The following is a 57,671-nucleotide window of genomic DNA, read 5'->3' on the forward strand; positions in this document are numbered from 1 at the left end:
GACAAAAGCAGGGCTACCGCAGCTATAAACATGAGTTCCCCGATGATGAAAATTCAGCAGAGTTTCAATATCAAGCGGTTTGACCTGACTGTAGATTAAAACCTTTCCTGAGTATCGGCTAAGTAACTTTTTGAACGGATAATCATTGATGTCTTTTACGCAGTAATGAAGTTCAAACGATTCGCTGTTAGCAAGTGCTTCTTCAATCATGGTTAAAAACGGAGTGATGCCAATACCGGCAGCAATGAAAATCTGATGTTCAGCTCTGGTCATCTCAAAATAGTTTTGAGGCCCGGATACTGTAAAGATATCGCCGACATTTACTTGCTCATGAAGAAAAGCAGAACCACCCCGACTTTGGTTAGATTTGTGTACCGCTATTTGCCAGGTGTCATCGGCCTGTAGGGCACAGAGCGAATAGGAGCGCTGGAGCCCGTTTGGTAGTGCTAAGGTAATGTTGGCGCCGGCTGTAAATTCAGGTAAGGGCTGCAGATCTGTACGGCTAAGATAGAAGCGTTTGATATCTTCAGATTCATTAACTATTTTCACAACCCGCATTTCGAGTTTACCTGAATTACCGGTTAAACGGCCGTTCCAGTCTTCGGTTTTATTTGATTCCAGGCGATGGCGAAAAGTGTCACGGATTTCTTTGCCCAAAGCATTCATCTCAGACAACGTGGTTGTGGCGGCTTTGTTGTCTGTTTCATGATAGAGGTAATGTTGTACTCGCGCGACTGGCCACTCCGGGTGAGGTCGCTCTATCACCCTGATTGGATCTCCTGCCAGAATTATTCCTTCGTTCAGTACTCGGTAGAACCAACCTGTTTTGGCGTTGTTTTGCGTATATAGTGCCATTGTGGGTTCATTGAATCGGTGGTTGAGTTTGAAGCAGGGAGGACGAGGTTGGCTGAGTTCGAGCAGCATATTGCCAATGGCAACTTTGTCACCAATACACATATTGTGTTCGTTCATTCCGGCGACAACGAGGTTTTCACCAAAACCGCCGTTTACAAGATAATTTCTGGAATTGGGGAACGTTTTTCCAAGTTCAGCATAATGGCGGGAGTCGAACTGTAAAAGGGCTCGATCTTCGCCTCCGTGCGAGCTGTGAACCTGATGATCGCCGATAATCCCAAATAGATTGACGTTAACGCTCGAAACGGGCTGTTTATCGAACCCTGTCTCGACGTTAATCGTAAACATTTTTTTCGGAACTCCGAGCCGAAGCTCAGAGACGGTGGACTTGGGATACATAGCTACCTCTTCAACAGTGTGTCTTCTAAGCTGGATAAGGTAGCACTATGTTGTTTTCAGGAATTTTGCTGACTGGTCACTAAATTGCTAAAACTGGTCAGCCCGGCAATACAATGATCCCCAGCGAATCGAGAAGTTGCTCTTGTTGCCAGTCGCAGATTTTTACGCCCGTCATTCGGACGCGGCGAATGTCCAGGCCATTCAGCTCTGTATGGGTAAGATCACATCCTTCCATCGCAAATTGTCCCCAATGCTCTTCTGAGAATTGTCCTCTGCTAAGATCTGCTCCCCGGAAGTTAGCTCCTTGCAGGTTGGCACCTAGCCAGCGGTTTTCAAACAGGTCGCATTTTTCAATACATTGGCTCTCGAAGTTAGCGTAAGAAAGGTTGCAACCGGTAATGTATGCCGAGCAAAAGAACACATTGTGACTTATTCGGTTTACGAAGTTTGCCTTGAAGAAGTTGGCTCCTTTCAGATCTGAATCTCTGATTTCGATACCAAAGCAGTCTGCGCCGAGAAAATGGCTCATCGCCAGTTGGCATCGTTTGAAGCTGGCATTTTTCAAATCGGCGTAGTCAAAGTTACAGCCTTCTATCGCACCGCGCTCAATGAAACGGCAATCAATGAACTCTGCTTCTTTTAAGTTTGCCCTGCTGAAATTGCAGTTATAGAAAGCGCATTGGTGAAATTGCTCAGCTTCCAGGTCCTGTCTGGAAAAGTCATGATTTTCAAAGGTTTGTTTTATTGTCGGCATATGAGACTCCTTGATGTCGGCGCTTAAATTAACATTGGCAACAGCCGAAAAACAAGAAAATAAAAGCTTTAAAATTCAGTATTTTAAGGGGTGCTCAAATCGCCAATTTAAAGGGGTAAAACGGCTTTCTCGCAGACGATCGCCTTGATGTGCGAACAAGGTAGAGGTGAAAAAAGTTTATCTTTGTAGTGGGTGATTGAGAGAGTTTTCGTTTGGAGCTATTAACGTTTCTCTATGTCGACTAAAGCATATGTAAGTGTGGATAGTCTTATTACAAATGCGTGGTAATCATAAAGGGGTAATACTGCTAATATCGCCGTTCAATAGTGTGTATGAATTTTATACAGTCAGCTTTTGCTGCTGTACCCACCAAAACATCACAACCAGCCTTTGCTCAGCCAACAAAAATACAATAGGGTTAAAATGAATATAGCGAGAAAATTAACAATTATTCCCGTTGTCGCCATCATCAGTTTTATTCTGCTGTCTTATCTATCTTTTAATAGTTTAAGCCGACTGACAGGTTCCATTGAGTCGATTTATCTGGATCGTGTTGTTCCGCTGAAAGACTTAAAATTGATTTCAGACGAATATGCCGTTGAAGTGATTGATGCATTAAATAAGCATAATGTTGGTCTTAAAAGCCGTGATGCTGTAATTGGTGAGATCCGAAAGGCCATTGATATTTCATCACAGACTTTTTCTAAGTATCTGGCGACTGAACTGACATTGGAAGAAGCCAGGCTGGCTGCAGCGGCGAAAGAGCAAATGGTTTCAACGAATCAGACGCTTAATCAGATCGTAACTCGACTTGAGACTGAAGCTGAGCCGGATCTCAGCGAGATGATCGCCCTGGCTTATAAAGTTGTTGATCCGCTGGCTACGGATATTGCCAAGCTGGTGAATATCCAACTGGCTATTACGGAGCAAACTTACGATGTGTCTACAGTTTTAAGTGAGAAAAGCAATGTAGTGAACATTGCGATTTCTGTGTTCTGCTCGGTTATTCAGCTATTGCTGTCAGTGTTAATTATCAGAACCATTTCTTCTTCCCTGAATGACATTCGCGGTACCATGAGTGAAATTAGCAATAACTATGATCTTTCACTTCGCATTAAATCTCGGGGTAATGATGAGCTGACGGAGTTAGCAGGTGATATCAATAATATGATTGCCCAGTTCCACAAAGTGATCACTCAGATTAACAGCTCATCTGGCTCAATCACACAGGGAATAAGCGACATTCAGTACCGTTCTGAGAATATCAGTCAGGCATTGGATACGCATACTACGGAAACAGAACAGGTTGTTACGGCTGTTACAGAAATGAGCTCTACTTCCGAAGCGGTGGCACAGAATGCATCGGATGCCGCTTCAAGTACGAAACAGGCCAGTGATAATGCAGAGCAGGCGCGTGAAATCGTCAATGATGCATCGGCCTGTGTGAACACGCTGGCTGCGGAAGTCAAAGAGGCCGCTGACAGTATCTCGACTATGAGCCAGAGTACTCAGCAGATTGATACAGTGCTTGGTGTTATCGGTGAAATTGCGGAGCAGACTAACCTGTTGGCGTTGAATGCGGCAATTGAAGCGGCCCGAGCCGGAGAACAGGGACGTGGTTTTGCTGTGGTAGCTGACGAAGTTCGTGCACTGGCTGCCCGTACTAAATCAAGTACCGAGGAAATCAATGCGATGCTGGGGTCTTTGCAGCAGGATGCTCAGGCAGCCGTCAGCATTATTGAGAAGACCAAAGAGAGCAGTAATCTGACACTGGAGAACACTTCCAAAGTCTATTCTGCGTTGCAGGGAATGAGTGAGAATGTTCATGAGATTAATGACATCAACACTCAGATAGCTACCGCAGCAGAAGAGCAAAGCTCGGTGACCGAAGAGATTAACCGCAACATGACAGCAATTCGTGACATGGTGCTGGAGTTGCAGTCGAACAGCCAGTCTACGCTTAGCAGCGCACATCAGCTGACAGAATCAAACAGTCAGCTGGTGGAAGAAGTCAGTAAATTTAAGCTGAATTAACCCCGGACTGATTTATGTTTAAATCCTCTGCATGCTGCAGGGGATTTTTTATGTATGCGTGTAATTGGCATCTATGAACTTCTATCAAATAGTTTTTGATATGGTGATATCACTCTATTGGAGAACATTATTATTCACCTCAGAAAGTTTGATATAGCTCGCATTATTCTTTATGAGTTTGATTTCTTATGTAAAGGTGCTTATGGATGAGGGCGCTTTATGTCGATTGTAGAAACCTGTCCTTGTTGTGAAAAACAGGCTGTTTTTAAGCAGATTCACAGGACATTTACTGAAAAAGTCGTTAAAAGGAATTTTTATAAATATCGCTGTACAAATTGTGCCGCTGAGATATTTTCACATCGCTTTCGCAAAGAGATCTCGTTGCACCGCAGTGGCTCACTCCATTTAGAAACTTAAGATAGGTGAGGCTGTTCTATTCTTTTTTCCAGCTGATAAATGCCCATTTGCGAGTGGTTTTTTGAGGTAAGTCAGAACCTTCAATATGCTGTTGGTAATAGGTATGAAGGCGGGTTTTCTCATCATCATTCAATGTTCCGATTGACCATTCAATATTACTGACCAGTTCATCAAAGCTTATGGAAGGTGGGCTGTAGTGCTCACTTTCAATGTATGACAGAGTCGGGTAAATGCCCAATTGGTAGAGAATATTCAGAGTATAGATATAGTCAGGCATGCCGATGCAGTCTCTGCCAATGGCCGTCAGTATTTCTGGTGAAATAAAGTGAGGGTTAGCCGATTGTGTCAGGTAAATTCGTTTTTTAGCGTGGTGGTTGAGTTTTATCAGTGCTTGTTTAAGGTCACCGACCAGCATCGCTCGTGAAGCGATAACAATATCGCAGAGCGGAACTTCCTCCCAGCTGTTCTCCCAGGACAGATGGAATGTACTGACATTTCTGATGTCATTATTTATCGCATTGGCGTGGAAAGCTTCTAACATGCTTTTGCTGTAATCCAGTCCGTATACATGCTCCACTGAATCAGCCATAGAAAGCCCAATGGTACCTGCACCGCAGCCTACGTCCAATACGGTTTTGCAATTCGATATATTAAGGCGTGATACAAAATCTTGCTGATAAGTACTGTGTAATGAGCCGCTGGCATTTTTAAAGCTTCTAGCTTTGTTATCCCATTCGCTGGCCGGTTTTGGGTGGTAATGGGTTTTAGCCAAATGACGAATATACAGCTGACCAAAATTAATTTCGTTTATTGTAGCAATTTCATTGCTCGCAGAAGTAGGCGTTTTCATCGGGCAGATATCCATATCGCTATATAGTTGGTTATATATCGGTTGTTAGTATCTGCTGTGTTGTTTTCTTCGTCAACAACAGTTGGCAGTAGGTAAAGGCTTTTGATTCATTTTGAGTGGAAAGCACTGTGAATACTTATTCACCTCCCCTGTAAGAGGAAATATATTAATTTGTCATTTGAATGACTTATCTGGGTTGGTATCTATAGTGTTCTTTAAATTCAGTTACTTAGGTGTACATATTGATAAGTTTTCAAATATTCCGAATATTTGCAATAATACAGTGTTCTATATTGGGGTGAAATTGGGGAAATAATGAAAAAAAAGTTTTCAGTGGCATTACTATCAGCAGTGGTAATGGGGTGTGGTGGCGGGGGATCGTCATCTAAATCAGATTCAGAGCGGGACACTGTTTTTACGATTAAACCCTATAAAACTCAGATCACCATTAACTCGACAGAGCTGCAAGACTTGCTGGCTATAAAGTATGTATCGAACAAAGGTGCAGGTTTCAGCACTCCGGAAAACTTCAAAAAATAAGGCCTGATAATGAAGAAAATACTGTTATGTGCGGCGTCCCTGCTAGTCAGCAATCAGGCTTTCGCGAAGCCGCATTTGCAAGGTTATTATCAGGCCAAGGAGTTGGTTGGTTATACCGTTAACAAAATTCAGCAGAACAAAGCCGAATTTTTCATTCTTGATTATGCACTGACACTTCCTGCTCAGCTTCAGGCTCAGTTTGTGTCATATAACAATGCGCTTGGCCATTTTCAGACAGAAAACAGCGGTATTAATGAAACGCAGTTTAAGCGTATTGTGCAAAAAGTGAATCCGTCAGCATTGCAGGATCAGTATGTTTGCCGTATTGATATTGCTGGGGTGAAACTGGCGTATGCTGCTGATCGTGGCGAAGAATGTAGCCGTCAGTATGACAGTAAGCCAAGGGCTATCAGCCAGAAAGAAAATAAAGTGACCTTTTTCCGTCGCTGGGATATTGCTTCTAATCAGAGTCACTTTGATATTCAGAGCTATGATAAAGGATTATCAGCTGAAACTATGACCCTGGACTACCTGTTGAAATTCAATGGTCGCTGGGTGGGTAGTTCCGTCCGTGTGATTAAAGCCGAAGCGGTCCTGGATGGCGGTGGTACTGTGCCGACCTATGATGTTGCACAGTATCAGTATTTTGGTCCACACACTGATTTTGTTACTGGTGGTGAAAGTCTGCTGTACAGTGATCAGCCTTATTTTATTAGCGATCGTGTTACAGATATCGCTAGTGGTACAGCTAAGCATATTGGTAATACTGTTTTTAATACTGTTGGTCTGGTGGATGGTGGTTACCGTGGTCGTAATGTTGATACCAGTAACCCGGTCTATTGGATAAGCCGTGATTACGTCAGACAGTACACGCTGGAGAACGGTAAAAAAGCGTATTTTGTTTCTGATCCGCAAAACTTCGTTATCGAAACATCCATGACTGGCCCTTCTGACAGTTGGGTATGGGTGGATGAAACGGAATGGAACCCTGATGAGGGGAAAGATCTGTCAACCAGTGGTGACTGGGTGAGCCATGCTTTCAATAACACCCATAGCTTAACTGGGCTGAGTCCGACTTTCTGTATGATTGAAGATATTGCTAATGATCGGCCGGTGACCGCTTACTACTCTAAAGATGGCGGTAATATGTGGGTGCCATCGTTCAAAGACTGTAAAGCCATTGATCCGGGTTATTACCCGAAAGTGTACACCTACTTTACTAATGGTTACGGTGAACAGGTTGATGTCAGGAGCTATAAACAGAGCGCCAAAGATATCCTCTACGTTCGTAACCAGTACACGCAGGGTGGAGAAGAGCTGATGACATTAGATGATGTTAAGGCGATGCAGTCATCATTGCGTTATAAAGACCTAAAAGCCGAGCTGGGTAAACGCCTGAGCTGGTCAAAACCTTACGATATTTTGCAATAAGCAGTTATTTAGTTTGAAAAGGGCGAGGAAGTTAACTCCTCGCCCTTTTTATTCTCAGCATGTCACAACAATTAATTGCTTATTTATTTTGACGAGAAAATAAAAAGTAATTTTAAATTCATAGTATTACTCCGAATTTCGATGTTTTATTTCTCCTGTCCATAATTGGTATTAGAGCCATTACTCGCTCATATAATTATTATTTAACGAATTGATTAATGGTTCATGCTTATATTTTGTTTTTCAATATATGTAAATTTATGATGAAATATTAATCGAGCTGGGTTATTGTTCGCAATATTGTGCTGTCACCTGAAGCTATATTATACAGTCTTCATTGGTTTCTCTTTCAGGCTAAAGCACTGTTATTAATAATTATATTACAATTGCGATTGGTAGAGGGTCGGAAGTTTAATGTTTAATCGTAAGTTAAAAGAAGAACTTAGGTGTAAGCAGGATGCTTTAACAAATTTGGAAGCGGTTATGGCATCAATAAATGACAGCATCGCAACCATTGAGTTTGATGTTCAGGGGAATATCTTAAATGCCAATTCTCTCTTTTTAAAAACAGCAGGATACACCTTTGACGAAGTGGTTGGAAAACACCACTCAGTGATGTGTTTCCCTTCGTATGCCAACTCCTCTGAGTATGAACAGTTTTGGAGTGATCTTCGTCAGGGACGCTCTGTCAAAGGAACTTTCGAACGAAAAAATAAAGCCGGAGAGACTCTGTGGCTTGAGGCGACATACTTTCCTGTCAAGGTGAACGGTCAGGTGAGCAAGGTGATGAAAATCGCCTCTGATGTGACTGGAAGCCACATCGACAGTATGGCCCAAGAGAGCGTGTTAAGTGCATTGGATCGCTCACAGGCAATCATTGAGTTTGATCCAAAAGGTAATATTATCACGGCGAATAAGAACTTCCTTTCTACTGTCGGTTATTCACTGGAACAAATTACTGGTCAGCATCACAGAATGTTTTGTGATGACACTTTTTATGCTGAAAACCCTTCATTTTGGCGAGATTTAGAAAGCGGCAACTTTAAATCAGGCCAGTTTTTAAGAAGAAATAACTACGGTGAAGCGGTTTGGTTGGAAGCAACTTATAACCCTATTATGGATGCTTCTGGTAACGTGGTTAAAGTTATTAAATTTGCTTCAGATATTACGAAACAAATTGAAAAAAGCGAGGCTGTTGCTCAGGCTTCGGATATTGCGTACAGCACATCAGTGGAAACGGCACAAATTGCGAAACAGGGTTCGGAATTGCTTAATGATTCGGTTCAGGTTTCTATTGGGATCTCAGATAAAGTAAAAGAAACCTCAAATAAAATTCAATTGCTGAATACTAAATCTCAAAGTATTGAAGCAATTGTTTCTACTATCAAAGAAATTGCTGATCAAACGAACTTGTTGGCATTGAACGCTGCGATTGAAGCCGCTCGTGCCGGTGAACAAGGTCGAGGATTTGCGGTCGTAGCTGATGAGGTTCGTCAGCTGGCTTCCCGTACCAGCCAGTCAACCAGCGAGATTGCGAACGTTGTTCTGGACAATAAAAACCTGACCGACAGTGTAACCGTGGCGATGGATGAAGTTGCCAGGATCGCCAATGAGGGGATGAACAAGATCACTGAGGTATCTACCGTGATGGATGAGATCTACACGGGAGCTGAAAACGTATCGCAAACCGTGATGAACCTGTCAGAAACTTAATTTTGACCCGTTAATTGGGTTCTTCCATCTTCTTTACACCTCCCCCGGCTACAGGCCGGGGGAAGTGTTTATGAAATGGTGCTATACGTTGTTCTTCATTTTATCTTTTAGGCGGCGTGCATACTCTCTTAATTGTCTGGCGTTGTCTGCATGTTCATGATCACCACAGGCTTCATCCCCGAAGAATATATTGGGGCTGGAATAAATCGGCAGCTGAAGGTAATACACTGAACTCTGGCTCATTATCGTTCTGCGCCCTGCACAGTTGTAGCCTCTGGCATAAGCGTGTAGTTCGTTTTTGTGGGCGTCAGGTGTGTACTCTTCCAGGTACTTGCTTAGGCTGGAGTTCCATGATGTATCATCATGCCAAGCATTGGCGAGATGCCCCAGTTCATGTTCCAGCGTATATTTTTCTGCCTGATCACTCAGGATAAGAAATTGCGGATCCAGATAGAGATCGGTTTTCCCCAGAATGTCATCCGGTAGATCGTCTACCACTAATGCATAATAGTGATTAGGTTTTTGTGTGATTTCTTTGATGATTGTCGGCTCAGTCACACGCAGTAACTGGTTTCGATATGAGGCTAAATCAGGATCGAAAGCCTGTATGGTCATATCCACCTGATACAGCTTTCCAGACTGTCTGCGCATCGGGACACAGGAGTTTTTCAGAGTCAGATTGGCAGTATGAATGCTGCTATTTATCATCTCCTTGATTTTGGACTCACCGTAAGCAGACCATACAGATTCAGATATAAAAAAGTCGACTACCGTATTCACGATTTCTTCATCCTGGCACTGTGGGAGCTTGAGGTCCTGTGCTTCTATTTTATAGAAAACAGGAAAGAGAGTGAGAGCAAACATTGCGGGAATAATCAGCTTTATCGGTGTGATTTTTATTGGTGGTATTCGGCTCATAGTTTTGTATATCAGTTAATCCCCGCTTCTATTCAAGCGGGGAATTGTTGTGGCTTTTCCGGTTTAGGACGTTTATCAGGCTTCACTCAGCAGGCTCACCTGCTTATCCAGTTTTTCTAGTAATACATCGCGTTTGAATGGTTTCGGAAGGTAATCATCCATTCCGCTGTCAAAGCACTTTTGAATATCATCGTCGAGGATAGACGCCGTCAGCGCGATGATGTGTTTGTGCGGGGTATGGTGAACGGCTTCGAATTGGCGTATGGCTTTTGTGGCTTCAAAGCCGTCGAGAACCGGCATCATGCAGTCCATCAGGATAAGGCTGATTGAGTCATGGTGTTTCTCATACAGTTCCACCGCTTCAAGGCCATTGTTGGCGATCAGATAATTAATACCGAGCCGTTTTAAGTTGATACAGACAACCTGCTGGTTCACTTTGTTATCTTCGACGATCAGAATTTGTTTGTCGCTTATCTGATTTGGAGACGGAGAGACAGGGCGGCTTTGATAGTCATTACTGTATGCCGCTTTCAGCGTGTTATTAAGGCGCATGCCATACAACGGTGCTGTGATAAAAGCGGTGATATTGTCTGAGTGAATGTCGACTTTAGCACTGTTATGGCGGATATAGATTAGCTTGTTGTTTGGAAAATCTGTCTCAGCCGTATGAAGCGTTATCGGATCATCAATAAGCAGCAGGTTGTTACCTGCTCGTTGACGAGTTAATTCATTTCGGTCGCGGATCAGATCTAATTGATAACCGAACCGCTGAAGCTCTGCTATCAGTAATGTATCGGGGTGTTCAGTACAGTAAGTGACAGCAATATTATTATCTTGAATGAGCTGCTGTTCATCACGGTTAAATTCGATTTCAAAATAGAACTGGCTACCTTGGTTTTTAGCTGATTTCAGCTCAATATGGCTGCCCATTAACGCCACCATTTTGGATGAGATGGCAAGGCCTAGACCGGTTCCTCCGTACTGTACCGATGTGTCTGCATTTTCCTGTTTGAACTCATCAAAAATATGAGCCTGCTTGTCTTCATCAATGCCGATGCCAGTGTCAGTAACGGCAAAATACAGGGTGGCGGATGAAGCCGATTGTGCGGTGAGCCTGCCTGTAAAGGTGATGGTACCTTGTTCTGTAAATTTAATGGCGTTAGATGCCAGATTCATTAATACCTGGCGAACTTTTTGTTCATCAGCCTTGATGTAGTCGGGGATTGAATTATCAAGCTCAACAACGATCTCAATGCCTTTTTGTTGGGCTTTGGGGGCAATTAATGCTGCGGTATCAAACAGCACTTCTTTGATCGCACAGGTATGAGGGCAAATTTCCAGGTGGCCGGACTCGATTTTGGATAAATCCAGGATATCGTTAATCAGCATCAGCAGGGTTTGCGATGAGGCATTGATTGTAGACAGATAATCTTTCTGAATGGCGGTCAGCTTAGAATCCGACAATATTTCAGTCATACCTAAGATGCCGTTAAGTGGTGTCCGGATTTCATGGGACATATTGGCAAGGAAGGCACTTTTAGCTTTATTCGCTTGCCGTTCTTGTTCTCGAGCTCTGATGAGCTGTCGTTCAAGTTTTCCTGTTCGGCGAACAACATACAGAAGTACTGCAATTACGGCTAAACAAAGCATTACACCGGCTAAAAGTCGGTAAAATTCATAAATCGCCAACTCTTCATCGATAATTTCCGGGATCTCTGAGAAAAGCGTATTTAGTTTATTTTCTAATAGATGGATCGTATTTCTTAAATCCCCCAGTTTTCCTTCGTCGTGGTGATAACCAAAGCTTTTCCAGGCCCGCTGAAGTTCATAGAAAGCCGATTCAAACTCATTAAAAGCTTGTAGCAGGGAAGGTGAGCTCGAATTATTAGTGATTTCCGTTCTTACCTGGCTCAGATTGGTATTGATGTTTTGCTGTACCTTCTCGTCAAAATCAGAGAAGAAGTGATACATCAAATCCTTGGTTTTCAGCGTTAGTTCATCAAGGCGTGGGTTGTTCGCCTGAATAACTGCCTCTTCCAGAATGAGAGACTTATCTTTGAGTTTATCGATGAGCCCGTCGTGCCCGCCTTCACCATGAATGAGTAAAACAACTTTACTCAGTGCTATGAATTTCTGGTAATAGTCATCAACGGAAGCCAGGGTTACTTGTGGCTCGTAGTCGGCATCAATGCTGTGTGTTTGTATCGCAGAATTTATTGCGTTGAGGCTATCTATAACATGGACATAGTCATCTTCCATTTTGACTTTATATTGCGAATCAACCCGGGCTATGAAGTCTTTTTCATTGCGGCGCATCATCAGCATTTCATTGGATGCTGTAAGGATCTCGGCTTGTAAAGACATCAGCTTCGCCCGGTTAGCATTCAGAGTATGCTCGGTATAAAAAAAAGTGCTCAGAAAGATTAAAATTGCGGTAGCACCGTATGTGATGAGACGTTTGATGGAGCGGGTGTGAATAAACTGATGATTCTGCATTGAAATCCATTTCCTTTTTGAATCCGCTTGCGACAGAAGCGCACTGTTGTACTTAAAGCCAATCCGAAAGCAAAGGCTTGTGAACATACCTGCGAATACACCAAACACATTACTGGCGTTGCTTTTATTAATTGTGATTGTACGGTCGTGCTTAATGTTTGTATGTTAAACAGGTTGCATTGTTTGGATGCAATTGTCTTTCGGTTCAACGCTTCTGAGACGGAAATAGAGGCTATCGTTAATAATGGATTAGCAGAATCAGATGTGTTTAATTTATTAGTAACCCTACAATGACGCCCAGTGCAAATATGGCGAATGTTCTTCCTGTTGTTACTTTATTTTCTTTAGGTTTTACCGGGACCAGATACTCAGGCTCAATAAGGAGCTGTTTTGCATTTAAGGTATAAAATACGTAGTCTGCTGGATTCATCGTCATCTCCTGTTTATTTCTCACTCGACATCGTTATTATTGAGTCATAAACAGGAAGTAAGAATGACATGTTAGAAAAAAAGAGTTCACCTTTTATCAGCCTTGTCCATCTGCAAAGGTTGAAGCAGCTGTGTGACCACTATCCCCTTGGTCAGGCAAGCAAAACGGGTGTGGCGAGCCTTGCCTTTCAGCTTAATTGTTCGGATCGCAATATAGCTAAGCTGGTGAAAACCCTGATGGCGATTGGATGGTTGGAGTGGAAAGCCGGGCGCGGGCGGGGCAATAAATCCGAGTTAACACTGAAGCTCAGTTTTGAGCAGGCGTTGCTGCAATGCCTTGAGTCTTATTGTCGCAAAGGCGAGCTTAGCGAAGCGTTACGCTATGCTGAGCACTTTGATTTCACCGAGCAGTTTCACTCCCGTTTGCCAGAGTGGCTGAATGAAGCACAGGACTCACTGAAACAACAGAATGTGCTGGTGACGCTTGTTCCTTATGAATTTCCGAAATGCCATCCACTCTGGACATACAGTTCATCTTCACGGCTTTATATCAATGCTGTCTATGACACCTTGTTTGTTTATGACAAGGTGAGTAAAAAGCTGCAACCAAGCTTGGTTCATCATTATGAGTTTCGTGATCACGAGCTGTGGCTGAGGCTCCGACCTGATGTGTATTTCCATAACGGAGACTTACTGACACCGCAGCATGTTGCAGAGACTATTAGGTTGCGGCAGACAACGGATAATCCGTACCGGTTACTCTACCGTCATATCACTGATATCAGGACTCAGGGCAGTTGGGTGGTACTGAGCCTTTCTCACCCGCATCCGATCATCCTGCATGTGCTGGCTGAAAATCACAGTGCAATTTTTCATCCTTTTGACAAAGCTGAGCTGCCTTCTGGCACAGGCCCGTATAAGTTTGGCTCGGTTGATAACTGGCACTGGACGTTGACCAAAAACCATCAGTACTTCGGAATGCCGGGTTTGATAGAAAAGGCCGAGTTCTGGACCAGTGATTCGGTGGAGGAGGGCTTAATCCAAAGCCACATTATCCAGCATAAGGTTGATGTGGGAAACGACTCCGGTAAACAGCTTAAAGCCGGTTGTGAAGTTCTGGAATTTATTGATAGTCCTAATGGATTGAGTCTGCCGGAGAGGACTTGGATAGCTCATCATGCCAGGCAGTTTGTGCGAGAGTTAAATTCGGATTCTCTGCCTATTGCCGATACGCTGCTTGAGTGCCATCAAGCCAATGGATTCCATTTGTTTCAAACTGAAATGTGCCCGCCGAAGCGTAAGATCAGGGTATGGGTTGAAGCTTGTAATCTGAAGGCCAGCGAAATGCTTTTTTCCTACCTGTCGTCATTAGGTGTGGAATTTGAGTTGTTGGAGAAAGCACATCGTAAGGAACGCTTTTCCCCGCCGTTTGAAAATATTGATGTGATTATTCGCGGTTATGTCTTCAATGATGATTTGGCCTTCTGTTATTACAGCTGGCTGATATCCAGCGCCACTTTTAAACTATGTCTGACCGAAAGTCAGCGGCAAAATCTGTTGGAGTTCATTGATTTCACAATCTTATCCAGCGAAAGCAGCGATGATTTTCTCCACAAGCTTTACCGTTGTGAGGACTGGATGGTTCAGCAGTGTGCTTTTGTCCCTCTGTGGCGAGAGTTTTCTAGTTATGATTTCTCTGACACTCTTCAGGGGGTTGAAGTCGACAACATGGGGGTTCTGACGTTGAAGAAGATCTGGTTTGATGATTGAGACTAAGTGGGATAACAAAAAGCTGAACTTTATTGAGTTCAGCTTTTTTGTGGTTCGGCTCTTTGCCGGTTACCAAAGTAGCCTCGCCCGTAATCCAGCAATCCAGATTTGGTTCTTGTTCGGGTTTAATGCGGGCTCCTGAATTAACTGGATGTCAGGTGTCAGTTCAAAGTAAGGCGTTAACTTCATCAGGTAAAACATTTCAAATGTATATTGATCGCTACCCGTATCAGCCCAGTTGACAGCAAAGCCGAAGTTATTATCGGCTGCCCCTAAGCCGTAATAAGAAAAACCTGTGCTGAGTGATTCCGTAATACCTAATAAACTACCTTCCTGTGCATAGCCGTAACGTAAAAAAGGCATCCAACTGCCCATCATCTTTGAAACAGAAATATTGAAGCCCTTGTCTTCAGCCTGGTTGAGGAAGTCACTCTGATCTGAATCCCATAAAGTCAGGTGTATATTGTCTGAGTAGATTTGTTCCTGAGAGGATGTCCAGCCAAATTCGATACTCTTAAAATAGTGAGATTTGCTGAAAAAGTTGTCTGCACTTTTAAATGGTTCGGTCGGGTCTGCTTCTATGTCGCTGATGCCTGCGATCATGAAGAAGTTTTCAGTCAGCATATGTCCTAAAGCTAGGCCAAAGGTTGCGTCATTCGGAAGCGCTATGGTGTTAGTACCGGTACTGAACGCAAGGTTCATAAAACCTGTCCATGGGCTTGCTGCGGCATAGACGTCAACATAATCGGTAACATCCATAAATCCGGCAATTAAAGTTCCTTTCCCTTCGCTTAGCTTTTGTCGCCAGTAAAGATTCGTGAGTCTGCCTTTTTCGTCACTGAACGGTGGTGCTATCAGGCCCAGGCCTCCGGTTCCGAACTCAAAGTTTTTAACTGAAGAGTCTGTATAGCTGTGTCTGTGTTCAACCTTCCAGACTAAAGCCCCTATATTGTTTTCGTTTCGGTTGTAAGCCAACCAGGAACCGTAGAAACGTAACATACCGCTTGCCGCTTGTTTGTCTGAGCCTTGAAGCGCGTTGTTTGCGGTCACACCTATCGCAGAGTAATCAAAAGCAATGTCAACCCCCTTAGCTGCCAGGCTTTGTTTTAGGGGCTCAGTTCTGTCAGCATTGTCAGAACTGATGCGGTTTTCTACAGCACCGGGGCCGCCAAAGTTTGCTTCATTTGCATAAGAAGCAGAAAAGAAGCAAAGAGAAATACAACAGTAGGAAGCAATTATCTGATGTTTGAAGAAACCCATAGTTCTTCCTTATCTTAACGTCGCGGAACCACTAAATTAGTGGGCCCGCGATGCTATTGGCTAAAGGGAATTCTTATGAATACTTCCGTCTTTGATGATCACTTTAAATTTATCTTTGTAATCGTTAAGGATGGTGATGTCTTGTAGCGGGTTTCCGTCAATAAGCACAACATCTGCATACGCACCGGGTTCAATTACCCCCAGTTTTCCGTATTTGTAAGGGTTCATTTCACCTGACCAGCTAAGTACTTCTGCGGCGTTGGAAGTTCCCATCTTCATGATTTCATAAGGGGTAAAACCGACTTTTGACATCCAGACCATGTTATCCGCTTGCCGGGTGTTATAAGACGGGCCAAACATGTCACCACCGGTCACAATTAATAACTGCTGTTCTCTTGCCCATCCAAACATTTGCTTCGCCCCTTTATTAACTAATGCGGCTTTGGCTTTCTGCATCGGACTAAAGAAGGTGATTTTTTCCGGTTCGGCAAAAGCTTCCAGTGACATAACGGCCTGAGCTGAAAGGGCGACGCCTTCTTCTTTCATCCGTTTAATTGTGTCTTCGGAGACCAGGAAGTTATGCTCGATGACTTTAACTCCGGCATCAATTGCACGATTCACTGAGCGATCATGGTAGGCGTGAGCCATGACGTATGTACCGTAGTCTTCAGCCACTTCTACTATTGTTTTCATTTCATCCAGTGAAAGTTGTGTCATGTGGATTGGGTCAAATTCACTGGCAACACCACCACCAGCCATGATCTTTATTTGAGTTGCTCCGGCACGCAGGTTCTGACGTGCGGCTCTGCGTGATTCGGTTACACCATCGACAATATAGCCAAAACCGTGACGTTCAAGATCATCAACTCTTCCCGGTATATCATTAAAACTGCCTGTATCGGCATGTCCGCCGGTTTGACTGAGAAAGCCGCCAGAGGGGAACAACCTAGGGCCTTCTAACAAACCATTGTTGATGGCCTTCGCGATACCCAAAATGTTACAACCTGCGTCTCTGGCTGTAGTAAATCCCTGGTCAAGGTATTGCATCATGGATTTGTGTGCCCGGGCACCCATTGCCATTTGATCGTAATCGTCACGACCAACCAGCATGCCTTCCTGAATGCAGAAATGCGCGTGCATATCAATTAACCCGGGTATTAAAGTCATACCGTTGCCGCTTATTATTAATGCATCTTTGCTGACATCTGTTTCTTGGCTAACGGCTGTGATCATGTTGTCTTCTATAAGGACATTTATACCTTGAAGAAGCTTCTCATTTGTACCGTCAAATACGTTGACGTCTTTGAATAATATTTGCTTTGTTTCTTTTTCAACGGCGAAGCTTTGTTGACTGATTAGTATTGCCAGTGTAATCGCCAGCGTTTCCACGACCTTCATCATTGCTCAGTGCCTTATTAATTATTGATACTATTGAATGGTAGAAGAGCTGATATGTTATTCGACATTCATGTTTGTGAATCTATATCCTTAAAATTCATATGGATAAGGACTTTATTTATTACTAATAATCAACTTAGTACACCTGTTATGACGACGCCAATAGGGTAATGCTGCTATTTCGAGACAAAGGTTTTAACCTTGAACCGAATCTTGAAAGCGAGAAGATGTGTGTTGACCTTCCCCTGACCGGAAGCTTTAGGCTCGATAAAAGAGAGTGATAACAGGAAGTGAAAATGGGGTGTTGTAATCAGGCGCCAGTCGGCGGTAGCAAAAACATGAGCGTGCTGGTAAAAGGCATTGTTGTGCTTGCAGTAGCCATTTTGATGCTGGTGGTGTTGTTTGGATGAGTCAATAAGGATGTTGATTGTTCTCTAATGGGCCATAAGTTTAACTCAATGATAATAAATAATATTTGATAGTTTATGCATTTTATGCATACAAAAAATGAAAACCATTCATTTTACTCATTAATATATTTTCCATATTATTTTGCCAACCAAAAATGATAGCGAAATTAAACGCGATCTCTTTAATTAACCACTTGCCTGGTCTTTTTATAATGTTTGTTTTTTGATGGTGATAAATTATATGCTCATATTTGTTGTTTATTGTATTAGTTTAATTACAGGCAAATGTAAGTATTTAACTTATCAAGGAATACATTATTAAATATAAGGGATGACGCTATCTTAATTTTTTATTTTCAGTAGATGATTATAGATATAACTCTTATTAATGAGGTGTTAAATGACAATTCCAACAACTCAAATGCTTCAGGCCTGGGAAGGCTTTACAGCAGGAGATTGGCAAACAGAAGTTAATACTCGGGACTTCATTCAAGCCAACTACACGCCTTATGAAGGTGACGAATCATTTCTTGCTGAAGCCACTGAAGCGACGACAACACTTTGGAATAATGTCTTAGAAGGGGTCAAAGAAGAAAGCCGCACCCACGCACCTGTTGATTTTGATACAGCCATGCCTTCAACCATTATTTCTCACGATGCTGGCTATATCAATAAAGAGCTGGAAACGATAGTTGGCCTGCAAACGGATAAACCACTAAAGCGCGCTATTATTGCCAATGGTGGTATTCGGATGGTGAAAAAATCATGTGAAGTGTACGGGCGTGAATTAGAACCAGAGGTAGAAAAAACCTTCACTGAATATCGTAAGACCCATAATCAAGTATGTTTTGATCTCTACACCAAAGATATTTTGGCTTGCCGCAGATCCGGCATCATCACCGGTTTGCCGGATGCTTATGGCCGTGGGCGAATTATCGGCGACTACCGCCGTCTGGCTCTTTACGGTATCGATTTTCTTAAAGCGGATAAACAAGAGCAGCTCAAATCAACACAGGCTTTCTTGGAACAAGGCCATGATCTGGAAAAAACACTTCGCTTGCGAGAAGAGCTGACGGATCAGATCCAGGCACTGGAAGATATCCGTACTATGGGTCTGAAGTATGGCATTGATATGTCTGGCCCGGCACGTACAGCTAAAGAAGCCATTCAGTTTACCTATTTCGGTTACCTTGCTGCTGTGAAATCACAGAATGGTGCGGCAATGTCGCTTGGCCGTACCTCAACTTTCCTTGATGTATATATTGAGCGAGATTTGGCTAATGGCGTGATAACCGAAGCGCAAGCTCAAGAGCTGATCGACCATTTCATTATGAAGCTGCGCATGGTTCGGTTCCTGCGTACTCCTGAGTACGATTCACTATTCTCCGGCGATCCTATCTGGGCGACTGAAGCTATGGCTGGTATGGGAGTTGATGGTCGTACTCTGGTTACTAAAACAACATTCCGTTACCTGCACACACTGGATAACATGGGTCCGGCACCAGAGCCAAATATGACAATTCTCTGGTCGGAACAATTGCCAGAAGCATTTAAGAAATATGCGGCTAAAGTGTCTATCGATACATCATCGGTTCAGTATGAAAATGATGACTTGATGCGCCCTGATTTCAACAACGATGACTATGCGATTGCGTGTTGTGTCAGTCCTCAGGTAGTTGGTAAGCACATGCAGTTCTTTGGTGCGCGTGCCAACTTGGCTAAGGCACTGCTTTACACAATCAATGGTGGTGTTGATGAAAAACTGAAAATTCAGGTCGGGCCGAAGCAAGCACCGGTTGCCGATGAAGTTTTGGATTTTGACCGCCTGATGCCGCGTTTTGATGAAGTTCTGGACTGGCTTGCGACTCAGTATGTGACTGCGTTGAACATTATCCATTACTCTCATGATCGCTATAGCTATGAAGCATCTCTGATGGCACTGATGGATCGTGACGTTTACCGCACTATGGCTTGCGGTATTGCGGGACTGTCTGTTGTTGCTGATTCACTGGCGGCGATTAAGTTTGCGCAAGTGAAGCCTATTCGTGATGAAGATGGTCTGGCGATTGATTTTGAAATTGAGGGCGATTATCCGAAATTCGGTAATAATGATGCCCGCGTCGACGATATTGCATGTGATCTTGTGGAGCGTTTTATGAAAAAGATCCAGAAGATGCATACCTACCGTGACGCGACACCCACTCAGTCTGTTTTGACCATCACCTCGAATGTTGTGTACGGCAAAAAAACAGGTAACACGCCAGATGGTCGTCGGGCAGGTATGCCGTTCGGGCCTGGTGCAAATCCAATGCACGGCCGTGATCAGAACGGTGCAGTTGCGTCACTGACATCGGTTTCGAAACTGCCGTTTGCTTATGCGAAAGATGGTATTTCTTATACTTTCTCAATCGTGCCAAATGCGTTGGGTAAGGATAAAGATACTCAGAAGCAAAACCTTGCTGCGTTGATGGATGGTTATTTCCATCATGAAGCAGGTGAAAACGGTATTAATGTGGAAGGTGGTCAGCACCTGAACGTTAATGTTATGAACAGAGAAATGCTGCTTGATGCGGTTGAGCATCCTGAAAAATACCCGCAGTTAACGATCCGAGTATCAGGTTATGCAGTTCGCTTTAACTCTCTTACCAAAGAGCAGCAACAAGATGTGATTACCCGTACATTTACTGAGAAAATGTAGCTGTCAGCTTAATTCTGCTGATACAAAACTTAAACTTATTTATTATTCTACCTACCTTTTGGCCTGCTTCTGCGCAGGCCCTTTTTATCTATAAAATTTACTCCTCAATACCATCGAAAGCGTGAATTGAAGTGATGGGTTATTCGCATAAGAATCTCTGAACAATACATATATTTCAGAGAACAAAGGGATGAAAAAACACTTCGAACTTATCGATAAACCCACCTTTTTCGGGGCTCTCGGTTTGTTATTTTCCGTTATTTTTCCTCTGATCATTTGGCCTGAAGAAGGGGCCAGATGGATAGACATTGCGAAAACCTTTATGACCGACAAACTCGGTTTTCTGTATTTGGTGCTCGGTATTGCCGCGTTCTTTTTCATGGTTTATATCATTTTCAGTGACATCGGCCAGATCAAGCTAGGAGATACTGATGAGAAACCTGAGTTTGCGACCGCTTCATGGGCTGCCATGCTGTTTTGTGGCGGTATCGGAGCCAGTATTCTGTACTGGGGTACTATTGAGTGGGCGTACTATTATCAAAATCCGCCATTCCAGTTAGAGGCGGGAAGTGAAGAAGCTATCCGTTGGGCTGCCACTTACGGTATTTTTCACTGGGGCCCGGTGGCTTGGTCAATTTACCTGATCCCGGCGCTGCCTATCGCTTATTTCTTTTATGTTCGTAAGCAGCCGGTATTGAAAGTGTCTTCGGCACTGATGCCTGTGATTGGCGAGGCCCGCAGCCATGGCAGGCTGGGCAAATTTATTGATGTTCTGTTTATTTTCGGCCTGCTTGGTGGGGCTGCAACAACATTGGGTCTGGCTGCTCCGCTTATCAACGAAGGCATCAGCTACTTGTTTGGCATTCCGTCAACGACAGTTACCCAAATTGGCGTGTTACTGCTTTGTACCATTTTGTTTGCCTATTCTTCCTACAAAGGCATGGATGAGGGCATCAAGGTACTGAGCAACATTAATTTCTGGGGGGCTCTGGCTCTGCTTGCCTTTATTTTATTGGCAGGCCCTACACTGTTTATGCTGGAAACCGGTTTGGATTCCATTGGACGAATGTTGTCGAATTTCTTTGTGATGGCGACATGGGCAGAGCCGTTCGGCGGCTATGGCACTTTTGAGGATACACACTTCCCTCAAGACTGGACGATCTTCTATTGGGCATGGTGGCTGGTGTTTGCTCCAAGCATGGGGTTGTTCGTTGCTCGTATCTCGCGTGGTCGTACTATCCGGCAGATGGTGTCTGGTTCCATTTTCTTTGGGTCATTGGGATGTGCGCTCTACTTTATGATTCTGGGGAACTTTGGTTTGTCACTTCAGTTGTCTGGTCAGCTTGATGTGATTTCGATTCTGAATAAGCAAGGGGCAACAGTTGCGATCTTTTCGATTCTTGAGCAGTTGCCAATGAGCACTATGGTTATCGCCGTCTTCACCATTTTGTGCATCATATTTACAGCGACTACGTTTGATTCGATCTCATTCATTTTGGCTTCAGTTGTGCAGAATAATGTGACGGAAGATCCGTTGCGCTGGAATCGTCTGTTCTGGGCAATTACCCTCTCGTTTATGCCATCGGTATTAATGTTCATGGGAGGGCTGGCAACATTGCAAACAGCAGCCATTGTCGGCGGTCTGCCGCTCTTGGTTATTGCTGTAATGCTTATGATATCAGGTGTGAAAGCCGCGACTCTCGATTTATCCCATCAGGAGGGATATGAAGATCCGGTTATTAATATCGAGGAATTTCCGGATGTTGATCCCTGGTCCCGTGAAGGAGTGGCAATGGCAAGATTTGAGCGTTTAAAAGATGAAGCGATTGCAGCCGCCGACGAAGAGCGAGAAAAGCTCAATGCCATATGGCAGCTTAAGAAAGCGATCCGGGCCGAGGCATTAGCACGTGGTGAAACCGGGATGGAGCTCGGTGATGCCCCTCAGGAGCAGATCAATGAAATAAAACAATTAACTGATGAGGCTGTTGCCGCCCGGGAGCATAAACTACAGGCGTCTGAAGCTGCGCAGCAGGCCCGTATCGAATTTGATGAACTGATGCGTGAAAAGCAACGGCTTGAGGAAAATGCATCGGTTGAGATGGCGAAATAAATAACTGTCGATATCGAGAAAATTATAGCCATATACAAAAAGGACAAACTTCGAAGCTTGTCCTTTTAACTTTGAGCGAACCAGTCATTAACTCAGAATTGGTTCAAATTAGTTCTCGTCCTGCTTTAGCGTGGAGCAAAGCTGGGTAAACGGGGTGATATTGGCTTTTGCTTCCCGGCTTGCCAGTTCAGGATCGCCGCTGCAAATGGCATTGATCATCGCTTCGTGGCTCAGCCCGCTTTGCGATAAATCATAATTTTGATGCGTCATGCTGAGGTAGCTTTGCAGCTGATTGGCAATTTGACCGTAGATCTTTTCCATCCGCATACTTTTGCTGGCTTCGACAATCTTTCGGTGCAGGTGGAAATCGGCATCGCTAATCGCTTTGATATCTGTCGGGGTCTGCTCACATAGTTGGCAATAGTCGTCATACAGTGCGCGTAGGTTTTGTTTGTCTTGATCCGACGCTTTTTCTGCTGCCATTGCTGCTGCCTGGCTTTCCAGGGCTACCCGCAGGTTATACAGTTCCCACAGGTCATCCTCGTTAAGCGAGATCACCTGCCAGCCCGCATAAGGTTTAAGTGTTACCAGGCCCTCATGTGATAGCGAGTTCAGTGCCATTCGAATTGTACTGCGCGACAGCTCAAGATCTTTTGCCAGTGTACTTTCAACAATTTTCTCTCCCTGAGCCATCTCACCACTGATGATTTTATGCCGTAGGTACTCTGTCGCCTGTTCTTCCAGGCTCTGCTTATTGATTTTCATCATTACTCATTGATCTTTTTGACTTTTACTAGCCACAGCCGTTTGTTTGCCTGGCTGCGGCATTGTTGTCGCCAATAACTCGTGAATGCCCCTAATCATATCAGAAACCGGATTTGTGCAGCAGTTGTCGGAGGTGAAAACTCCGGTAAATGACACGAATTCCCTGCCAATAGCTCCTCAAATAGTTTGCTTGATCTCACAGTTTTGGACTGATCCAAGGATCAAGTATCGACGATCTTGATTCTGATCAATTCTCCACTGCTTAATGATTGTTTAACTGTCGATTGTCGGACAATCGACAATAATTAATAAAATAATTGAGGCAAGCAATGTTAAAAGCAATCCGTCTCTCAGCATCCGACAACGTCGCGACTCTGCTGGGAGATTTAAATAAAGGTGAAGAGGTAGAAATTATCTCGGCAGAAAACCAGTCTGTCGCGAAGGTAGTGGCACTTCAGAACATTCCGTTTGGTAACAAGATCGCGCTGGGTGAAATCGCAATCGGCGCAGATATTACTAAGGCGGGTTACCCTGTGGGCAAAGCGGTGAAAACCATTCCTCATGGTCAGTTGGTGCATGTGCAGAACGTACGTAGTGCACGGCTGGATATCCCTGAAAACATCATTCAGGAAATCATCAACCAAATGAACATTGAGGAATAAGCATGAAAACGTTTAAAGGTTTTGCCCGTCCGGATGGCAGTGTTGGTATTCGTAACCATGTTCTGATCATGGCTGTGGATGAGTGCGCTGAAGGTATTGCACGTGCCATTGCCGATAAGATTAGCAATGCCGTTGTTGTGACCAACTACAACACCTGTATGTACGGTGGTAATGAAGAAATGATTAACACCATGACCCAGTCTGGCATTAACCCGAACGTGGCGGGTGCACTGGTACTGGCAATGGGTTGCGGCAGCATCGATCCTGAAATCGTTTCGGCACCGATTCGTGCCACTGGTCGTCCTGCTTACTCCCTGACTTGCGTGAAGCAAAAAGGGACACGTGCGACTATTCAGGAAGGTCTGGAACTGGCGAAACAGCTGGAAGCTTATGCTGCCGGCGTTGAGCGTGTTGATACGCCAGTGTCTGAGCTGATTGTCGGTGTGAAGTGTGGTGGCTCAGATACCAGCTCCGGTATTGCTTCAAACCCGAGTGTCGGTCGTGCGGTTGATATGATGGTCGAAGACGGCATGACGGCGGTTGCCGGTGAGCTGATCGAGCTGATTGGCTGTGAAGATATCCTGCGTGAGCGTGCGGTATCTGAAGAAGTGGCCGACAAAATTGTTCGCCTGATTGAAGAGGAAGAAAAGCGCTGGCATATCGAAGGTGCTGATGTTGAAACCATGAGTATCGGTAACAGCGTAGGTGGTTTGACGACACTGGAAGAAAAATCGCTGGGCGCACTGCACAAAACAGGCACCTGCGCTATTCAGGACGTGTTGCAAATTAACAGCAGCGGTCACCTGAAACCAACTAAACCGGGTATGTACCTGTCGGAAGTCACTCATTTGTGTGGCGGTGCCGGTATGCATTTTGCGGCGCTGGGCGCTCACATGGTGTTGTGGACTACAGGTGGCGCGGGCTTTAACAACGCCATTGTGCCGGTGATCCGCGTCAGTGGTAACCAGCATCTTATCAATGAAGATATCGATATTGATGCGACAGGCATTATGCGAGCTGAAGAAGGTATCGACAGCGTGGCGAACCGTATTGTCGATAAGGTCAATGCGGTAGCGAATGGTGAACAGACCAACATTGAAGAGATTGGTTATGCCTACTGCAGTCTGTATCAGAAAGATCAGCGTCTGGAACGCCTGCTGTCGATTGAGCCGATTCCGGTTGTCTGCGGTTAATAAACAATAGTGATAAGGGAGTATGTGAGATGACAAGGTCTGAGGCTTCTGGCCTGTTAATGGCGATCTTTTGCGCTATTGTTTGGGGGGCATCGTTCCCGTTCTCGGCGGTACTGGCAGGAAAAATGGATCCTGTCGTGTTTGCGATTGTCCGCTATGGTATGGCGACTGTCGGTTTGTCGGTGTTTTTCCTGTTACAGAAGAAAAAATACTGGCTGGCAGTGAAAGATATGCCGCTGATGGCGCTTGCAGGTGTTGCCGGTCAGGCAGTATTTTTTTACACCTCATTGCTGGCACTGGAATATATTTCTGCGGCAGAAGTGGGTGTTATCAACGGGATGATCCCGATCTTCACTTTGTTGGTCGGTATTCCTATTTACCGTAAGCTACCAACCGGTATCCAGACATTCGCGGTTATTGTGTCTTTTATTGGTGCATTTTGTATCGCGTTCGATCCTAGCAACAAATTCAGTGGAATTAATGTCGGTCACTTCTATATGGTGATTGGTGTGCTGGGCTTCATTGTGATGTGTTTTGCCAACAAGAGCTTTGCCGATCGTTATGACGGATTGTCGACAATGCTGTACCAGTTCTTCTTCGCGACTATTGCGTTGCTGGTGGTGCTGGCCGTTCAGGGACTGGATATGACTGAAGCGGTAGTCATTTTTGATAACGGTTATTACTTGTTCTGTGCGCTGATGCTGGGCTTGGTGTGTTCAGGTATTGCCTACGTGCTTTACTTCTATTCGCTGAAACTGACCGGGGTAGAGCGTGCCAACATGGTACAAAACCTGATCCCGTTGTCGGCCTTTGTACTATCGATTTTCATGCTGGATGAGCAGGTGACGGCGCAGAAAGTACTGGGTATCGTGCTGGTGATCGGCTCTTTGTTCCTGTTTGACATGAAATGGGAAACCATCAAACAGCGCTTTGGTAAAGAAGCTCGGATTTGAGTTATCTCGTCATAAAGGAAATATAGAAAAGCCGCAGGTGTAAGCCTGCGGCTGTCCCTTAACCATCGCCGATGGCGGTGATGATTGCTTTATTACCACTTTTAGTGAAGAACTGTTAGTTCCCCCAGATAGCATTCACTAATTCAGGGTGATCGATAAACGGGTTACGGTTGCCCTGGAATTCAAATACAGCCTGGTTGCGGTCGATTTCTTTCTGGCTCACCGGATCATTCTGGTGCCAGCGTTTGAGCATGTTCAGCATCCATGGTTCGAATACAGTGGAGTTTGTACCATCCAGCACGGCATCTGAATTGGCGCTGTTACCTTCCCACGATGCAATTTCATTTTCATAACGTGTCGCCATGTAGAAGTAAGCACGGGCAAAGTCACCTTTAAACTCATCAATCGGTTCGAAAACCGTACCTGAATAGCCCAGTCCTGCACGGGCCGCGCCCAGTTTAGAACCGTTGCTTGAGGTGTAAGAGGCTGAACCGACTTCACCGAAAGGCCAGTTGCTGCGTTTGGAATTAACGTAACCGTCGGTGGCAAACAGGTGGTGACCGTCTGAGTTCATTGGTTCAACTTTGCCGCCGAACCAGCTTTTCGGGAAGGAGTGTTCACGGTTGTAGCAGTCGCCTTCGCGTTTGTATTGGCCACACTGATCAGACACTTTGGTGAAGTGTGGCATATCTGTTCCGGATGGTTTTTCGGAATACATATCCAGGATTGAGCCGTCTTTTTCGTAGTAAAGATCAAGGTCGGCCACTTTCGCCAGATCCCAGATTGCACCGTAACCACGGCTGTTGTGGTTGTTGATGATGTTATAAAGTGCAGTTTTCAATGCGAAACCATTTTTGCCTTCAGCCGCTTTATAGTAGTCACCGACGACAGGTGGTTCAGTTGGCGTGGTTGTGCTTGTATCACCGATGGTGAAGTTGAATGACTGGCTGTCATGGAATTCGCCGCCCGAAGCCAGCGTTTTGCCTTCAGCTTCAAGCTTGAAGGACCCGTTGCCTGAACTGCAGCAGATCCCGTCGCCGTATGAGTCGTTGATTTTGAAGGTGTAATCACCATCAGTCAGACACATTTCTTTCGTGTAGGTGGTCGAGTTATCGAGGTTTTTCCCTTCAAACAAGTTTTCACCGGCTTTGTTTGTCAGCAGCCAGGTAGTTTCTGATGCGTACTGATCTGTTACCAGTGTCAGTGTCGCCGTGGTGTCTTTGCAGCTGACCGGCGGTGGTGTTGTATTGCCGCTGTTTTCTGCCGGGCGGAAGTTATCGACATAAACGACTTCCGAACCGTCAAAGCCGGATACATCATAGAAACGCAGTCCGACACGGATATCTTTGGTAGAGGTTGCCGTGTAAGTGTGGCTGATTTCCTGCCACTGGTTGGTTTTAGACGGTGCTGAATAAAGCTGGTAACCATCGACATACAAGCGGGCTTTTACATGGCCTTCGGTGTGGAAAAGGGAGACGGCGAAATGATAGGTTTTGCCCTGCTCAACACGGATGGTCTGTAAGAAGTCAGTATTGCTTTGTGAGCCGGTGTTAACCGTCACTTCTGCCGCCAGGGAACCGCTTTGTGCCTGAGTGGATGAGGGAGAAACACTGATGCCCGAGTCAATGACACTCCAGCCGTCAGGTTGATTGCCATTCCACAGTTCAAAATCGCCGTTAGCGACCTGAGCCAGTGCACAATTTGAAGTCAGCAGCGCCACTGCACTAAGGGTCATTATTCGATTTAACATATAACCTTCTGTTTATTGATGTAAAAATCAATTAAGGATATTAATTTATCGGCAGCTGAAAATTATCTTTGCTCACAGTTTTATATTGGCGACATATTGCTTTCATGAATATTTTGAACACTGGTCACATAATAAAATGGTTTGGCAAACAGTCAGCCTGCATGTTTGTTGGAACACATAACTAACTCATCTCGAACCAAAATATGCTTCGCTTGTCTACAATCACACTGAGTACACAAAACGATGATGACTGACATGAATAAGAAGAATTACACGCTGGTGGCACTTTCTGTGCTGGGAGTGTTGGTGCTAACCGGATGCCAGAACTCTGGGGCGCAATCAACAACCAGTCAACAAGATTTAACTGCATCCGCATCCGAAACGGTTGTTGCAGAATCTGCTGCGATGAAAATGGACCCAACCAAGGTTGCGCAGATGGTTGATAATACCATTCTTGCCCCTGAAGGCCTGTCGCTGGCAAAAGACAATATTCGTTATAAGGTTGGCATGGCTGACCTTAACGATAATGGCAGCCAGGAAATTATGGTGGTGATGCAGGACCCGTATTTTTGTGGCAGTGGCGGGTGTACGGCTTATTTATTTGATGAATCCGGTAAGACGATTACCCGTATGACAGTGGTTAAAACGCCTGTGTTACTGGCAGAGTCTTCCCATAACGGTTGGAAGGATTTTGTGGTCTGGAGTAACCGTGCATACCGTGTGATGAAGTTTGACGGTAATTCTTACCCGTCTAACCCGTCAACGGAACCGACCATTGAGCGCGACAGTGAGCAGAAGAGCGCGATGGCAAAGGTAATGGCAACAGAGCTTTATCAACAGGATGGTTATGAGTTGATGCCGCTGGATAGTGATACTTTACTGGAGCCGTTCCACCGTTATCACTTTACGTTTAAGCATTACGGTGACCCGGATAATCGCTACGTGGCAACAGTCGATATGAAGAGCGATACCCTGGATGTAGATATGGTACCGCTCAATGAGTGATTTAAGTCGGCTCAAAAACTTATAAATAGTAAGTGAAATCTACTTAGCTAATATCATGTGCTTTGTTATTGCCGTCATAAGGCGGGAAAGTTTTACTCAGGTTGAGCAGTTGCTTAATGCCTTTCGGTGAAACAAAGCTATTGAAGTCCTGCCCCCAGGACTCTGGTATTGCCTGCGGGCCAAAGAAAAAGCAGTTAGCCATTGTCTGATACACCATGGTGTGCGCGAGATATTCGGCCAGTTTATCCTTGATCATGCTTTCAGGCAGTGCCGGTGTTGCCGCTCGTAACTCTGCTAGTTTGGCGATCAGTTTTTCCGGGAAATCGCCGGACAATGGCATTTTATCTGAGTACAGCTCACTTTGTGCGATCAGCTTGTTCCAGAAAAATTTACGGGCAAATTGCATTTTGGCCGATTCTTCTGCACTACCAATACATTTCGCATACTCATTATAAGGTGTGATGTACTTCTTCCCTTGGCTTTTGTAGTACTCCTTAAAGACAAGGTAACCGAATAAATCTGCTGCGGCTTCATCCCAGTCAACGTTGAGGGTTCGGTTATAGTCCTGAAGGCCACAAGAGTCGTGAGACCATAAATGCATCATTTCGTGGATCAGGCACGACAGGATCGAGGCCGGGTCAGGTTTTTCGAATGAGAAAAATGCCGGACTTTCCACTTGCATGTAGACCCCGGTTTTATCTGTTTTGGCACGGGCTTCTGCATACGTCCTTACATCACCCCATGCCCGAGCCTGCGCTGTCCAGCAGTCAGGGCATAGTGTTTTGATTGTTGGGTTATTGCTGATATCAGGCATTTTCTTGCCGTTTAATGCTTCAGCCAGAATTTGTTGTAGCGCTGTCTTAACTTCGAAAACCTTAAATCGCTCAATCCTGTCAGGTAATTCCAGCCCTCTTTGAGAAATGGTCCACGATACTTCAACGTTACAATCTTGATTACTGCATACAGGCATAATACGTCTTCCTGTTGTTGTCCTTGTGGCTTTAGTTTTCTAATGGTGAATTAGAATAATCAGAAATATATTGCTTTGATATTAAGTTAGAAGATAACAGAAATTATCTTTATGCGGCTACAACTAATATTAGATGTGAATTGGCAAATATATGTTATTTGAAATTGGTGGTTTATATGACTCGGAGTGTCATAAATAAGTATTCAATGACGTGCTTAATTAATTTGCAATCTATATTTGGCAACTTTAATTTATCACAGGCTAATGCTATGTTGGTTCTTTTGATGATTGAGTATATGGGTTTGAACATCCAATACATCTGATTTTATGGTAACGAATAAGTTTTACTTTTCAAAGAGAACGATAATTCAATCAGTTATCATCCTCTATATTGCTAGCTCCGTTATTAGTTTTGTTTACGTATGGGCAAGTCGTGATCTTCATGCCAAATCTGTATTTGGTGATAAAAAAATAACGACAATATATGGAGAGCGAAATGTGTATTATGATGAAGGTATGAAAGCTTATAAGCTATTTGCGACGATTCATAATGACTTTTTTGGAAATTATAATGTCGATATCTCTTTGGTTGACCTGGGTGTAAATAAAACGAGGTATGAGTCAAAATCAATTGTTTTTGTTGATGAAGATTTATTTTTAATGCGAACTCAAAAGTTAAGTAATAAAGGGTTTAGCAATAAGAAGATATTATCTGAAGATCATATGAGAACATATCCAAAACCTGAGTATTACCTTAACGTTTATAGTAATGAAGATTTTATGTGCAATATGACGGTTGAGACAAGTGCCGTACAGTGCTTTGCTTTCGTCAAATAGTTTCTGATTTGGTTGTACACGCCAGTAGTCTCAGGCATTTGAGAACATGACAAAAATGTCATTTTTCAGTCCGGTTCCGGTCATGGTCAGCCCCTTATTATAACTCACATACAGCGAGACAAATGTGAGGACCCCCCCATGAAAACAGTTAAATCATTACTAGTAGCGGCATCTTTAGTTGCATTCAGCGTTCCTTCAATGGCTTCTACATTGGTTGCAGGCAGTAAATACAGTGTTGAAACCAACTCTCGTACTCTAGTCACTCAGGTAAGTGACAGCAAAGAAGGCGCCTATGCAGCTGGTCAGGATATGTTAAGTGAACTTCAGCAAAGCAATCCGGCAGAACTTCGCAGTATTCTGAAGGCAAACACATTTCAGCCTAAAGAATTGGCAAGCCTTCAGGTGAAAGACAACAGCTATATTACTGTTGAGGAAAGCATGAATGCAGCCGGTAACATGGAATATCGTGCACTGGTTAATGTTCAGTACCAACACTTGCGTTACGATAACAACTAATTAAGGGTTACCTCCCTTTATTGTATTGTCATGACAGGGAGCATTTTTTGCTCCCTGATTTGGATCTAAGATTCGTAGTAAATCAAGATGGTTAAGCGTAACAATGAAGTTATTACTGATTGAAGATGAACCTAAAACCGGTGAATACCTGAGAAAAGGATTAACAGAAGCGGGCTATGTGGTCGATCTGTCATGTGACGGTGTCGATGGCCTCTATCAGGCGACCAGCAACCAGTATGATCTGATCATTCTTGATGTGATGTTACCTCAGCTCAACGGTTGGCAGGTACTTACTACTCTCAGGGCCAGCGAGATAGAAACACCGATCATTATGCTGACGGCACGAGATCAGGTGGAAGATAGGGTCAAGGGATTGGAGCTGGGTGCTGATGACTATATTGTGAAACCGTTCGCTTTTGTTGAACTGGTTGCCCGGATCCGCAATACCTTACGCAGAAAGAAAGCCTCTCCAGTGCAGGAGTTGGCATTGGATGTGGCAAACCTTCATCTTGATTTACTCAAACGTCGGGTTACCCGCGAGGGAGATACAATCAACCTGACGGCGAAAGAATTTTCCCTATTGGAGCTATTGATGCGTCGGCAGGGAGAAGTACTGTCCCGTTCTGAAATTGCATCGATTGTCTGGGATATGAATTTTGACAGCGATACCAATGTGATTGATGTTGCCATCAAGCGGCTGAGAGGCAAGGTCGATAAGGGGTATGAACCCAAACTTATCCATACTATTCGCGGGATGGGCTATATGCTCGATGAAAAGATTTAGGTTGGTATTATGTTTAAATCACTTTCATCACGGCTGATCATTTCTTTTTTTACCGTTTCCATTCTTGTTCTTTGCGCCCTCAGTACCGTGACGCTCTACTCCCTCAAACATCATTTTTTCCAGCAGGATAAATACCAGCTCGACCAGAAGTTTCAGACTATCAACACTCTCCAGTTGCAGGATGATTTTATTGCCAAGTACGGAACGCTCTTTGAGCTGGGCGAAACGAAACTGTGGGTAATCAAACACAGAGAGGTGATTTATCAGACCCAGCCTTTAACACTGCCGGATGAATTTGTTCAGTATCACAACCTCGACAGCTTCGAATGGCAGATCGACCAGAACCATTACCGCGCTTTTCGTTATCGCGCTGCTGAACCCAGAGTAGATGTTGTGCTGGGGATTAAAACAGATCACCAACGACGTTTTTTAGAAGGGTTCAGCACTGTCCTCATCTGGACAACGCTGCTTGCCAGCATGGTCAGCGGTGTTCTTGGCTGGGTGATCGTAAAACATGGTTTGTGGCCGTTGCGAAAGCTGAAGCATCACATGGAGCAGACTTCAACCGAAAAGCTGAATTTACGGCTTGAACCAAGCCAGTTCCCGGTTGAATTGCAGAATCTGGTCATCGGTTTTAATGACATGCTTTCCCGTCTGGAGAATGACTTTGAGCGTCTGTCTGAGTTTTCATCCGATATCGCTCATGAGTTGCGGACACCGATCAGTAATATGATGACCCAGACTCAGGTGACACTGGCGCATCCACGCACAGTGGAAGAGTATCAGGAGAGTTTGATTTCGACTACGGAAGAGCTTAGCCGCCTGGCGAAAATCATTACCGATATGCTCTATCTGGCAAAGTCCGAACATAACTTACTGGAGATCTCCAAGATTGATCTGGAACTGCATGATTTGCTGGAAGGGCTTGTGGACTATTACGAGCTGGCGGGGGATGAGAAAGAGTTATCTATTGAACTGACGGGTCATGCGACTGTATACGGCGACAAAGAGATGCTCAAGCGGGCTGTCGGTAACCTGATTTCAAATGCAGTTCGTCACAGTTATGACAATGAAACCATCAAAGTTCAGATAGCCAGTGATGAAGCTTCGACATCGGTTACTGTGATTAATAAAGGTGAGACGATCGACGCAAGTTATCTGCCGCACCTGTTTGAACGCTTTTACCGTGTCGATAAATCCCGTACTCATCGTGCTACCGCCGGAGCCGGCTTGGGGCTTGCTATTGCCCGCTCGATCGCTCGAATTCATCACGGCGATATTTCGGTTAAATCTGCAAATGGTATTACGAGCTTTATCCTGACAATACCTAATCGCACAGTATGAGAAACAAGGTAGGGCGTAAGGAAGAGTGTTGTTGATAATGGGGATGGGAGCGCGAAATCTGTTGTTTTTGCTGCTTCCATGCAGCTTTATTTTCTTCCGCTTCTACACGTCAATGTATCTTCTGATAGAGTAATAGCGACATTAAAAACAAAAACTTAAGCAAGTTGCATAAATAATTATAAATTGTGTTTTAGTCTTAGAAGGCAGGCTTCTTCTTTATTGAATTCTGTACCGGTCAGCTTGATAAAGCTATCCAGCACTATAGGAACCTGCCAGGTTGCCCGAAGTACGGCGGCATACAAGGAAGAAGCTTCAGTGAGAGCTTATGTTCTATTTTTTAAATGAAACCTGAAAAGATGAGTTCGGACTCCCACCATTTTTCCACCTAGAAGTTATTGTAACGCGCTTCTCATCAGTAATTACTTTGCCACAAATTTCTCTACAAAATATCTGTGTTCAAAAATCCATCAATGCTTCGTCGATTTACCATAAAGTTACCCACTGTTTTTGTGGATAAACTTATTTTTACCATAGAAAACATTAGCTTAATTATTGCAATGTTATTAATGCGATTTCTTGGTTAATTTTGTCGGCGATCAAAATCACGCTTTTTTAGCCAGTTGTAGTCGTAAAAATATATGGAAAGGTGAAATCTTACATTTGATTATCTCTAGATTATTAAGTTAATAAATACTTGGTGAAAAGCTGATTATAAAATACTTGTTTTAACTGTTTTGATTCCTTTTGTTTACATGGATTTGTTGAATGAAATGCAATTACTCACTTTGCATAATCACAAGTGTTGATATGAAATAAGGCTTTATAAAACAGGTTTTGATTTAAGTTGTTGTTTTATATTAGCGTCTTTAATTTGACACTTGTGTGTGGGTGTCAACTTATTGACCCTGTTTGAGCTGTGTCATTATTTCTGTGGTAAGGCGTAAAGAGTCTTTTGGAATGTTGCCTTTCTTTGCTAATTTGTATTAAAAGTGCAAATTATTATAACTATTCGAGGTTGTGGAGATGGTGAGCTTGGCTCGGGCTTTCAATATCAGGACGACGCTGTCTGTCGTTTTTATTATTCCGACGACGTTGCTTTTGCTTTTTATTGGTATGCAGATAAAAGATGCCAATGAACAGCTAATGCAGGCAGAGTTGTCACAGGAAACAGTAGAGCTGTTTAACCTTTACGATAATGTGGCCCATCAGTTTGCGGTAGAACGAGGGCTTACGGCGGGGGTGATCGCGTCTAAAGGACAAAGTAAGCAGCGCGATGCTTTGATGAAGCAGCGTCAGAAAGCGGATGTGGCTTATCAAAATCTGCTGGCTTTCCAGCCAGAATACTTAGATTCGGCAGAAGTGAATGCGTTGCTGCGTGAAGTGAAATCTCAGCTTGATCGCCGGGATAATATTCGTAGTCAGGTCGATAGCTTGAAATTGGTCGATTCGCCGTTTGCTTATTACTCTAATGTGAATCGTCTTGCGTTGGATAACCTTGGCATCGTGATGTCCGGAGTTAGTAGCCTGGAGCTGAAGCAGGAGTTACAGGGTCTGCTTTCATTGCTGGTGATTAAAGAGCAGGCGGGGATGGCGCGTGGTGCGCTGAACGGTGTTTTTGCCGGTAAGAAATCCAGCCTTGATCGCTATGCTCAGATCTCTTCCTACATTAACGCTGAACGCTATGCTTTGCGCCAGGCAGATATGCTGCTTAAAGGTGATCAGTTAAAGCAGCTGCAATCCATCACTCAAAGCCCGACATGGCAGAAGGTCATGGATATTCAACAACAGTATCTAGCCCAGAAAGCTAACCTGTCATCTGTTAAAGGCCCTGAAGCTTCTTCCTGGTTCGGTCTGGCGACAGAGCGTATCGGTATGGTGAAAGGGTTACGAGACAGCTTTGCAACCGTGATTCATGATAAGGCGGTTGAGGATCGCGCGGATGCTAATATGCTTCGAATGGCTTACATTGGCGTGACTCTGCTGGTGGTATTGCCGCTTATTCTGTTAACCATCCGTATTGTGATTAATCTTCGTCACCGAGTTGAAACCTTCACCGCTCAGCTTGATCGAATGGCATCCAACAAAGATCTGACGATCCGCTTATCCGATGGTACACAGGATGAGTTCGGTGAAATCGCGACTCATCTGGACGGACTGCTTTTGAGCCTGGGGGATACCCTGAATAAGGCTCTGCAGGTGGCAAGCCGTACTCAGAAAGAAATGGATGCGATGGTCTCTATGGTTTCTCAGGCCAGTCAGGCTAGTGAGATGACCCATACCCGTTGTGACAACATTGCGACAGCTATGACCGAAATGGCTCAGACCAGCGAACAGGTTGCGGGTATTACGACTGATGCCCAGCAGGGTACGGACTCTGTAAAAGCCAATGCTGAGGAGTGTCATAAGCACAGCGAGCAGTCATACGCTTCAACCACAGGGTTGCTGGAGAGTGTGAACCAGACTTACAGCTGTGTTGAAACCCTGGAACAGCAGATGGGCAACGTGTCTGAGATCCTTGATACCATCAATGCTATTTCCGAGCAGACTAACCTACTTGCGCTGAACGCCGCGATTGAGGCGGCACGAGCCGGTGAGCAGGGCCGTGGTTTTGCGGTGGTTGCTGATGAGGTTAGAACTCTTGCCCAGCGTAGTAAGCAGTCGACTGAAGATATTCGCCAATTGCTGGATGGTATCGGGCAGAATGCAAAAGAGTCGTTCAATAACATGCAACAGAGCCGTGAAGCCAGCTATGAGACACAAGAAATGGTATCTGAAACCAAGTCGCTGGTTGAAAGGTTGATCATGACTGTGAACGAAATCGCCCAGTTTAACGCCAGCATTGCTACTGCTTCGAATGAGCAGTCACAAACGGCGAAAAGCGTTGATACTGATGTCGATGAACTACTTGAGATGGCAAACAATACCAAACAGACCATTTTCGATATTCAAAATGAAGTCGAGCAGGTGAAACTGCGCATGACAGAGTTGGTCGATGAGGTAAATACCTTCACTATTAACGACTCCTCTGCCGGGAAAATTTCATTTAAGTAATTCCTGCTGAATAAAGTTAGAAAAATAAAACCCCGAGCTGGAAGGCGCGGGGTTTTTCTTTATTGTTAATTTAACGAATAGCGCTGATTAAGAATACATCTTCCAGCATTGTTCGCGGATCTTGTTTATAAATAGGCGCAGGTCGCCTTCCAGTGGACGGTCTTCTGTCACTACTTCAAAGTCTTTGCGAACCGACTGCATCATAGCCTGAAGCGCTGGACTAAGCTGATCGTCCGTCAGCTCGTTGCTTCGTTTGCGCAGTTCCAGTGCCTGAGTGGCAGCCAGCAGCGAAGCTGAGGCGATTTGTTCGGTCAGCTCCATTACTCGCAGGCAGTCACGGGAGGCGATGGTACCCATGCTGACCTTGTCCTGGTTGTGGCATTCGGTCGAGCGGGAGAAAACGCTGGCTGGCATGGTGTGTTTTAGTGCTTCGGCAGTCCAGGCTGAAATGCCGATCTGAACAGCTTTGAAACCGTGGTTAATTGGTTTACGAGGGCCGGTTGCACCGGTCAGGTTATATGGCAAGCCATTATTGAACTTGTAGTCCATCAGCTGGGCCATCTGACGATCAAGCAGGTCTGCAATGTTGGCAACGGCTGTTTTCAGGGTATCCATCGCCATGGCAATGTGGCCGCCGTAGAAGTGCCCGCCGTGCAGAACTCGCTCGTTTTCTCCGTCAATAATTGGGTTGTCGTTAGCACTGTTCAGCTCGTTTTCTATCAGCTGGCGAATCCACGGCAGGCTGTCTTGTAGGGCACCGATAACATGCGGTGCACAGCGCAGCGAATAACGGTCTTGAAGGCGATCGCTGTTGCGTGGTGGTTGAGCTGCTTGCAAATCGTTACGCAGCCAGCTTGCGATTTGCTGCTGGCCCGGATGCGGTTTAACGGCGAACAGACCTTCATCAAAGTGGAAGTCATTACCCTGCATACCCACAGATACCATGGATGTAATTCGGGTGGCTAGTTGCGCCATGTATTCTGCTCGTTTGTAAGCCAGGCAAGCCAGAGCCGTCATAACTGCAGTGCCGTTCATCAGCGCCAGGCCTTCTTTCGGCTTCAGTTTTATTGGGGTCAGATTCAGCTCGTTATACACTTCGGCTGTCGGACGAATTTTACCTTTGTACAGCACTTCGCGTTCACCTACCAAAGCTGCTGCAAGGTAGGAAAGTGGAGTTAGATCTCCACTTGCACCGACGGAACCTTCCTGAGGAATACGTGGTGCAATGTCATGGTTAATCAGGGCGACAATCTGATCCAGCAGTTCCCGGCTGACACCGGAAACACCCTGAGCCAGAGAACACAGGCGGGCAGCCAGTACGGCACGGCTTTGCTGGTGGTCGAGATCGTCACCAAGGCCGCAGCCGTGGAAGCGGGTTAGGTTAAGCGGTAGATCATCAACCAGATCTTGTGGAATGGCGACGGTGCAAGAGTCACCATAGCCGGTGGTTACACCGTAGATGACGCCTTCTTCTTTGAGTAGGCGCTCAAGGAAGGCGGCACCACGGTTAATTTTATCGGCAAAAGCCGTGGAGCTGTTTAATGTGGCTGATGCGCCATTAGCAATATCGCAAACGTCTTCGATTGTCAGGCGTTCTGCACCAAAAATAATAGCGTTTTGAGAATTTGCGGTCATTGTATCTTTTCCAATTAACTCGTTGTTCATAGAGCTTTAGTTGCGATATGAGTGAGCAATTCATCATGATCCGGCCATGCAGATGACCGGTTTGATAAGTTCATTCATCGAGTGCTGTCACAAGGTGACGAAACGGAGAAGCCGGAGGTGTTCAGGGCTGCGGAGACTGATAAGTACGATAAGGCAGTTAACTGATCCGGCGACTCGTCGGCCTGAATGGGTTATGCCGCCTGATGGTCTGCGATAAAGCTCGCCAGTGTGGCAACTGAGGCAAAGTGCTTGCGAGAATCTTTGTCATCGGTGTCCAGAACAATGCCGTACTTTTTCTTGAGAGCCAGGCCAAGTTCCAGTGCATCAATGGAATCCAGCCCCAGGCCATCATTGAAAAGTGGTTCGTTGCTGTCGATATCGTCGGTTGTAATGTCCTCAAGATTTAAAGACTCAATAATGAGTTGTTTTAACTCTGTATGTAGCTGTTCCATATATACCTTGCTCTTATGTTATTTGTTACCAATTGCAATTGGTTTTATATCAATAATTACGCCATATGACACTGTTTAATGAGTGACCGGGTTGGCTATCTTCGAGCCAGCTAACGAAATCGTCAGTTATAGTGGCTTTCTGCGATGCCAGTACCAGTGGTTTCGCTCAGTTGAGATCGTCCACTTTTCTTCCGTACTGACCAACTGGCGAATAACTTCAAATGAAATCGGGAAGGTAGGTTCAGCCGGGGTGTTATTTGGCTCTCGGGTAAGCTGGTAGCTGTCACCGCCGGTGAGCACCATACCAAGCGCATAGCCTTTATAGTTCCCTTGATCGAACCGGCTGTAACGTTCTGGTAGTGGTTCATCAAAGTCGACAACCAGTACCGTGTGTTCTGGGTTATCACTTAGATAAGCGGCAGCTTCAACAAGGGCGTTATGAAGGGTGTCGTGCCCGGCAGCCATTGAAGTAACCGGCGTCGGTCGTTTGGTCGCAATGGTAAACAGGCCTGCTGCTGTGTTGTGAACGGTTTGGGAAAAGAGTGTGGGTGATGCGTCTTCTCCCTGTAGGATACTTTCCAGCAGAGAAGTAAAGCGGTTCAGTTCACCGTGACGGCTGGAAAAAATGATGTAATCAATGTCCTGTTCCTGAGTCAGCGAAATAGCTGTTTGTAATGCCAGTTTGCTCTGGCTGCTGGTGCGCCTTCTCATCATTGGTGGAATTAAATTGGCAGGAACAGGATCGGGATTTTCAGGCCAGATCATATCTAGTGCGGCCCAGGTCATCCATTTATCATGGTCGGTCAGCCCCGGAGAAAGGGCCAGCCAGTCGACAAGCTTGAAACAAATACTATTCATGGCAGTAGTCAGTGAGTCAAAAAAGCAGTGACTATGGTTGCATATATTAATGGTATGCAACCAGCATGAGTGATTATATTATTGAGTCACCTCACTTTTTCTCATTATCAGTGTGTCCGTTCATACTTGGTCGTGGAACGGACACAGCTTGTTTAGTATTTGCTTATCATTAACTGCTGAGACGGTTCTTCCACCACAGACTTGCCTGCTCAAGTGCAGTTTGCTGGTCTGGACATATCTTCATCATTTTGAGAGTAAGGGCCATGGTTGAGATCACGGCATGGCTGCCATAGTTATTTTCGATTTCACCTTCCCAAACTTTTCGAAGATATTCTCCGCTGATCTCACCATGCTTACCGGATGCGCCTTCGAGGAAGGTCGGCCACTCTTCATAGAAGACATGACCATCAGATATTCCGGCGACACGACAGGCTGTACGCGGGCTGCGCTCGCTCTCGCCGCCTTCGCCCTTGAAAGCGATCATGTTACGGTCACCGACCAGTGCAGCCGCTTCGGCATGGAGTTGTTCATAACCCTGATGAAAAATGCCGTGGATAGAGTAGAGAGCATCAGTCGGGTTCAGTGCGCGTGCGACGGTGTTCAGAGGTGTGCGAAGGCCGACCTGGCTACGAAGGGCCAATAGATCAACCAGAGGTTCACAGTAGGCAGAAAGCGGGATATAGCAGATATCATCATGAGCCAAAATTGCTTTGGCTTGTTCCGGAGAGTCGGCTTGTTTGATCCCCAGATCAGGGCAGGCAGATTCAATCTGAAATTTGATCGCATCAACAGCTGCGTGACCATGAAGCATCACCCTGATACCGTTTTTAGCTAACACCTTAGCTGCGAGCAACAGCCATGGCGGCTGGCGACGTTTTCCTGCAAAACAAGGCCAGTCGAGATCGACCGCCAGATCCTGCCATTCCACATCAATCCGTTTTCGCAGAGCCTGAATATAACCGGCAGCTTCTTCCGGTGTTTCGCATCGTACTCGTTGCAGCATGAGTAAAACAGCAAGCTGGAGCAACTCGGCTTTACCGTCGAGGTACATGTCCAGTGCCTCACGGGCTTCCTGTTGGGTGAGTGGTCGGCGGCCTTTTTCTCCCCGGCCGACGTGTTTAATAAATTCTGAAAAGGCTGGCATTTCAATCCCTGATTTTTTAGTTATTTAAGTCTATTAAGTATACCCAAAATGAAATTTAAGCAATCAGGCAGTCAGCAGCAGATCTTCTACACTGATAAAACTGTTTTTTGCAAAGAGACAAGCCAAAGGTGAGATGATGAAAGGAAAATTATTGCTGGTTGCTGTTTCAATGCTGATGTCGTTTGCCACACAAGCGGTGGAAGGAAGGACGGTAAATTATCGTGTGGATGGTCAGGAGTTTGAAGGGTACTACATTTCCCCAGATGCTAAAGCACCGCTGGTGCTGATGATTCATGACTGGGATGGTTTGACCGATTATGAAGTCAAACGGGCTCAGATGCTGGCAGAAGAAGGTTATGCGGTGTTTGCGGCGGATTTGTTCGGTGCCGGAGTCAGGCCAACCAAAGTTGAAGACAAACGTCAGCATACCGGTGAATTATATAAAGATCGGCAGAAGATGCGTGCTTTGTTAAACGGCGCATTGCAAATGGCAGATTCTTTGGGTGCCAACACCGAGCAGGCAGTGGCTATGGGATATTGCTTCGGCGGCGCAGCTGTATTGGAAATGGCGCGATCCGGTGCCGAAATGAAAGGATTCGTCACTTTTCATGGCGGCTTGAAAACTCCGCAGGGTCAGGATTACTCCAAAGCTAAATCCAGTTTATTGATTCTGCACGGCGCTGCGGATCAGGCAATTTCGATGGAAGATTTTGTGGCTTTGTCGCGTGAACTGGAAAAGGCATCGGTTGAAAACGAAATGATTGTCTACAGCGATGCGCCTCATGCCTTCACTGTTTACGGTTCAGATAACTACCGCCAGGTTGCTGATTACAAATCCTGGCAACGTTTTCTGAGTTACCTTAAGGCGGTAAATCCGTCCTAAAGGGACATTTTGAGGCTTTAAACGGTCAATTTGATGCCTCATAAATTTTGCTTATATCATTATAAATCTTAGTATTTCTATTTGAATTCTTTGTCGTTGTTATTCATGCTAATTTTTTAAACGATTTTTAAGTCTATGGAGTGGAAATATGCTGTGTGTCTCAACGCCTGATATTGCGGGTCGTGAAATCAAGGAAGTGCTGGGTGTTGTTACCGGGAATGTGGTTCAGTCCAAACATGTAGGCCGAGACATTATGGCGGGATTGAAAACGATTTTCGGTGGTGAGATCAGGGGCTACACCGAGATGCTGACAGAGGCCCGCCAGAAGGCAACAGGTCGGGCAATAGCCGAGGCTGAAGCCATGGGCGCAGATGCAATAGTTAATGTGCGCTTTACAACGAGCGCGATCATGCAAGGAGCCTCCGAAATTTTGGTTTACGGCACGGCTGTAAAATTAGGTTAATTGCTGCGAATCAAGGTGCATCAGAAATGATATCTACCAAACAGGCAGTTATAGCGAAAATGAGTACAAATCAAAGCCTCCGCTAATCGGGGGCTTTGTTTTAGTATCTATCTATTATCTGCCAACGGTTTTGGAAATTGCCTAAGTAAGATTTGCCCCTTTGTGTGTTTTCACTGAATGGCGACTCAATGCTTAGAAATATAATTTGGCTTACTTTTAATAATTCTGTAAACCTTGAGGGATAGTCAGGTACCCATTTAATCTGGTGGCCAATTTAAGTTGACCACTACACCTTTCCTTAGTGTGCTGTATATATACATTCATAATGAAAACTGGCCTATTCTCCAATTACTACTTGGTATTAACGAGACAGAAATTACTTGTTTTTCACAGCATGTCTAAGTCTATCTATATGATAATAAAGGGCTATATTCATGACGCTCGGTGCATACGAGGTCTTGTTAAATCTAAATGCTTACTTTGCTCGTATCCATTGAGCAGGTACATGTACTTCCGGGTGATTTAACTCATTGAAAATTAGTGTTTTTTTTTGGGGATGTGGTTCTCTAAAAGAACCCGTGCGGTAGCTGCGTGAAAGCGAGCATGCAGCCTAATACACCGCTAGTCATTTTATGGAGCGAGTATGAAATACCCAAAAGTAAAAGACCCAGACATGGTGGGAGAATATCCTGCACAATCAAAAGCGGGTGGGGGTTATGTATGGGATGAGGTTTTAGAATATCGAGTTTGGTGTCAATCTCAGTCAGGCGATGAATATTACTATGTGTTTGAAGACTGCGAAAGTGCATTGGATTATTCAAAAAGTGAATCTGGAGCAGAAGAACCACTCGCGCTGATTCTTCAAAGAGAATATATCGATGAACCAGAGCCTGGAAAGTATATTCACGTAAAAGAGGAACGAGTTACTGAGTGGCCTATTGATTTTTTGAGTCGGCCGAAGAGAAGTGAAAACACCATTCCAGACTTTCTATCTTCAGATGCCCCAGAAAATAGGTTAGATATAATTCGTGGTCATGTCGGTAAGAATGCCTAACAAAGGCGTCAAGGTGACACGTTACACTCGGCAGTTTTGGTGTGAAGTTCAACGCGCTTGGTAAGTTTGGTGTTGGTGCACCTTATGCCAGGCGTTAGTTGCTCTGAGAAATAGGAAACAAAATGGAATTGGGTGAAGTAAAAATTCGAAGAGTGAAATCGAGTGAATTGAATGAACTCTATCATTTAATAACGACAGATGAGGAATGGACTAAATTCAATGGTCCTTATTTCCCGTATTCGACACCTACTTTTAATGAGTTCGCTAAAGGTACATTCTCTCGTCTTTGTGACGGTTCGGACATGCGATTAATAACTGTAAATGATATGCCTGTTGGCTCGGTTAGTTATTATTGGGAGTGTGAGGTGACTCGTTGGTTAGAGGTGGGTGTCATCATTTATAGTTCTAATTTTTGGGGTAAAGGGTTGGCAGCCAAGGCTTTACCTCAATGGATAAGCCATTTGTTTTCAACACTAGAAATTGAGCGTGTGGGTTTAACTACTTGGTCGGGAAACCCACGTATGATGGCATGTGCTGAAAAGCTTGGTCTACAACAAGAAGCTCGTCTACGGAAAGTTCGTTACTATAAAGGAGATTATTACGACTCTGTAAAATACGGAGTTCTCCGCAGCGAGTGGGAAAGACGCAACTACAAGGCATCAAGGTGACTTGTTACACTCGGCGGTATTGGTTTGGAGTTCAGTGCACTTGGTGAGTTCATCGTGGCGCACCTTATGTTAGGCGTTGTGTGTTTCCGAAATATTCATCAGGAGTACGGAATGGATTATATACCAAGGAAAGGAATTGAAGGTATATGGTTTGATTTGGTATATACAAATGAAATCAATTTACTTCCTAAAGTTTTTCAAAATGGTTGGGAATTTATTCTAGTTGATCCATTGTATCTTTTTGATGAAGACATGAACTTAGAGGGTCTACAAAAGCTCCAAAAGTGTGACAGTAGTTCAGCTGGAGATAATTTATATTTCTATTTGACTATGTTTGCGGATATTAGTGAGTTTAGTTCGGTTTGGGCTGAAAAATATTCAGTCGAAGACGTAAAAGAATCGAATAAAGTTCAGTGGCAATTAGCATTCGCCGGAATGTATTTTTATCCAACTAAAAGAGATTGGTGTGGCATCTATATTGATTGCCCTTGTCAAGATTTTGTGCTGTTGGGGGCTGAGGCATCATTAATTTCTAAAATTAAGGCAAATTACAAACAAAGTAGTGTGTTTACTCTTGAGCACATAGAAACTTTGCTAGACAGTCGTTATGGGATTTCTAATTAAAATCAATTATACGACATACAAAGCAATCAAGGTGATGCGTTACACTCGGCGGTTTTGGTATGAGATTTGGTGCTCTTGGTGGGTTAGTCGTAGCGCACCTTATGCCAGGCGTTAGCACAATAAAATGGAGTTTAAGTGAATGAAATCAGCATTAGTGATTATTGATGTTCAACGTGTCTTATTTGAAGGTGATTCTCAGCCGTTTGCCGCTGATGAAGTTGTTCACAATATTAATCTGCTGACAGATAAAGCAAGAAAATCAAATGTGCCTGTTGTTTTCGTTCAACATGAACAAGCGGGCACTGAAATAGAGTATGGAAGTGAAGGGTGGCAGTTACAGTCAGACCTCACTGTAACAGAGACTGATACGTTCATACGTAAAACGACACCAGACTCATTTTTACGAACTAATCTTCAAGACTTCTTGTTGGAACATGGAGTTACAAATCTATATATTTGTGGTTATGCATCAGAGTTTTGTGTTGATACAACAACAAGGCGAGCCGCTGGTCTTGGTTATTCAGTTCAGTTAATCGGCGATGCTCATACAACCCATGATAAAGAGCATGCAACAGGTAGCCAAATTCGTGCTCATCACAACGCAACACTGCCAAATATTTCGAGTTTCGGTGTTCCGATTACTGCTACCTCAACCACTGATGTCACATTTTAGGGCATACAAGGCAATCAAGGTGACCCGTTACACTCGGCGGTTTTGGTACGGCGTTTTGTGTGCTTTGTGGGTTAAGTGCGGGGGCACCTTATCGCAGGCGTTATGCAAACCATAAATAAGGAAGTACGGAGAAAGTTTTGAAGGAATATCAAGCATATTTATTTGATATGGATGGCACGCTGGTAAATTCAGAACCACTTAAAGGTTTAGCTTTATCGTTGGCATGTGGTGATTATGGTGCAGATGTAGACTTTAATGTTTACAAGGATGTTATGGGTGAAAGTTGGCCTGTTGTTACAGGTCATTTCTTCAAGCATGGTGAAATAAGACCAGATTTAACAGAGTTTAATCAATTTTTCAGAGCCCATTATGAAAAGCTACTGTCTGAAAAACTCGAACTAAACCGAGGAGCTCTGGATTACATTCATCATTTGAAAAGGTCGGGTAAAAAGTGTGCGGTTGTGAGTTCGGCGGCAACTTGGATGGTTAACAATATACTGAGTGCTTTAGAGTTAGCTGATTTATTCGATGTTGTGATTACTCAAGAGCATGTAACAAACCATAAGCCAGACCCAGAAGCGTATATTCTCTCTTTAGACCAGCTAGGGTTAAGTTCTTCTCAAGTGTTGGTATTTGAGGATTCAAATGCAGGAGTCGAGGCAGGTGTTGCTGCGGGCTGTGATGTTGTCGCGTTTGCTCATGAGTTCAATGGTAAAAACGACCTTAGTAAGGCTGTAAAATCTATAGCTGGTTACGATGCTATGTTTGCATAGCAGGCAATTAAGGTGACCCATGACACTCGGCGATTTGGGTTTGAAGTTCAGTATGCTTTGCTGGTTTTGTAGGGCACACCTTATTGCAGGCGTTAGCTTCACAGGAGGTTATTTTGAGTCAATGGATTGAATGGGCAAAGCAACTTCAGGCATTGAGCCAAGCTGGTAAAGCGTACTCTAAGGATAAGTATGATCTTGAGCGATTTGAAAGTATTGCTGATATATCGCATCAGATGTTTGCCTTACTTGGTGAAGTTCCTCTAGAAAGAGTACAAAATTTATTTATCCCTGAGTCGGGGTATCCAACACCAAAAGTCGATTTAAGGGCTGGTGTAATTAAGGACAACAAAATTCTACTTGTTCGTGAGCGAGAGGATAATTGTTGGACACTACCTGGCGGTTGGGCGGATGTGAATGAAACACCATCGCAGGGTGTAGTACGTGAAGTCTATGAAGAATCAGGCTATACGGTAAATGAACCAAGGCTTATTTCTGTAAAAGATCGCGCCATTCATCCATATGTACCGATTTATCCATTTCATATCTATAAAATGTTTTTTCTGTGTAACTTCGTATCAGGAGAGCCAGAGGTAAATATTGAAATATCTGAAATCGGTTTTTTTGAATTAGGTAACTTACCAAAGCTGTCCCAAAGCAGAGTATTACCAGAAGATATAGCAATGATGTTTGAGCATCATAAGAATCATAGTTTACAGGTGTCAGTCGATTGAGTTCGGCGAAGCATACAAGGCAATCAAGGTGATGCGTTACACTCGGCAGTTTTGGTTTGACGTTCAGTTGGCTTGGTGAGCTCGGTGGGGTGCACCTTGTTGCAGGCGTTATGTGCTATCCTTCAGCTTTTTCTTTTGTAGGCAAATAAAATGTCTGAAATGTATACAAAACATGCTGTTAAGTATGCGGAAGTAGTTAAAGATAATATTTACAATGCACTCTTGGAGCGCCCATCAACACTAGCTTTACTTGATAACGTAAAAGGCAAGGATGTTATTGATATGGGGTGTGGCTCTGGGATATATGCAGATTGGTTTATCAAGCACTCAGTCAACAGTTTGAAGTGTATGGACATATCTGAAGATATGGTGTCTTTGGTAAAAGACACCTTTGGTGAGCAAGTCCATGCTTATACCCAAGACATTTCTCAAGGATTGCCCTTGGAGCCAGATAATAGTGCAGATGTCATCATTTGCCCATTGGTACTGCATTATGTCGCAGATTTAGCTCCAGTTTTCAAAGACGTACAAAGGGTACTAAAGGAGGATGGTTATATGGTTTTTTCTACCCATCATCCTTTTGCGGACTTTGAGTGTTCTAAGAGTGGTAATTATTTCGAACGTGAGTGGGTAGAAGAAGAGTGGGATACAATTGGGACTCCTGTAAAAGTGAGTTTTTACCGTCGCTCATTGACTGAAATTTGCCGTGCTATTACCTCAGCGGGCTTATATATCTCCCAAATTAGCGAAGGTAGTGTTGATGAGCAAGCCAGAGAAATTTCAGAGTCCACATACAATCACCTAAAAAATAACCCAAACTTTATTTTTATTCGTTGTGAAAAAGTACGCACATAACAAAGACATCAAGGTGGCACGTTGGAATCGGTGGTTTTGGTAAGCCATTTGGTATGCTAGTTGCGGCGCAACTTATGCTCGGCGTTAGGTGGTCAAGAAAACAGTAAATGGAGTTTTAAATGCATAAAGGCTCTTGTCTCTGCGGTGCTGTGAAATTTGAAGTATCAGAAGACCTTAAATCAACTGATGCTTGTCATTGCAACCAATGCCGAAAATGGACTGGACATTTTCTCGCAAGTGCTGAAGTTTCACGAGATTCATTATCAATCCATGGCTTAGAAAATGTCTCTTGGTACCACTCATCCGAAAAAGTGAGGCGAGGTTTTTGTTCAAAATGTGGTTCGTCTTTATTCTTCGATCCTCTTGATAAAAACAAGCATCATTGGATAGGTATTTCATTAGGTTCATTTGATAAGCCCACTGGGGCAAATCTTGGGCAACATATTTTTGTGGCAGAGAAGGGTGATTACTATGAAATCAGTGATGGTCTGCCTCAAAATGAACATTAAAGCCACCAAAGGCCTAAGGTGATTAACCAAGCACACCAAACTACTTAATAAAGTCGACGAGTATAACAAGTCATCTTGATGCTTTTTTGAGGCGCATGATTAATAAGGCAGCTCATCTGCATCCACTCCTACATAGTCAGGTGAAATGTATTCTTCGAATTGAACGGCTTTGATGAAAGTATTGCCGTTTTTAACCGCTTTACAGACACGATGCATACCATCCATTACACGGCCTTCATGGCACAAAATGATGGGGTAACTTAGGTCTGCTTTATCAATGAGTATTGTATGCTCTAGAACATTTCTACATGTTGGAGTAGCACTCCCCAATTCATACCAAAAAGGTTCATCTAGTTCTTTTATATCTGATAACGGAACATTTCGAACCTTTAAATGCTGAGATAACGTCAACAAACGGAAAACATCCCAAGCAAGTAGCCCTTCGTTTGAGTCTCGAAAATGGTATTGCTGTCTCATTTGAATCCTTTCTCGTACCTAACTATGTATTGAGCCGCATTTCGTTGTCACGCAGCTACCGTATTAATTCTTTTAGCTCACTATACTTTTTTATTTTCAATGGGTTAATCCACCGGAAGGTTAAGGTGAACGCGCATGGGGTCGGGTAATGTAAGTTTTGCAGTACCGAGTTGGTGTTTGCATAACAACTGCAATTACGTTAGTATCCGCCCGACTAATATTCACTCAACTTGATAAGGAGAACGACAATGCGACGTAATAAATCTTCTTACAAGCCTCGTCTGGGTTAATCCAACCTCTCTGTTTGTTGCCCAGCCTTAGGCTTGTCTATTCACATATATCTATTCAAATTCTGTATGGAATTGGACTATGGGCAACTGTATTCAAAACGTTTCTGCGCGAGCCTCTTTGGTTGCACGCGGGGACACCTGGATCGAAAGCGATGCGATCCAACAATTAATCAAAACCTCTGAACTTTCTGGTGTGATCCGAGCTGTGGGAATGCCTGACTTGCATCCCGGGCGCGGTTATCCGATCGGTGCAGCTTTCTTGAGTGAGGGGTATATCTATCCGGCTCTAGTAGGCAATGATATTGGCTGTGGTATGGCTGTTTGGTCTACGGATCTAGCTGTGCACAAAATCAAGCTGGATAAGCTCGAAAAGCAATTGGGCAATATCGATCAGCCTTTAGGCGATGACTGGCAAGAGATGGTCAGGAAGCGCCAACAAGACAAGCAGGTTATGCCTGGTGTGTTTGATTCGGCACTGGGAACCATTGGTGGGGGTAATCACTTCGCTGAGCTACAAATGGTTGACGAAGTCTATATGCCGGAGCAACTCGCTGCGGTAAATCTGAGTGTTAAACATCTCTGTTTGCTGGTACACAGTGGTTCACGTGGGTTAGGTGAGCAGATCCTCAGGCAGCATGTAGATAAGTATTCTCATAAAGGGCTAGATGTTGGCTCGGATGCTTTCCATGAGTATGTGGAGCGTCACAATCATGCTTTGCGCTTTGCTGAGCTTAATCGTGAGTTCATTGCCAGAAGGCTTTTATCAAACCTAAAGACTCGTGGTGAAATGGTTCTGGACGTCAATCATAACCTTGTTGAGCCGTATTCACTTGGCTCAGGTTGGGTTCACCGTAAGGGGGCGACACCTGCAGACCAAGGGATGGTGATGATCCCTGGCTCTCGTGGTGATTACAGCTATTTGGTGCAAGCCCGGCCTAGTGACACCAGCTTATGTTCTTTGGCTCATGGCGCCGGGCGTAAGTGGATCCGAAGTGGCTGCAAGGCGCGGCTATCGCGTAAGTACACGGTGGAGCAGATGAAGCGTACTGAGCTGGGTGGTCGTGTTATCTGCGGCAGTCGTGAGCTGATGTACGAGGAAGCGCCTCAGGCGTACAAATCTATCGACAACGTTATCAGTGCGATGAGCGAGGCAGGGGTAATCGATATTGTCGCCCGATTTCGTCCTGTGTTGACCTACAAGACGAGAGGGACGCAGGGATGATGATGTTGCAACTCAGTGCTGGGCAAGGTCCAGCAGAATGCTGTTTGGCTGTTCAGCAGGCGCTAAGACAGCTTGAGAAGGAAGCGATACAGCAAAAGGTGACAATAACGGTGTTGGAGGCTCTTGAAGGGCCGGTGAAAGGCTCCATGCGTTCAGTCCTGGTTGGGCTTGATGGCGATGCTTCAACAACTCTTACAAGGCGTTGGGTTGGGTCTGTATTGTGGGTCTGTAAAAGTCCACTGAGACCTAAGCATGGTCGTAAGAACTGGTTTATCAGCTGTCGTTTATTCAAAGACGCTGACGCTGTTTTAGATAGCGAAGTTACCTTCCAGGCGTGCCGTTCCAGCGGTGCAGGTGGGCAGCATGTGAACAAAACCAACTCAGCAGTGCATGCGACGCACTTAGCGACAGGTATTAGTGTCAAGGTTCAGACGGAGCGCAGTCAGCATGCGAATAAGCGTCTTGCGAAGGCACTACTGGCTCACAAGTTGGCTGAGTTAAGGGAGAAGCAGGTCAGTGCTCAAGCCCAAGAGCGTTGGCTCGCACACTTGCAGCTCGAACGCGGAAATCCTGTCCGAGTGTTTAAAGGGGAGAGGTTCAAGGAAGCGTAAAGTTGATTAGCCGGCGGTATACATCGCCGGCTTAATTTATTAGTGCAATAATGCTCGCAATCGAATATTTGATAGTTCTCTGCACTATCCGATGTGCGGCTAATTTTGGTGTGTCACTTTTCAGCAACTGTAATACAGCTGATTATTCAATAACAAACGAGTAGGCGGCGCCCACTGTTGCTAATGAGTGACCAGGATTGTATTGCACAATATAACTGCCTGGTTTGAGAACGATATCGTCTACTTGAATATTAAGCACACCTGTAGGTGAAGGACCAACACTGACATGGCGTAAGTAATCGCTGTTATTCATTACAGGTTGATCACCTTTAAACAGGTAAATCCAGTCAGAACGTGACTGTGGTGAAAGATTTTCAGGTATCTGGTATCTCACACTAATATTTTGTGTTGTCGCGTTTTGAACAAAGACAGAGGTCGACTGATAGTTCAGCGGGGTGGACTGATTTAATATGGCGGTGGCTACCAGAGAAGTAATGTCATTTTGGCGCATAAACAGCCTAATACATTGCTATGTTCTAAGGAGAAAAATGAAACTTTCAGCTTTGATTAGTTTGATACTTTTGACAGGGTGTACTTCTAGCCAGGTTGCACCAATAGAGGTGCACAGCTATGAAGTTAGTGATAACAGATACAATTTGATAGCTATTAGTGAAAAGAAACTAACGAGCTCAAATAATGAAATCGATAGTGTTTTCGAGGAAAAGATTAATGAACTTTGCCCATATGGTTATTTAATTTCAGAGCCAACAGGGATTAATGGTTCGAATGACGCATCGAGAAAGAGAAACATGGAGCACTATATCAAGAAAAACGCAGTCAAAAGTGCCTATAGTTACTCTAAAAGTGTAAATTGCACGATATGATTGCAAACATAGCAAGTAATCAAGGTGAGCCGTTGCACTCGGTGGGTTTGGTATGAAGTTCTGTGTGCTTTGATAACTAAGCGGGGCACACGTTATTTGGATTCATCAGGATTAAATCTGTCAGTTCAAAAAGTGTGATGTAAGCAAATCTGACTGGTTGCTCTAAGTCGGCTTTGCCCCATTATCATTTAGATTAGATACTCATACATATCCTGTTAATCTTCATTTGCCATATAAATAGTTATCTAAATGGGCGTGCAATGAACACGGAGAAAGAATTATTCCACTAAGTGGCATTGCCTATTGGTTAAAATCGAAGCTGATGATTATGCCGTGTATGAGCAAGATCAAGATAAGTAATTCTAAGTTTTGATTTTTGTACGCATAAGCCTGAATATGGGTTGGAGAATTTAAATATTACAATCAATGGGTAGCACTTAATGACAGATCTGAATCAACTAATCTCATCAGCAGTCGAGGCATCAGGCGCAGACGCGTCAATAAACTCTAAATTGACTGAAATTTTGAAAAAAGAGTTAAATGGCTACGTAAACCTTGAGCTTTTAAAGACAAAGCTTGAAGTTTTATACAACTTCGAGAAAAACTACCTAGAGTTGGTTAAGGAATACAAAGAAGAAATTAAGTTTGCCAGTACATTACAAGAAGATTTACGTAAAGAACGTTCAAAATTCTTCTCAGAAACACTAAAAGAAGTTTCGGGGACACTTAGCGAGTCTCAGGTTGATGGAGAGGTTGCTTCAAAATGGTTAACAGAGCTTGTTGATAGTTATACCAAGAGTTTAGATTTAAGCAGTAGTCTGATTGAAGAGCATACACTTGATACTATTGGTAAAATCCGTTCAGAAGCAAAGTTAAACAAACCAACCATTACTGTTAGTGATAGCTAATAAATGAGAAATAATACTCAAATAAGGCATTTAGTAGGTTTTCTTCATTTGATTAAACAGCGTAAAGCTTTAGCAAATGATTTACACCATCATGCTATAGAAGCCTTAATGAGAGCATTACATCTAATAATGCAACAAAAAGCGACAGAGACAAAGATAGCTCCTAAAGCAATGCAAGAGCTATTGAAAGCTTTACGAGAGGCAAGGGAAGACCTTGTTTCCCGTAGTATCAGAGAAGATCCTCGACTTTATTCTTCTTTCTTCCAATATGAGAACAATGAAAATCTCTTATCACTATCTTTTGAAAGAGAATACTCCATCTTCATAAATAGTAATCTTGAGAAGTTTTCTAATCATATCACTGATTTTGAAGACACCGACACACAGAAGAAATTGAAACAAATCACCGAAGAATTTGTGAGCTTTAAGCAATCTAAAAGTAGTTCCTGCATAGACACGTTCTTCCTTGAAGATAAGGTTAAGCAGATTGAAAAAATCTTCTCAATCTTTGATAAAGACAAGGATCGACTCGAAGAAATTAATTACATGAGAAGTAAGGATCAAGTTATTTTTGAAAGAGAATTTAATCGACTGTTAGGAGAAAAAAATGAGTTGGGCTAGTAAAGTAGGTAGTGCTCTGCTTGATTGTATCAGCAAGCCAGTCGACATTTTATGTGATTGGGCCTCTGAACCATTAAAGGCCAGATCTCACGAAAGAAGCGAATCAGCAAAGGAGTCAGCTCATCAGCGTAATATTGATACGTTAACAGCTCAATCAAGGTCAGAACACGAATTTAGGTCAAAAGAAAAAGAACTTGATCACAAACTAAGGTCTGAAGAAAAAAAACTTAATGTAGAGCTTGAGGTTCGTAGAGTTCGTGATATTGAAATGGCCATGGCTGAAATTAAAGAATGGCAAAAAGATAAAGAGCTTGATCGTATGGAGCGAACTAGCGCCGCAATAGCTCTGTACCATAAAGAATTAACCAAGTTAAACGTAGAAACCATCAATGCTATAGGTCATATGCAACTCGAACTTAAAGAGCGTGCTCAGCAATTTGTATATGAAAAAGCCATTCAGTATAAGGAGCTTCAAGACACTGCATTTGAAGACGCAGTGAATGACTTTCTTAGAATAGAAGAAAAGTTTGGTGATAATGAAAGGGCAAAAGATATTCTATTCAAGGCTGCTGATACTAAGATGAGTAACATTATTTCTACATCGACTCGTTTTATAGAAGAGCTGAACAGAGACATTGTTGATCTTAACAAAAGTATTGATAGGCTTACTAACCAAGGTCAGAAATTCATTCAAAATCACTTAGAGCATTTTCACATTATAGATGCAAGATCACCTCTAGCGCTTACAGATGCAAATGGTGAGAAGTTAATACCATCTCCAAAGGACATCAACTAACGTAACTTCATCACAATCAAATCAAAGCCTTAAGTGGAGACATTCTTTGAAAATTAATGTCATCCACTTAATCTTGTCACTTTAACTAGTAAGCCAGCTACTATAGAAAACTTTTGCAATCATAACCTCATCTAATCCGACTTTTGCTAAATTAGTAAGCTCACTGGCACAGTTTTGTCCAGAAACGTTTTTTGGGGGAATGTTGGGGCTTGTGTGATCGTTCTAAGCCCAAATTGAGATATAGGGAATATTGAGGGAAATTATCACTGCTACTGGAAGGGATTCTATCGGTGGTAAATTTACAACAGAAATATTTGTAGAGTTAATATTTTGCTAACTATTACTGCAATTTTATGTCAACTATTGCTGTATTTTTAGGTCATGACGCCAACTTGGTGATTTGAACTATAGTTTAGTTATTTGTCGAGTTATCGGGTGATCTTATGGCGACACTAGAAGTCCCTTGTCGTTACTGTTCTCAGACCAAATCAGTTCGCAAACATGGGACTGGAGCGAATAAAGCACAACGCTATCGTTGCTTTGATTGCCGGAAGTCATTCCAGCTTGATTACACCTACAATGCCTATCATCCTGGAGTGAAAGAACAAATTGTCGATATGGCTATGAACAACGCTGGACTACGTGATACTGCCAGAGAGCTTAAAGTTGAGTTTAATACCGTGCTGAGAACACTAAAAAACTACAACCGAGGCAAGTAACTTCAGTTCCATTCGATAACGCTGAGATCGAGCTTATCTGTGAAATTGACGAACAATAGTCATTTGTTCAGAACAAAAAGAACCAACGTTGGCTTTGGTATGCTTGGGAGCCAAGGTTTAAGCGGATCATTGCCCATGCTTTTGGACGTCGCAATGAGGAAGCACTTCAGGCTTTATTGATGCTTCTAGAGCCATTTACAATCAATTTCTTCTGTACTGATGATTTCAGAGTTTACTCATCAAACCTTCCAGCTAAAAAGCACATTACAGGGAAGTTATTTACCCAACGAATAGAACGGCAGAATCTCACATTGAGAACGCGATTAAAGCGGCTAAATCGCAAAATCATTGGTTTCCCTAAATCTGAAGAAATGCATGATAAAGTGATAGGCACATTCATTGAGCGTGAATTATACAGATGCTAGTTCAACAAATTGGCGTCATGACCCATTTTTAGACGTAACTTATTGATAGTTTATTTAGATCATGCTGACGTTATAGTGCACGTATCACAAGGCGCTGTCGCTGAAAGCATAAGCTGCTTACAGCGACAGGCTCATCAGAAATGAGTTAGTTCCGATGTTATAGCACGTTACTAGGACGTGATCTCATAATCGTTGAATGCTAATGAATTAGTACATTATCCGACCTGACATTGACTTTCACTGTAGCTTCAATGTAACCAAATGGCCTAATTCAGCTTCTATCGCCAACGACTTTTTTCGCTTCCGGTTGATGATTTACTTGGGGATTAAGACTGTATCAATAACATGGATAACCCCGTTGCTGGCATTGAGATCACCGGCAATGAGTTTAGCGTCGTTGATTGTCACGCCATCCTCGCCGTTTTCAATTTGTACTGTCCCTTCCTGGACGGTTTCAGGCAGTTTTAGCTTGCTGAATTCTTCTGAGGTGAAAGCTCCGATCAGGAGATGATATTTGAGCACGGCCTGCAGTTGTTCTTTATTTTCTGGCTTGAGCAGGTCATCCAGAGTGCCAGCCGGGAGCTTTGCGAAAGCATCATCGGTGGGTGCCAGGAGAGTAAAGGGCCCCTTGCCTTCGAGAGTGCCGGACAGGCCGGATGCCCGGATCGCCATGACCAGGGTCTGGAAGTCATCGTTGGTGGCCGCGACCTCGACCAGGTTTATCTTCTCGCCTTTCTTATAACCTTCTACCGTCAAACTGGACAAATTATCGGGGATTAAGACTGTATCAATAACATGGATAACTCCGTTGCTGGCATTGAGATCTCCGGCAATGACTTTAGCACCGTTGATTGTCACTCCATCCTCGCCGCTTTTGATTTGTACTGTTTCTCCCTGGACGGTTTCAGGTAGTTTCAGCTTGCTGACTTCTTCTGAGGTGATAGCCCCGATCAGGAGGTGGTATTTGAGCACGGCCTGCAATTGTTCTTTGTTTTCTGGCTTGAGCAAGTCATCCAGAGTGCCGGCCGGGAGTTTTGCGAAAGCGTCATCGGTGGGTGCCAGGAGAGTAAAGGGCCCCTTGCCTTCGAGAGTGCCGGACAGGCCGGATGCCCGGATCGCCATGACCAGGGTCTGGAAGTCATCGTTGGTGGCCGCAACCTCGACAAGGTTTATTTTCTCGCCTTTTTTATAAGCTGCTGCCGCCAAACCGGACAAGGTAAAAAGGAATAAGGCACTTATCGAATAAGCTAAAAAGCGTTGGCGTATTTTCATTAGTGAACCCTCTAAGTCTGTTTTGGTGCTATATAGAAGTTCTAATACGTATGAGGAATACATTGTAGTTTGCAGAGGGAAAAAAGTTTTCTCATGAAAGAAACTGAGCTACCCCAAAAATCTTAACCGTGTAAAACGCCATACATCGGCTTTCCTATCTGCGTATTTCGGCTAATGCTGACGAGTTAGAAAGTATGTTCTAACTCGGTAAGTTATTCTTGCACGTATTGCCTAGCTGGACTCTAAACTATAGCCATCCTTATCTTTCAGAACTCGAATGTTGAACCCTGCTTTTTGGATTGCTTGGTAGTTGTGGCCGGCAATAGCAGGCCAGACTGCAAGCGCAGACAGTTTTGTTGTTCCAGTATTGACCAACCTGTGCGCAACGAACCCCGGGATGTGGTGTACACTCCCCGGAAATACTTTTTCGATAACAGTTTCCCCATCATTTTTTTGCATTAGCAACAGCCCTTCGCCCTGTACACCAAAGTAATATTCTGCCTGCTCCTGGCGTTCATGGATATGTCCTCTGGTCATGTGAAATTCATTGCCAACAGTACCTGGCTCAATGTGAGAAACACCGAAGTTGAGTTCGCCATCTGCGCTTTGTGCTGGCAGCATTTCAACTTGATAGATAATTTTGTCCCCGGGAATAGCATCGAATGCTTTCTGATCCGCAAAAATACCGTCGAGTGATGCTAGGGTTGTTGATTTTGTTAGTAGGTTTTCGGACTCAATGTGGCCGGTAAAGTAGTTGACAGTAGGGGGAAGTAATACGTTCATTTTACGCCTCTTGTTCGAGTCTGAGCACTTCAGAGAAGGCTAGGAAAATATGATAAAAGGTGCTGGCTGGCGCATGGGGATTGACGGGCTGGCCGGATGCATCTAGCTGATCTACCCAAAGGCCTTTTATGGCAGGTTCGAGGTAATTGCTAAAAATCTGTTCTACCGCTTCAGCGATTACTTTCTCTCTCTGTGCTGAGGGGCCGCGTTCCCACAGTGCTACACATGCCTTGAGGTATTCGGTCTGGCACCAAAGTCTTGATGTCGTTCGTAAAGGTTCACCGCAAGACAATACCTCGTCTCTTACTAACCCGTTAGTGTTGTGACCGTACTTTCGGGCAAAGTTGAGCAGGGTTTCAATTTGTCGGGAGACATCGGTTCCTGTGAGTTTATAGTAGTGGTTAAGAAGCCAAATCCACTCATAGTGGTGTCCCGGATCAACGTGTGTGCCGGTTTGGGGATCAAGTCTAAACTCGGCATCGAAAAACTCTGCCAGGTGATCTTGTTGTAGGAAATGATTTCCGAATAGTAGGTAGATTGCTTTTGCTCGCTCTAGCCAGAGTGTGTTGCCGGTATGTTCAAAGCAGACCATCAGTGCTTCGAACAGGTGCATGTGCGGGTTTTGGCATTTTTGGCTATTGCAAGCCTGCGATAGATATAGGCCACCCCGGTCTTTATCGGTTAAATGATGAGTGATGAACTGGTAAATAACCTCCATGTTGTCAGCACTGTCTTTTGTGGCGGTGAGCTTGTAATGCCATGCGTAGCTTAGTAGCGCAAAGGCCTGCTCATAGAGGTTTATTTGACGATCGTCACCATGCCTTCCTTGCTCTAGGGAAAATTGAAAGCCTGTATGGGGGCTGCCGAAATGAGGCAAGCCTTGATTGATTGCAAGATCGATTGTATCTCGGCCGTCAATCAGCCCGAGCTGTGTGGCATGAGCAAATACATAGATTTGTCTGGGTTGAACACGAAACCTGGTTGTTAAGGGAGGGAAGG

At 44.1% G+C, this 57,671-nt stretch carries 52 protein-coding genes and 2 pseudogenes (2 of these 54 cut by a window edge); 33 read left to right on the top strand and 21 right to left on the bottom strand.

What is annotated here, in order from left to right; genetic code table 11:
* Together AACQ93_RS17135 and AACQ93_RS17140 are read right to left on the bottom strand one after the other, a co-directional pair.
* Nucleotides 1–1,203, bottom strand: the 5' portion of a protein-coding gene (locus AACQ93_RS17135) for an MOSC domain-containing protein (RefSeq protein WP_232323349.1). The gene continues 354 nt to the left of window position 1, outside the view; 1,203 of the gene's 1,557 nt are visible here — the first part of the coding sequence; the start codon lies at nt 1,201–1,203; its stop codon lies beyond the left edge, outside the window.
* 148 nt (nt 1,204–1,351) lie between these two features.
* A complete protein-coding gene (locus AACQ93_RS17140) occupies nt 1,352–2,008 on the bottom strand; it encodes a Qnr family pentapeptide repeat protein (RefSeq protein ID WP_064606909.1) in 657 nt (218 codons plus the stop codon).
* A gap of 423 nt (nt 2,009–2,431) precedes the next feature.
* Here AACQ93_RS17140 and AACQ93_RS17145 point away from each other — a divergent pair, with 423 nt between their 5' ends.
* Nucleotides 2,432–4,042: a methyl-accepting chemotaxis protein gene (locus AACQ93_RS17145; RefSeq protein WP_064606912.1), complete on the top strand. Its 1,611-nt coding sequence runs from the start codon at nt 2,432–2,434 to the stop codon at nt 4,040–4,042.
* Between the two features lie 433 nt (nt 4,043–4,475).
* Here AACQ93_RS17145 and AACQ93_RS17150 read toward each other — a convergent pair whose 3' ends face one another.
* Nucleotides 4,476–5,309 carry a class I SAM-dependent methyltransferase gene (locus tag AACQ93_RS17150; RefSeq protein ID WP_064606915.1) on the bottom strand — a complete coding sequence of 278 codons (834 nt, stop codon included), beginning with the start codon at nt 5,307–5,309 and terminating at the stop codon, nt 4,476–4,478.
* A 315-nt stretch (nt 5,310–5,624) separates the two neighbouring features.
* Between AACQ93_RS17150 and AACQ93_RS17155 the strand changes: the two genes are divergently transcribed.
* The 3 genes from AACQ93_RS17155 to AACQ93_RS17165 all read left to right on the top strand — a co-directional run bounded on the left by AACQ93_RS17155 (nt 5,625) and on the right by AACQ93_RS17165 (nt 8,993).
* Nucleotides 5,625–5,849: a hypothetical protein gene (locus AACQ93_RS17155; RefSeq protein WP_064606916.1), complete on the top strand. Its 225-nt coding sequence runs from the start codon at nt 5,625–5,627 to the stop codon at nt 5,847–5,849.
* A 9-nt stretch (nt 5,850–5,858) separates the two neighbouring features.
* Nucleotides 5,859–7,280 (top strand): hypothetical protein, encoded by a 1,422-nt coding sequence (locus tag AACQ93_RS17160; protein ID WP_064606919.1) that lies wholly within the window; start codon nt 5,859–5,861, stop codon nt 7,278–7,280.
* 414 nt (nt 7,281–7,694) lie between these two features.
* Nucleotides 7,695–8,993, top strand: coding sequence for a methyl-accepting chemotaxis protein (locus tag AACQ93_RS17165; protein WP_007463166.1), 1,299 nt, complete (start codon nt 7,695–7,697; stop codon nt 8,991–8,993).
* A gap of 81 nt (nt 8,994–9,074) precedes the next feature.
* On the opposite strand, the gene AACQ93_RS17170 is transcribed toward AACQ93_RS17165, so the two are convergent.
* From AACQ93_RS17170 to AACQ93_RS17180, 3 genes are all read right to left on the bottom strand, one after another.
* Entirely contained in the window at nt 9,075–9,911 is an 837-nt protein-coding gene (locus tag AACQ93_RS17170) for a hypothetical protein (protein ID WP_064606922.1), read from the bottom strand.
* Nucleotides 9,912–9,986: 75 nt separating this feature from the next.
* Nucleotides 9,987–12,407: a hybrid sensor histidine kinase/response regulator gene (locus AACQ93_RS17175; protein WP_064606925.1), complete on the bottom strand. Its 2,421-nt coding sequence runs from the start codon at nt 12,405–12,407 to the stop codon at nt 9,987–9,989.
* A 268-nt stretch (nt 12,408–12,675) separates the two neighbouring features.
* Nucleotides 12,676–12,837 carry a hypothetical protein gene (locus AACQ93_RS17180; protein WP_007463159.1) on the bottom strand — a complete coding sequence of 54 codons (162 nt, stop codon included), beginning with the start codon at nt 12,835–12,837 and terminating at the stop codon, nt 12,676–12,678.
* A 68-nt stretch (nt 12,838–12,905) separates the two neighbouring features.
* Here AACQ93_RS17180 and AACQ93_RS17185 point away from each other — a divergent pair, with 68 nt between their 5' ends.
* Nucleotides 12,906–14,606: an SgrR family transcriptional regulator gene (locus tag AACQ93_RS17185; protein ID WP_064606928.1), complete on the top strand. Its 1,701-nt coding sequence runs from the start codon at nt 12,906–12,908 to the stop codon at nt 14,604–14,606.
* Nucleotides 14,607–14,675: 69 nt separating this feature from the next.
* Here AACQ93_RS17185 and AACQ93_RS17190 read toward each other — a convergent pair whose 3' ends face one another.
* A complete protein-coding gene (locus tag AACQ93_RS17190; RefSeq protein WP_064606931.1) occupies nt 14,676–15,866 on the bottom strand; it encodes a carbohydrate porin in 1,191 nt (396 codons plus the stop codon).
* A 60-nt stretch (nt 15,867–15,926) separates the two neighbouring features.
* The gene (locus tag AACQ93_RS17195) at nt 15,927–17,267 is read right to left on the bottom strand and encodes a metal-dependent hydrolase family protein (RefSeq protein WP_157097598.1); all 1,341 of its coding nucleotides are present in this window, start codon (nt 17,265–17,267) and stop codon (nt 15,927–15,929) included.
* Nucleotides 17,268–18,074: 807 nt separating this feature from the next.
* Between AACQ93_RS17195 and pflB the strand changes: the two genes are divergently transcribed.
* Both pflB and AACQ93_RS17205 read left to right on the top strand, forming a co-directional pair.
* Nucleotides 18,075–20,372 (top strand): formate C-acetyltransferase, encoded by a 2,298-nt coding sequence (pflB, locus tag AACQ93_RS17200; protein WP_064606934.1) that lies wholly within the window; start codon nt 18,075–18,077, stop codon nt 20,370–20,372.
* 190 nt (nt 20,373–20,562) lie between these two features.
* The gene (locus tag AACQ93_RS17205) at nt 20,563–22,482 is read left to right on the top strand and encodes a BCCT family transporter (protein WP_064606937.1); all 1,920 of its coding nucleotides are present in this window, start codon (nt 20,563–20,565) and stop codon (nt 22,480–22,482) included.
* A gap of 108 nt (nt 22,483–22,590) precedes the next feature.
* On the opposite strand, the gene AACQ93_RS17210 is transcribed toward AACQ93_RS17205, so the two are convergent.
* Nucleotides 22,591–23,250, bottom strand: a complete 660-nt coding sequence (locus AACQ93_RS17210) for a GntR family transcriptional regulator (protein ID WP_232323350.1) — start codon at nt 23,248–23,250, stop codon at nt 22,591–22,593.
* 326 nt (nt 23,251–23,576) lie between these two features.
* Between AACQ93_RS17210 and AACQ93_RS17215 the strand changes: the two genes are divergently transcribed.
* From AACQ93_RS17215 to AACQ93_RS17225, 3 genes are read left to right on the top strand one after another with little or no spacing between them, the layout of a single operon-like run.
* Nucleotides 23,577–23,909, top strand: a complete 333-nt coding sequence (locus tag AACQ93_RS17215; protein WP_007463146.1) for a UxaA family hydrolase — start codon at nt 23,577–23,579, stop codon at nt 23,907–23,909.
* A gap of 2 nt (nt 23,910–23,911) precedes the next feature.
* The gene (locus tag AACQ93_RS17220) at nt 23,912–25,102 is read left to right on the top strand and encodes a UxaA family hydrolase (protein ID WP_064606943.1); all 1,191 of its coding nucleotides are present in this window, start codon (nt 23,912–23,914) and stop codon (nt 25,100–25,102) included.
* Between the two features lie 29 nt (nt 25,103–25,131).
* Nucleotides 25,132–26,055, top strand: coding sequence for a DMT family transporter (locus tag AACQ93_RS17225; RefSeq protein WP_007463142.1), 924 nt, complete (start codon nt 25,132–25,134; stop codon nt 26,053–26,055).
* A 115-nt stretch (nt 26,056–26,170) separates the two neighbouring features.
* Here the strand turns inward: AACQ93_RS17225 and AACQ93_RS17230 are convergent, their stop codons facing one another.
* Nucleotides 26,171–27,805, bottom strand: a complete 1,635-nt coding sequence (locus AACQ93_RS17230; protein WP_064606954.1) for an endonuclease — start codon at nt 27,803–27,805, stop codon at nt 26,171–26,173.
* A gap of 255 nt (nt 27,806–28,060) precedes the next feature.
* Between AACQ93_RS17230 and AACQ93_RS17235 the strand changes: the two genes are divergently transcribed.
* Complete coding sequence (locus AACQ93_RS17235; RefSeq protein ID WP_064609592.1) at nt 28,061–28,810, top strand: hypothetical protein; 750 nt, start codon at nt 28,061–28,063, stop codon at nt 28,808–28,810.
* Between the two features lie 43 nt (nt 28,811–28,853).
* On the opposite strand, the gene AACQ93_RS17240 is transcribed toward AACQ93_RS17235, so the two are convergent.
* Nucleotides 28,854–29,780, bottom strand: a complete 927-nt coding sequence (locus AACQ93_RS17240) for a hypothetical protein (RefSeq protein WP_007463134.1) — start codon at nt 29,778–29,780, stop codon at nt 28,854–28,856.
* 327 nt (nt 29,781–30,107) lie between these two features.
* On the opposite strand from AACQ93_RS17240, the gene AACQ93_RS17245 reads away from it, so the two are divergent.
* The 5 genes from AACQ93_RS17245 to AACQ93_RS17265 all read left to right on the top strand — a co-directional run bounded on the left by AACQ93_RS17245 (nt 30,108) and on the right by AACQ93_RS17265 (nt 36,312).
* Nucleotides 30,108–30,617, top strand: a complete 510-nt coding sequence (locus tag AACQ93_RS17245) for a hypothetical protein (protein WP_036798826.1) — start codon at nt 30,108–30,110, stop codon at nt 30,615–30,617.
* Between the two features lie 138 nt (nt 30,618–30,755).
* A complete protein-coding gene (locus tag AACQ93_RS17250) occupies nt 30,756–31,133 on the top strand; it encodes a DUF3316 domain-containing protein (RefSeq protein ID WP_064606957.1) in 378 nt (125 codons plus the stop codon).
* A 103-nt stretch (nt 31,134–31,236) separates the two neighbouring features.
* Entirely contained in the window at nt 31,237–31,917 is a 681-nt protein-coding gene (locus tag AACQ93_RS17255) for a heavy metal response regulator transcription factor (RefSeq protein WP_064606960.1), read from the top strand.
* Nucleotides 31,918–31,926: 9 nt separating this feature from the next.
* The gene (locus AACQ93_RS17260; protein ID WP_064606963.1) at nt 31,927–33,261 is read left to right on the top strand and encodes a heavy metal sensor histidine kinase; all 1,335 of its coding nucleotides are present in this window, start codon (nt 31,927–31,929) and stop codon (nt 33,259–33,261) included.
* A gap of 1,023 nt (nt 33,262–34,284) precedes the next feature.
* Nucleotides 34,285–36,312: a methyl-accepting chemotaxis protein gene (locus tag AACQ93_RS17265; protein ID WP_198160177.1), complete on the top strand. Its 2,028-nt coding sequence runs from the start codon at nt 34,285–34,287 to the stop codon at nt 36,310–36,312.
* 87 nt (nt 36,313–36,399) lie between these two features.
* Here AACQ93_RS17265 and AACQ93_RS17270 read toward each other — a convergent pair whose 3' ends face one another.
* The 4 genes from AACQ93_RS17270 to AACQ93_RS17285 form a co-directional block, all read right to left on the bottom strand.
* Complete coding sequence (locus AACQ93_RS17270; protein WP_064606966.1) at nt 36,400–37,947, bottom strand: HAL/PAL/TAL family ammonia-lyase; 1,548 nt, start codon at nt 37,945–37,947, stop codon at nt 36,400–36,402.
* A 221-nt stretch (nt 37,948–38,168) separates the two neighbouring features.
* Nucleotides 38,169–38,429, bottom strand: coding sequence for a phosphopantetheine-binding protein (locus AACQ93_RS17275; RefSeq protein ID WP_064606969.1), 261 nt, complete (start codon nt 38,427–38,429; stop codon nt 38,169–38,171).
* Nucleotides 38,430–38,555: 126 nt separating this feature from the next.
* A complete protein-coding gene (locus tag AACQ93_RS17280; RefSeq protein ID WP_064606972.1) occupies nt 38,556–39,287 on the bottom strand; it encodes a beta-ketoacyl synthase chain length factor in 732 nt (243 codons plus the stop codon).
* A gap of 169 nt (nt 39,288–39,456) precedes the next feature.
* Nucleotides 39,457–40,431, bottom strand: a complete 975-nt coding sequence (locus tag AACQ93_RS17285) for a glycosyl transferase family protein (RefSeq protein WP_064606985.1) — start codon at nt 40,429–40,431, stop codon at nt 39,457–39,459.
* Between the two features lie 136 nt (nt 40,432–40,567).
* Here AACQ93_RS17285 and AACQ93_RS17290 point away from each other — a divergent pair, with 136 nt between their 5' ends.
* The 10 genes from AACQ93_RS17290 to AACQ93_RS17335 all read left to right on the top strand — a co-directional run bounded on the left by AACQ93_RS17290 (nt 40,568) and on the right by AACQ93_RS17335 (nt 47,664).
* The gene (locus AACQ93_RS17290) at nt 40,568–41,314 is read left to right on the top strand and encodes a dienelactone hydrolase family protein (protein WP_064606988.1); all 747 of its coding nucleotides are present in this window, start codon (nt 40,568–40,570) and stop codon (nt 41,312–41,314) included.
* A 148-nt stretch (nt 41,315–41,462) separates the two neighbouring features.
* Nucleotides 41,463–41,777, top strand: coding sequence for a heavy metal-binding domain-containing protein (locus AACQ93_RS17295; RefSeq protein ID WP_007463118.1), 315 nt, complete (start codon nt 41,463–41,465; stop codon nt 41,775–41,777).
* Nucleotides 41,778–42,420: 643 nt separating this feature from the next.
* Nucleotides 42,421–42,831 carry a hypothetical protein gene (locus AACQ93_RS17300; RefSeq protein ID WP_064606991.1) on the top strand — a complete coding sequence of 137 codons (411 nt, stop codon included), beginning with the start codon at nt 42,421–42,423 and terminating at the stop codon, nt 42,829–42,831.
* 122 nt (nt 42,832–42,953) lie between these two features.
* Nucleotides 42,954–43,499 carry a GNAT family N-acetyltransferase gene (locus AACQ93_RS17305; RefSeq protein ID WP_064606994.1) on the top strand — a complete coding sequence of 182 codons (546 nt, stop codon included), beginning with the start codon at nt 42,954–42,956 and terminating at the stop codon, nt 43,497–43,499.
* 111 nt (nt 43,500–43,610) lie between these two features.
* A complete protein-coding gene (locus AACQ93_RS17310) occupies nt 43,611–44,123 on the top strand; it encodes a hypothetical protein (RefSeq protein ID WP_064606997.1) in 513 nt (170 codons plus the stop codon).
* 139 nt (nt 44,124–44,262) lie between these two features.
* Nucleotides 44,263–44,796 carry a cysteine hydrolase family protein gene (locus AACQ93_RS17315; RefSeq protein ID WP_064607000.1) on the top strand — a complete coding sequence of 178 codons (534 nt, stop codon included), beginning with the start codon at nt 44,263–44,265 and terminating at the stop codon, nt 44,794–44,796.
* A gap of 137 nt (nt 44,797–44,933) precedes the next feature.
* Nucleotides 44,934–45,569 (top strand): HAD family hydrolase, encoded by a 636-nt coding sequence (locus AACQ93_RS17320; protein ID WP_064607003.1) that lies wholly within the window; start codon nt 44,934–44,936, stop codon nt 45,567–45,569.
* Between the two features lie 113 nt (nt 45,570–45,682).
* On the top strand, nt 45,683–46,300 hold the full coding sequence (locus tag AACQ93_RS17325; protein ID WP_064607006.1) for an NUDIX hydrolase: 618 nt from the start codon (nt 45,683–45,685) through the stop codon (nt 46,298–46,300).
* A 150-nt stretch (nt 46,301–46,450) separates the two neighbouring features.
* Nucleotides 46,451–47,155, top strand: a complete 705-nt coding sequence (locus tag AACQ93_RS17330) for a class I SAM-dependent DNA methyltransferase (RefSeq protein WP_064607009.1) — start codon at nt 46,451–46,453, stop codon at nt 47,153–47,155.
* 119 nt (nt 47,156–47,274) lie between these two features.
* Complete coding sequence (locus AACQ93_RS17335; protein ID WP_084419282.1) at nt 47,275–47,664, top strand: GFA family protein; 390 nt, start codon at nt 47,275–47,277, stop codon at nt 47,662–47,664.
* Between the two features lie 99 nt (nt 47,665–47,763).
* Here the strand turns inward: AACQ93_RS17335 and AACQ93_RS17340 are convergent, their stop codons facing one another.
* The gene (locus AACQ93_RS17340; RefSeq protein WP_064607015.1) at nt 47,764–48,141 is read right to left on the bottom strand and encodes a hypothetical protein; all 378 of its coding nucleotides are present in this window, start codon (nt 48,139–48,141) and stop codon (nt 47,764–47,766) included.
* A gap of 369 nt (nt 48,142–48,510) precedes the next feature.
* On the opposite strand from AACQ93_RS17340, the gene AACQ93_RS17345 reads away from it, so the two are divergent.
* Together AACQ93_RS17345 and prfH are read left to right on the top strand one after the other, a co-directional pair.
* The gene (locus AACQ93_RS17345) at nt 48,511–49,653 is read left to right on the top strand and encodes an RNA ligase RtcB family protein (RefSeq protein ID WP_064607018.1); all 1,143 of its coding nucleotides are present in this window, start codon (nt 48,511–48,513) and stop codon (nt 49,651–49,653) included.
* Between the two features lie 2 nt (nt 49,654–49,655).
* A complete protein-coding gene (prfH, locus tag AACQ93_RS17350; protein ID WP_084419474.1) occupies nt 49,656–50,264 on the top strand; it encodes a peptide chain release factor H in 609 nt (202 codons plus the stop codon).
* Nucleotides 50,265–50,406: 142 nt separating this feature from the next.
* Here the strand turns inward: prfH and AACQ93_RS17355 are convergent, their stop codons facing one another.
* Nucleotides 50,407–50,775, bottom strand: coding sequence for a hypothetical protein (locus AACQ93_RS17355; RefSeq protein ID WP_064607024.1), 369 nt, complete (start codon nt 50,773–50,775; stop codon nt 50,407–50,409).
* Nucleotides 50,776–50,812: 37 nt separating this feature from the next.
* On the opposite strand from AACQ93_RS17355, the gene AACQ93_RS17360 reads away from it, so the two are divergent.
* The 5 genes and pseudogenes from AACQ93_RS17360 (at nt 50,813) to AACQ93_RS17380 (ending at nt 54,617) form a co-directional block, all read left to right on the top strand.
* Nucleotides 50,813–51,148 carry a hypothetical protein gene (locus AACQ93_RS17360; RefSeq protein WP_064607027.1) on the top strand — a complete coding sequence of 112 codons (336 nt, stop codon included), beginning with the start codon at nt 50,813–50,815 and terminating at the stop codon, nt 51,146–51,148.
* Between the two features lie 440 nt (nt 51,149–51,588).
* Complete coding sequence (locus tag AACQ93_RS17365; RefSeq protein WP_064607029.1) at nt 51,589–52,056, top strand: hypothetical protein; 468 nt, start codon at nt 51,589–51,591, stop codon at nt 52,054–52,056.
* 3 nt (nt 52,057–52,059) lie between these two features.
* A complete protein-coding gene (locus AACQ93_RS17370) occupies nt 52,060–52,677 on the top strand; it encodes a hypothetical protein (RefSeq protein ID WP_064607032.1) in 618 nt (205 codons plus the stop codon).
* Entirely contained in the window at nt 52,664–53,473 is an 810-nt protein-coding gene (locus AACQ93_RS17375; protein ID WP_064607035.1) for a hypothetical protein, read from the top strand. Before AACQ93_RS17370 ends, AACQ93_RS17375 begins: the two co-directional genes overlap by 14 nt.
* Before the next feature lie 443 nt (nt 53,474–53,916).
* Nucleotides 53,917–54,617 (top strand): annotated as a pseudogene (locus tag AACQ93_RS17380) (IS1 family transposase).
* A 315-nt stretch (nt 54,618–54,932) separates the two neighbouring features.
* Here AACQ93_RS17380 and AACQ93_RS25475 read toward each other — a convergent pair.
* The 4 genes and pseudogenes from AACQ93_RS25475 to AACQ93_RS17395 all read right to left on the bottom strand — a co-directional run.
* Entirely contained in the window at nt 54,933–55,394 is a 462-nt protein-coding gene (locus AACQ93_RS25475) for a fasciclin domain-containing protein (protein WP_445323161.1), read from the bottom strand.
* Nucleotides 55,389–55,889 (bottom strand): annotated as a pseudogene (locus AACQ93_RS25480) (fasciclin domain-containing protein); the annotation flags it as partial. The gene AACQ93_RS25475 and the pseudogene AACQ93_RS25480, both read right to left, overlap by 6 nt.
* A gap of 231 nt (nt 55,890–56,120) precedes the next feature.
* Entirely contained in the window at nt 56,121–56,672 is a 552-nt protein-coding gene (locus AACQ93_RS17390; RefSeq protein ID WP_064607046.1) for a glucose-6-phosphate isomerase family protein, read from the bottom strand.
* Between the two features lies 1 nt (nt 56,673).
* Nucleotides 56,674–57,671, bottom strand: partial view of an AGE family epimerase/isomerase gene (locus AACQ93_RS17395; RefSeq protein WP_064607050.1) — the 3' portion only. The gene runs 130 nt beyond the window's last position; the window shows 998 of its 1,128 coding nt (coding positions 131–1,128); its start codon lies beyond the right edge, outside the window — the gene reads right to left on this strand; its stop codon occupies nt 56,674–56,676.

Source organism: Photobacterium sp. J15 (genome assembly GCF_963870815.1).
Taxonomy (GTDB): domain Bacteria; phylum Pseudomonadota; class Gammaproteobacteria; order Enterobacterales; family Vibrionaceae; genus Photobacterium; species Photobacterium marinum.

What these genes read in the sequence shown, in the direction of transcription:
- AACQ93_RS17140 (WP_064606909.1), bottom strand. Translation starts at nt 2,008, where the DNA reads ATGCCGACAATAAAACAAACCTTTGAAAATCATGACTTTTCCAGACAG.
- AACQ93_RS17145 (WP_064606912.1), top strand. Translation starts at nt 2,432, where the DNA reads ATGAATATAGCGAGAAAATTAACAATTATTCCCGTTGTCGCCATCATC.
- AACQ93_RS17150 (WP_064606915.1), bottom strand. Translation starts at nt 5,309, where the DNA reads ATGAAAACGCCTACTTCTGCGAGCAATGAAATTGCTACAATAAACGAA.
- AACQ93_RS17155 (WP_064606916.1), top strand. Translation starts at nt 5,625, where the DNA reads ATGAAAAAAAAGTTTTCAGTGGCATTACTATCAGCAGTGGTAATGGGG.
- AACQ93_RS17160 (WP_064606919.1), top strand. Translation starts at nt 5,859, where the DNA reads ATGAAGAAAATACTGTTATGTGCGGCGTCCCTGCTAGTCAGCAATCAG.
- AACQ93_RS17165 (WP_007463166.1), top strand. Translation starts at nt 7,695, where the DNA reads ATGTTTAATCGTAAGTTAAAAGAAGAACTTAGGTGTAAGCAGGATGCT.
- AACQ93_RS17170 (WP_064606922.1), bottom strand. Translation starts at nt 9,911, where the DNA reads ATGAGCCGAATACCACCAATAAAAATCACACCGATAAAGCTGATTATT.
- AACQ93_RS17175 (WP_064606925.1), bottom strand. Translation starts at nt 12,407, where the DNA reads ATGCAGAATCATCAGTTTATTCACACCCGCTCCATCAAACGTCTCATC.
- AACQ93_RS17180 (WP_007463159.1), bottom strand. Translation starts at nt 12,837, where the DNA reads ATGAATCCAGCAGACTACGTATTTTATACCTTAAATGCAAAACAGCTC.
- AACQ93_RS17185 (WP_064606928.1), top strand. Translation starts at nt 12,906, where the DNA reads ATGTTAGAAAAAAAGAGTTCACCTTTTATCAGCCTTGTCCATCTGCAA.
- AACQ93_RS17190 (WP_064606931.1), bottom strand. Translation starts at nt 15,866, where the DNA reads ATGGGTTTCTTCAAACATCAGATAATTGCTTCCTACTGTTGTATTTCT.
- AACQ93_RS17195 (WP_157097598.1), bottom strand. Translation starts at nt 17,267, where the DNA reads ATGATGAAGGTCGTGGAAACGCTGGCGATTACACTGGCAATACTAATC.
- pflB (WP_064606934.1), top strand. Translation starts at nt 18,075, where the DNA reads ATGACAATTCCAACAACTCAAATGCTTCAGGCCTGGGAAGGCTTTACA.
- AACQ93_RS17205 (WP_064606937.1), top strand. Translation starts at nt 20,563, where the DNA reads ATGAAAAAACACTTCGAACTTATCGATAAACCCACCTTTTTCGGGGCT.
- AACQ93_RS17210 (WP_232323350.1), bottom strand. Translation starts at nt 23,250, where the DNA reads ATGATGAAAATCAATAAGCAGAGCCTGGAAGAACAGGCGACAGAGTAC.
- AACQ93_RS17215 (WP_007463146.1), top strand. Translation starts at nt 23,577, where the DNA reads ATGTTAAAAGCAATCCGTCTCTCAGCATCCGACAACGTCGCGACTCTG.
- AACQ93_RS17220 (WP_064606943.1), top strand. Translation starts at nt 23,912, where the DNA reads ATGAAAACGTTTAAAGGTTTTGCCCGTCCGGATGGCAGTGTTGGTATT.
- AACQ93_RS17225 (WP_007463142.1), top strand. Translation starts at nt 25,132, where the DNA reads ATGACAAGGTCTGAGGCTTCTGGCCTGTTAATGGCGATCTTTTGCGCT.
- AACQ93_RS17230 (WP_064606954.1), bottom strand. Translation starts at nt 27,805, where the DNA reads ATGTTAAATCGAATAATGACCCTTAGTGCAGTGGCGCTGCTGACTTCA.
- AACQ93_RS17235 (WP_064609592.1), top strand. Translation starts at nt 28,061, where the DNA reads ATGAATAAGAAGAATTACACGCTGGTGGCACTTTCTGTGCTGGGAGTG.
- AACQ93_RS17240 (WP_007463134.1), bottom strand. Translation starts at nt 29,780, where the DNA reads ATGCCTGTATGCAGTAATCAAGATTGTAACGTTGAAGTATCGTGGACC.
- AACQ93_RS17245 (WP_036798826.1), top strand. Translation starts at nt 30,108, where the DNA reads ATGGTAACGAATAAGTTTTACTTTTCAAAGAGAACGATAATTCAATCA.
- AACQ93_RS17250 (WP_064606957.1), top strand. Translation starts at nt 30,756, where the DNA reads ATGAAAACAGTTAAATCATTACTAGTAGCGGCATCTTTAGTTGCATTC.
- AACQ93_RS17255 (WP_064606960.1), top strand. Translation starts at nt 31,237, where the DNA reads ATGAAGTTATTACTGATTGAAGATGAACCTAAAACCGGTGAATACCTG.
- AACQ93_RS17260 (WP_064606963.1), top strand. Translation starts at nt 31,927, where the DNA reads ATGTTTAAATCACTTTCATCACGGCTGATCATTTCTTTTTTTACCGTT.
- AACQ93_RS17265 (WP_198160177.1), top strand. Translation starts at nt 34,285, where the DNA reads ATGGTGAGCTTGGCTCGGGCTTTCAATATCAGGACGACGCTGTCTGTC.
- AACQ93_RS17270 (WP_064606966.1), bottom strand. Translation starts at nt 37,947, where the DNA reads ATGACCGCAAATTCTCAAAACGCTATTATTTTTGGTGCAGAACGCCTG.
- AACQ93_RS17275 (WP_064606969.1), bottom strand. Translation starts at nt 38,429, where the DNA reads ATGGAACAGCTACATACAGAGTTAAAACAACTCATTATTGAGTCTTTA.
- AACQ93_RS17280 (WP_064606972.1), bottom strand. Translation starts at nt 39,287, where the DNA reads ATGAATAGTATTTGTTTCAAGCTTGTCGACTGGCTGGCCCTTTCTCCG.
- AACQ93_RS17285 (WP_064606985.1), bottom strand. Translation starts at nt 40,431, where the DNA reads ATGCCAGCCTTTTCAGAATTTATTAAACACGTCGGCCGGGGAGAAAAA.
- AACQ93_RS17290 (WP_064606988.1), top strand. Translation starts at nt 40,568, where the DNA reads ATGAAAGGAAAATTATTGCTGGTTGCTGTTTCAATGCTGATGTCGTTT.
- AACQ93_RS17295 (WP_007463118.1), top strand. Translation starts at nt 41,463, where the DNA reads ATGCTGTGTGTCTCAACGCCTGATATTGCGGGTCGTGAAATCAAGGAA.
- AACQ93_RS17300 (WP_064606991.1), top strand. Translation starts at nt 42,421, where the DNA reads ATGAAATACCCAAAAGTAAAAGACCCAGACATGGTGGGAGAATATCCT.
- AACQ93_RS17305 (WP_064606994.1), top strand. Translation starts at nt 42,954, where the DNA reads ATGGAATTGGGTGAAGTAAAAATTCGAAGAGTGAAATCGAGTGAATTG.
- AACQ93_RS17310 (WP_064606997.1), top strand. Translation starts at nt 43,611, where the DNA reads ATGGATTATATACCAAGGAAAGGAATTGAAGGTATATGGTTTGATTTG.
- AACQ93_RS17315 (WP_064607000.1), top strand. Translation starts at nt 44,263, where the DNA reads ATGAAATCAGCATTAGTGATTATTGATGTTCAACGTGTCTTATTTGAA.
- AACQ93_RS17330 (WP_064607009.1), top strand. Translation starts at nt 46,451, where the DNA reads ATGTCTGAAATGTATACAAAACATGCTGTTAAGTATGCGGAAGTAGTT.
- AACQ93_RS17335 (WP_084419282.1), top strand. Translation starts at nt 47,275, where the DNA reads ATGCATAAAGGCTCTTGTCTCTGCGGTGCTGTGAAATTTGAAGTATCA.
- AACQ93_RS17340 (WP_064607015.1), bottom strand. Translation starts at nt 48,141, where the DNA reads ATGAGACAGCAATACCATTTTCGAGACTCAAACGAAGGGCTACTTGCT.
- AACQ93_RS17345 (WP_064607018.1), top strand. Translation starts at nt 48,511, where the DNA reads ATGGGCAACTGTATTCAAAACGTTTCTGCGCGAGCCTCTTTGGTTGCA.
- prfH (WP_084419474.1), top strand. Translation starts at nt 49,656, where the DNA reads ATGTTGCAACTCAGTGCTGGGCAAGGTCCAGCAGAATGCTGTTTGGCT.
- AACQ93_RS17355 (WP_064607024.1), bottom strand. Translation starts at nt 50,775, where the DNA reads ATGCGCCAAAATGACATTACTTCTCTGGTAGCCACCGCCATATTAAAT.
- AACQ93_RS17360 (WP_064607027.1), top strand. Translation starts at nt 50,813, where the DNA reads ATGAAACTTTCAGCTTTGATTAGTTTGATACTTTTGACAGGGTGTACT.
- AACQ93_RS17365 (WP_064607029.1), top strand. Translation starts at nt 51,589, where the DNA reads ATGACAGATCTGAATCAACTAATCTCATCAGCAGTCGAGGCATCAGGC.
- AACQ93_RS17370 (WP_064607032.1), top strand. Translation starts at nt 52,060, where the DNA reads ATGAGAAATAATACTCAAATAAGGCATTTAGTAGGTTTTCTTCATTTG.
- AACQ93_RS17375 (WP_064607035.1), top strand. Translation starts at nt 52,664, where the DNA reads ATGAGTTGGGCTAGTAAAGTAGGTAGTGCTCTGCTTGATTGTATCAGC.
- AACQ93_RS17390 (WP_064607046.1), bottom strand. Translation starts at nt 56,672, where the DNA reads ATGAACGTATTACTTCCCCCTACTGTCAACTACTTTACCGGCCACATT.